This window comes from Patescibacteria group bacterium, assembly GCA_004297215.1.
Taxonomy (GTDB): Bacteria; Patescibacteriota; Patescibacteriia; order UBA9934; family GWF2-40-263; genus 2-01-FULL-63-20.
The window spans coordinates 1-57,671 of record SCUM01000001.1; the positions used below are offsets into that span (position 1 = coordinate 1).

The window sequence follows — 57,671 nt, forward strand, 5'->3', positions numbered from 1 at the left end:
GCGGCGGTCCACCCAGGAGCCACGGACACCTGCGGCGACGGCATCGACCAGGACTGCAGCGGCAGCGATGCCGCGTGCGCTCCCAACAATCCGCCATCGGGCGGAGCGGCCGATGCCGACGGCGACGGAATCTCAACCGTCCTCGACTGCAACGACAACGACCCATTGATTAAGCCCGGAGCCACGGACACCTGCGGCGACGGCATCGACCAGGACTGCAGCGGCAGCGATGCCGCCTGCGCTCCCAATCCTCCGCCCTCGGGCGGAGCGGTCGATGCCGACAACGACGGCGCGTCCACGGCCAACGGGTTCGATTGCAATGACAACAACGGGGCGATCCACCCCGGAGCCACGGACACCTGCGGCGACGGCATCGACCAGGACTGCAGCGGCAGCGATGCCGCGTGCGCTCCCAACAACCCGCCCTCGGGCGGAGCGGTCGACACCGACAACGATGGGTACTCCACGGTGGCGGACTGCAACGACAACGACCCGAACGTCCACCCCCAGGCGGCCGACGTGTGCGCCGACGGCGTGGACGCGAATTGCGACGGGAGCGACGCGTGCGTCGCCAACCCGGGCAATCCGTCGTCTCCGCCTTCGGCAAGTTATGCCTTGGAGGTGAAGCCTGGGGACGCGAGCGGGCACAAGAAGGAGTTGTGTGGCGTGCCGGTGTTCCACCGGGCGAGCCACCAGGGCGCCCCGGCGTACTGGGTCCCGTTCAAGGGGCACTTCCCGGCCTCGGCCAACATCCAGATGGGAGCCTTGAACGAAAGCCTCAAGGTGTACATGCGGGCTGCGGACGGGAAGTACTGTCTCGACCTTTCCAAGTTCGGGGCGGACGTGACCTTCGAAGGGGTGCTTGTGAGTTCGATCGAGCAGAATTCGGACAGCGCACCCGCGCCCGTGCATATCACGGACCCGGGCGGCTGGGATTACTCCGAGAATTATGAGTTCTGCGGAGCGGGCCGTCCGATCTGCGAGATGGATAGTGACAACTCGTCCTACTTCCGGGAGAGGGTGAAGTACTCGGCAGCCACGGACACGGCCGTCGAGGACGGGAACGGGTGCGCGTCCGGCCAGGACTACAACCCATTCCAGGACCTCTGCATCGGGTAGGCTCGAGAAGCGAGGCTACGGCGACACGCCCCGAGACATGCGATACGCGCATGGCTCGGGGCTCTTTTTATGCGCGTGTGACGGGCCTCTGGGGGTGGGTGTAAGGTGTTGACAGAAGAGAATTTTCTTGATAGAAAACTCCCTTCGCTCATTCTTACCAGAAAGGAACCGATGAAACGCCTATTCTGCGGTCTGTTCCTTGTCGCGTCCGCATACGCCGCCGGGTGCACCCCGCCGGTGTATGCATGCGGGTCCGACGCGGATTGTTCACCAGGAAATGCCTGTTCGGCCGGCTCGTGTATCGACGTCTCTCAACCGGACCCGGAGCTCGACGGGGGAATCCCTCCGCAGGATGCCGGCACCGATGCCGGGTTCGACGATGCGGGGGAGGCTGATGCCGGTGAAACGGACGCCGGTCCTTTCGACGCCGGGGAAGACCCAGACGCCGGTGAGCCTGATGCCGGCGTCGATGCCGGGCCCGGAGAAGGCGAGGGGGAGGGCGAAGGAGAGCCCGTGTTCGGCCTGGAGAATGAAGATGCAGACCCGGACCCGGAGCTGATCTGCCTTGGCCCAGGCGGGTTCCATCGACCGTCCCACGAGACGGCTGACGCGTACCTCATCCCGACCAACGGTGCGCTCGGAGTGGGGGTGGCGATCGATGAGCGGTTCCGCATCCCCTATCGGCCGGCGGAAAACCGCTGGTGCTTCTCCTGGGCCTCGTTCCTTGTCGACGTCTGCTTCGAAGGATTCGTCGTGAGCGCGCTCGAGCGGAGCTCGGACACCGAACCTGCTCCGCTGAACATGTCGGATCCTGGCAGCTATGACTACTATGAGTTGTTCCCGACCTGCTCGGTAGGGACAACCCTGTGCGATCGCGACCAGGACAACGTGGACCAGTATCTCATTGATGGATGCTGGCGTGCGGCAGAGGCCAACTTTGAGCCCACCGGGGACGGATGCACGCCAGCCGATCCCGCGGCATCCTGTCCTGACTGAATGTCTGCCCCCCGAAGCTCATCAGAGCAAAGGGGGGTCTTTTTCTTGACAAAATGGAAAAAGCATGATACAAAAAGTAGTCATTTTTTGGCTAATGTTCGCTACTTGACCCAGCCTTTTCTTGAAGGGCTGGGTCAAGTCACGACCTTCACAACAGCCCTGCCGCACGTGACTTGTGATGCGGCATTGGCGACAAACGCGGAGTAGAGACCGATGAAAAGCTCCCTGATGACTCTGATCGGGCTTTTGTTCCTGTTCGTCGCCGGTTGCGGCGGCTGCGGGAACGATCCCCCCGCCGAAGGCGAAGGGGAGGGGGAAGGAGAGGGAGAATGCGGACCTGGTGTGTTTTGCCCCGACGGCTTCGGCTGTCGTGACCACGACGACGGCATCGGCCCTCATTGCGAGCCGGTCGTCGGCGAGGGAGAAGGTGAAGGTGAAGGAGAGGGGGAAGGTGAAGGAGAAGGTGAAGGAGAAGGCGAGGGAGAGGGAGAGCCCCCCTGCGAGCGCAAGATCCTGTTTCCCGACACGGACGACGACGGCTTCGGCGACACGGATGCGTCGGCCGCGGATCTCGTCCTCGACTGCGAACGGGACGGGTATGCGGACAACGACCGCGACTGCGACGATGACGATCCTGACATCAACCCGGGCGCGCAAGAGGTCTGCGACGCTCTCGACGTTGACGAGGACTGCGACGGCATCGGCGACGAGCCGACGGCCGAAGGCACGTCCACGTGGCATCGAAATGCCGACGGCGACCCGTACGGCGATGCGAATGACGTGGGCGTGAATGCCTGCGATCCGTTGCCGGACAGGTCGACGCTCGACGCGACGGATTGTGACGACGGCAACGTCCTCATCCATCCGGGCGCGCCGGAGCTCTGCGCCACCGTGGACGTCGATGACGACTGCGATGGCGAGAAAGACGAACCCGGCGCCCCCGACGTGACCACGTGGTTCCCGGACGGTGACGGTGATGCCTACGGCGATGATGACGCCCCGGTTTCGGAGCTCGTCGTCGCCTGTCAACGACCGGCCGGTTTCGTGGCCATTCGCGGCGACTGCGACGATGGCGACCGGTTCACCCATCCGGAAGCCGCCGAGACCTGCGACCACGTCGACAACGACTGCGACGGCGACGTCGACGAAGGGGTCACCGCGACCCTGTTCGAAGACGCCGACGGCGACGGCAACGGCAACCCGCTCGCGCCGGTGGAGGCGTGCTGGCCCGGCGGTCCTGGGTTGTCGCGAGACGAACTCGACTGCGACGATACGGATCCGAATCTCGACGAGCGCGACCGGGACGGCGACCACGACAGCACCTGTTCGGGCGACTGCGACGACCGGGATCGACTGCGACAATCGCTCGACATGGACCGGGACGGCGACAGCACCTGCGAAGGGGACTGCGACGACCAAAATCCGCGTCGCGCGCCGGGCAAGCCGGAAATCTGCGAACTCGTGAACGGCGCGGCGTTTGACGACGACTGCGACGGGAAGGCCGACGATCTCGACACGGACGGCACGGTACTCGGCCGCACGGTGTTCCTGCGCGACCTCGACCGCGACGGGTATGGCGACAGCGCCGACGCCCTGCTGCGGTGCGTGAGGCCGGACGGGTATGTGGTCCCGCAGGTCGTGAACGATTGCCGCCCGCTCAACGAGGAGATCCATCCCGGCGCCCAGGACATCTGCGGCAACGGGAAGGACGAGGATTGCAGCGGCACGGACGCGATCTGTCCGGTCCCGGATGCTGGCCCTGCGGAAGGCGAAGGGGAGGGGGAAGGCGATGCCGGAACCCCGACGCCTTGCGGCGGAAACTGTGGCCCTGGGACGACGTGCAACGAGGTCACGGGCTTGTGCGAGGTCGCTCCGATTCCGCCCCCGTGCGACGGGCGTTGCGGACCCGGAACGACCTGCGACGAGGCGACCGACCTGTGCATGCCCGATCCGATCCCTCCGGACGCCGGTTCTCCTGATGCCGGTCCTGCCGACGCGGGATTCCCCGACGCCGGACCCGCCGAGGGCGAGGGTGAAGGAGAGGGAGAAGGCGAAGGCGATGCCGGTACCGCGCTCCCGTGCGACGGGCGTTGCGGGCTCGGGACGACCTGTGACGAGACGACGGATCTGTGCATGCCGAACCCCGTCGACGCCGGACCCGCCGAGGGCGAGGGCGAAGGGGAAGGTGATGCCGGGACTCCGTCGCCCTGTGGCGGGAACTGCGGACCCGGGACGACCTGCAACGAGTCGACCGACCTGTGCGAGCCCGACGCTTCTCCCGATGCCGGACCCGGAAGCGGGGAAGGCGAGGGAGAGGGAGAGGGTGAAGGCGAAGGTGAGGGCGATGGCGGGGTGACGGTCGGAATCGAAGCGGACGTGAATGGACACCAAAACCTGGTGTGCGCCACGCTCGTCTTCAACCTCGCCTGCCATGACGGCGAGGATGCGTTCATCCTCGCCGAACTCGTGAGCGGAGTCCCCGGAGCTTTGCCGAACGTGTTGAGTGAAAACCTGCGCGTGTCGCCGCGGCTCTCCGACGGGGCGTACTGCTACGACCCGTCCAGGTTCGGCGGGGACGTGCGGATCAGGGACGCCTTGTACGTGAGCGCTTTCGAGCGCGACTCGTGCACGGCACCTGCTCCGGCGGACCTGGCGACGACGCAAGATGCGAGCTACGATTACGTCGACATGCGCTCAGCGTGCGTGGAAGGCGACCCGCTGTTCGGGACCGCAGACACCGGGATCACGTTCGTGTCGTTCCGCTACTTCGCGAGCACGGATACCACGGTGGGCACGAACGACGGCACCTGTCAGTGACCACGCCTGCTGCGCGATGAGGAGGCCTAGCTCCGGACCAACGATGGTCCGGGGCTCTTTTTTTTGGTAAAATGCACGCATGCGCATTGATTTGCGGGCGGCGTACCGCCTGTCGGAGGAGCATGGAAGGCGTTTGGTGGCCGGGCTGTTCATCGCGCTGGCGTTGCTTGCGGCCGCGCAGGCCGTGTTTTCGCCTCTCGTCGTCCTGTCGGCCATCCTCTCGGCCGTGTTCGTGGTGATGACGTTCCTGCGCCCGCTGTGGACCGTGGCGTTCCTGGCGGTGTATCTCCCGTTTGAGCCGTTCCTGCTCAAGTTCATGCCCGAAGAGATCTACCTGTTCGCGCGGTTCTTTTCGGAAGGGCTCATCTACCTGCTGTGCGCCGTGGTCGCCTGGCGGTCGGTCACCGGGCAGGGGAAGCTGGAACAGACCCCGGCGGGGCTGCCGTTCATGCTGTTCCTGCTGGTGCTTGCGGCCTCCGTGGCAATCAACGCAGTGGACCCCACCGTGGCTGCGCTGGGCATCCGCCAGATCATCCGGTTCGTGCTGGTGTTCTTCGTCGTCGTGTTCCTGCGGCCTCCCAAAGGGTTCGCGCTGCGGCTCACGTACGTGATGCTGGGCGTCGTCTTCCTGCAATCCGTGATCGCGCTCACGCAGTCCTTCATCGGCGAGCCTTTCGACGCGCTCTTGTTGTCGTCCGACGCCCGGACGTTCGGGGACATCACACTCACCGCGGGCGTGGAGCAGTTCTGGGACCCGGGTTCGCGCGTGTTCGCCACGCTCGGCCGGTACGACCGGCTGGGGAATTTCCTGGCGTTCTTCCTGCCGTTCGGGGTCGCCATGCTCTATGAGCCGGCCTGGCGCAAGGAGCGCGGCGACCTGTCCTGGCTGTTCGCGCTCGCGCTTCCGGCCCTGGCGCTCACCTATTCCCGCGCCTCCTGGTTCGCCTTCCTGCTCGCGTTCCTGTTCATCGCCCTCGTGCTCAGGCGCGACAAGCGCGTGGCGGCGGCGTTCGCGTCCGTGGCGATCGTCGCCGGCCTCTACGTGTTCGCGAGCGGGTTGAACGTGCGGTTCATCACCGAGGCGCCCGGACAGACGCTAGTGGAACGCTTCTACGAGACGTTCAGCTATGCAAGGTGGCGCGGGGAATACTACGGGCTCGGGCGCGTGTTCTGGCTCGTGCAGACCCCGCTCACCGTGGTTCCCGCCTCGCCGCTGTTCGGGTTCGGGCCAGGGCAGTACGGCGGGGGAGCCGTGGCCGCGCTGCATAACACCGCCGCCTACGACGCGCTCGGCCTGCCGTTCGGCGTGTTCGGGACCGAAGGGGCCATCGACAACAACTGGTTCTCGATGTGGGGCGAGACCGGCACCGTCGGCATCGCCCTGTTCTTGTGGATGTACGTCGGCCTGTTCGCCTACGCCGTGCGCATGGCGCGAGCGCATGCGGATCCGCAGGTGCGCGCGCTCGCGGCAGGCTATGCCGCGGCGCTCGTCGGTTTCGCGCTCATCGGGCTGTTGTCTACCGCGTTCGAGATCCGCACGAACGGATACTATTTTTGGCTGTTCGGCGGGTTGTTGGTGGCTTTAAATAGGCGTGAAGGCCTTAGGCGATAAGGCCTTAGGATGGTATGGTGAAGACATTCCAAGACTTGATCGTCTGGCAGAAAGCGATGGTAGTGACTGAAAGGATTTATGCAATTACGAAATCGTTCCCGAAAGATGAGATGTTCGGTCTCACGTCCCAAATGCGCAGAAGCGCGGTTTCCGTCCCTTCTAATATTGCCGAAGGTAAATTACGGGGTACTCCTGCTGAGTTCAGACGTTTTCTATCCATTGCGTTCGGTTCTTGCGGAGAGCTTCAAACGCAGCTGTTGTTAGCGGTCCGCATCGGTTATCTTTCTCAATCGCAAGCGCAGGACATACTGAATCACCTCAATGAGGTGCTTCTCATGACCAACGAACTAATCCTACGGAATTCACCCCATTCCTGAGGCCTTATCGCCTAAGGCCTTCACGCCTACGGCCTTATCGCCTTATGACAGTCCTCCAGGTCAACAAATTCTGGTTCGCGCGCGGCGGGGCCGAACGATACGCCCTCGATCTTTCCGACTGGTTGTCCGCGCAAGGCCACGCGGTCGTGCCGTTTGCCATGGCGCATCCGGACAACATCCCGACGCCCTATGACGGGTTATTCCCTCCGTTTCGCGACACCGAGCATGTCCGCTTCGGCGCGTCCGGCCTGCGCACCTTCCTTAGCATGGGCTGGAATCGGGCCGCGCGTCGGGGGATGAAGACGCTGATACGGCAAACGCGGCCGCACGTCGCCCATGTCCACAACATTTACACCCAGCTTTCGCCATCCGTGCTCGATGCGCTTTCCAAAGAAAAGGTCCCGTGCGTGTATACGGTCCATGACCATCACCTGGTTTCCCCGTCATACAACCTCTGGGCGGACGGATGCGGACCGAGCATCGAAGGGAAAGGTGTCGTCGCGGCAACGATGAGCCGATTCCATAAGAAGTCATACGTCGCGTCGTTCGCGCAGGCATTCACCTTTGCCGCACACCGTCGATCCAAGGCGTATCAGGTCGGCATAGACGCCTATCTTTGTCCGAGCGAATACATGGCCCGTCGCCTCGTTGCGGCCGGGTTCCCGGAGGAAAAGATCCGCCATCTTCCTCACGGGATCGATCCTGATGCCGTGGCACCGCGGTTCGACCATGACGGATACGTGCTGTTCGTCGGCCGCCTGGTCCCGGAAAAAGGGGTCGAGACGGTGCTGCGGGTGGCAAGAGTGCTGCCGGAGGTGCGATTCCGCATCGTTGGGACCGGTCCGGACGAGACGCGGCTGCACGTGCTCGCCCATGGCCTGACGAACGTGGAATTCCTTGGATCCCGATTCGGGGTCGATCTCGACGAACTCTATCGCGGCGCAGCGGCCGTGCTCATTCCTTCGCGCGTGCACGAAGTGTTCCCGCTCGTCGCCCTCGAGGCGATGCGCGCGGGAAAGCCGGTGGCGGCGAGCCATGTCGGCGGCATGTCCGAAGTGGTGACGGACCGGGTGACCGGCTTCCTCGTGAACCCGCTCGACATGCACGGATGGGCCGAGGCCGTGCTGCGGATGGTATACGACGACGCGGCCCGCCGCTCGATGGGCCGTGAAGGGCGGCGCCAGGCGGAAACGACCTTCCATGTCCGGAGGCATAGGGAGAAATTGATGGGGATATACAGGGAGATAGGAAAAACTTGAAACGTGAAAACTTGAAATCTTGAAAGGGAGAGGAAAAGGCTGGAAGAATGAAAAAGCGAAACGTTTCAAACCGTTTCGCTTTTTCGTCCTTTCACGTGTCCGTTGGTCCTTCAAGTTTTCACGTTTCAAGTTTTCGTTCACGTCGCTTCCTGCCACGTGCGCTCGGCGAGCGCGGCTTCGTACAGGTAGCCAGTGGTGTCCGCGATGTCGCCCCAGTCATAGGAACGGGCCACGTACACGCGGGCCTCGCGACCGATCATACGCGCCTCATCGGGGTGCGTGAGGATCCATTCGAGCTTGATGGCGAGATCGCGCGCATCGGCACGGCGGAAGACGAGACCGTGCTCCTCGGTGAGCTCGCGGTTTTCCGGGATGTCCGAGGAGAGCACCGCCTTGCCATGCGACATGGCTTCCAGGATCGCGAGCGGGAGCCCTTCGGAATCCGACGGATGGACGTTCGCGGCCGCATGGGCGAACAGGGTGGAAAGCTCAATGCCAGAGCGGGGCCCGGTGAGCACGATGGAATCATCGTCCTCGCACGAGGCGCGCAGTTCGTCCACATAGCCGTCGGTGAACGCTCCGCCGCCGACGATGGCCAGCTTCCAACCCATCACGATGTCCGGGCGGCGCTCACGCAGGGCCTTCCAGGCCTCGACGAGCAGGTGGGCTCCCTTGTGGCGCACGAGGCGGGCGCAGAACATGAGGTACTTGCCCGGCACGAGATCGAAGGCTTCGAGGAGGGAAACGTCCGTCCATTCCGGAGCGCGGGCGCCGTTTGGCACATACACCGTGTCGGCCGAGTAGGAGAGGCGGCAGTAGGACTGCAGCGTCTTCGACACCGCGATGGTGGCATCCGGCGCGTAGCAGGACATCCACTCGCCAAGGTGCAGCGCCATGCGGGCGATCAGGTTCCATTTCTGATGGTGGCGGTCGATGCAGTGGAAGGTGACAAGCACCGCGGCGCGCGGACGCAGGAGCTTGGGGAGCCAGGAAAGAAGGGCCGGGCCGACGCCGTGGATGTGGAACACGTCCGCATCCTCGCGCGCGGCGCGCACGATGGCGAGGAAGGCGTGCGTGATGGCGTCCAGGTGCTTGGTGCGGATGGACGGCACGGTGAGACAGCGCACGCCGCGATGGGCATACTCACGCTCCTTGCGCCCGGTGTACCAGGAACGGCAAAACACGAGCACCTCGTGCCCGCGCGCGGCGAGCTCAACCGAGAGCTCTTCCACGTGGCGCTCAATCCCGCCGGAGACGGCGGGAACGCCCTTTTGTCCGATCATCGCGATTTTCATACGACGCGCAACTATAGCAAAAAACCCCTGTTTCGTCAACCCCGACGCTTCGGTCGGGACAGGGGGTTTTCGCCCGTGAAAAACAGGGGGATTTCTGCTATGATTTTGAGGCGCCTTCCCCCTCTTCCAGCAGGGTTTTCGGGTTCGGGGAGTACAGCTTATTGCGGATTTTCCAGTGGTCCACGTATTGGCCTATGCCGGCGCGGTCCCGCTTGTTGCGAACGGTGGTGGTTTGCTGGCTCCATTTGAGCAGGGATTCGAAATTGATCTTGTAGCGCCCCTGCACCACGACATAGGTGATTTGCCCGTCGGAAATGGCGCGCCGGATGGTGCGCTGATGCACCCCGAACAGCCTGGCCGCTTCGGAAACGGAGACGCGGATGATGGAAGCGAGAGGCATAAGAATCGGGAGGCGATAAGGCCTCAGGCGTAAAGGCATTAAGGCGTTAAGGGTTTTCCCTCAAGCCTTCTTGCCTAAGGCCTTATCGCCCGTGCATTTATACAATATTGTAGACAAACATGCCTATTTTCGTCAACGTGACCCTAAACTATTGAATAAATACGGTTTTTAGGCTATCGTAAGCCGTTCCTGTAACGATTCATGTAACCGACAAGACAGTAATTGTGAGTAGCTTGCGAGAACAATTTCTCCTGCATCGGATCAGGGCCTTCAAGGATCAAAGGGCCTTTGGGGAATTGGTCGTGAGTTATCGTTCCACCTCATACCGATATCTCCGTTCCAAGCTCCCCATGGAGCAGGACGCAGAGGATGCGCTAAACACCACGTTGCTCCGGGCGTGGAATTACTTCACGCGTGCGGAACATGTGGAGAGCGTGGGCGGCCTCATCTTCACGGTCGCTCGCGGGGTCGTGTCGGAGTTCTATCGACACCGCGTCCCGAACGTCTCGATCGAGTCCATGCAGGAAGCGGGGATGGACATCGCGGCTGAGCGCTCCGGAGACCGATCCATGACCCAGTCTGCGGACGTGGAGCTGGCGAAGGAGCTGCTCGACCAGCTCGAAGGGGAGGATCGCCTGATCATCCTCATGCGGCACTTCGAAGGACGCTCCCTGGGCGATATCGCTAAACGTATCGGAAAGAGCGACGGCGCCACGCGCGTCGCCCTCCACCGGGCCATGAAGAAGCTACGTACTCTCTTTACGCCACGCGCATGACCGAGAAGGACATCGTCAATCTGCTTCATCGAGTAAAAGACGCGCCCGAACTCGGGGGCGGTTTTGACGATGCGCGCGCCGAGCGGTGCATGAACCGTTTCTGGAACGAGCTCGGCGTCGAGGCTCCGAAGCCGGTTCCCTATGGGCTGCGCGAATACGCGGATTATGCCCTGTTCGTCCTGTCACATGCCGTCGCGCGTCCGCTCGCCGTCGGTACCTCGGTGTTCGCCCTCATCTTCGGCGGCTGGGTCACCACGGTGAACGCAAGTTTCTCCAGCCTTCCAGGCGACGTGCTCTACCCAGTGAAGCTTGCCACGGAGCGCATGCAGCTCACGCTCGCAAGCTCCGGCGTGCGCCGCGCCCGCCTGCATGCGGACTTCGCCTCTCGACGCTTGCAGGAGGTCGGGGAATTGTCCGTCTCCTCCCGCCCGGGCCGCGAGGCCCAGCTCAAGGCCGCGGTGGAGGGGTTCACCCAGGAGATGGTGTCGGCCAAGGAGCAGCTTGATGCGGTGGGGATCGACAGCCCGTCGGAGGCCGTGGACCTCGCCCTGGTGCTCGACCAAAAGGCCGATGAGTACCAGGCGCTGCTCACCCAAGGATCTTCCGGAGAGCCGTCGGTCATGCAAGAGGTGGCCGATGCCCAGGCCGCGGTCGATCAGGTCAATTCCACGGCGGTCGAGACGCTCGTCAACGCGCAAGAGCAGAACGGGGGCGACCCGCGCGTCATCGAAAGGAATTTCCAGTCCCAGCTCACCTCCGTGCGCAGCCTCATCGCGCTCTCCACGGCGCGGCTCACGGCCATCAAGGAAGCCATCTCCAAGGCCGACGCGCTCGATGCCGATCGCGGGAGCCGCATCGCGCAGGCGCGCCAGGCGGTCACGAGCCAGGAAAAGCCCATCAGCGAGGCGACCAACGCGTTCGCCGTGGGTGGGTACCGCCGCGCGTTCGAGGCGCTCGATGCGGTCGAACAGGCGATAGACGGCGTGCAGCCCACCATCCTCGAGCTCGAGCTCTCACTCACGGCTCCCGCACCTGAATCGCCACCCAATTTCTAGGTCGCTCCGGTCCCGACCGTTGGTCGGGGCCCCGCACCTCTTCCTGTAGGGACAGGGAAGGGTGCGGGGTAGAGAGCCCCGGTCTCTCGCAATCCGGACAGATGCCCAAGGTCGAGGTTCCCACAAGGAGCCGCATCCGTTCCAACCTCCAGGCGCGCTAGCGCCGGAGAACACAAAGGTTCGCCCGGCCAAAAGCCGGGTAAAAATCACGTTATGACCCACTCATTGCGCATTGGGAAGCGCGCCCTCACGATCGCGGTCGCTGCCATGACCATCGCTTGGTCCATCGGCATTTCCGCGTTCGTGGCCCCGATGACGGCTCGCGCGGCCTCGGCCGGCGACCTCATCAAGGGAACGACCCTTTCGACGCTGTATTACCTCGCGTCGGACGGCGCCCGTTACGCCTTCCCCAACGAAAAGACCTACATGACCTGGTTCTCGGATTTCTCCGGGGTCCAGACCTTGTCTGACAGCGCTCTCGCTGCGATCCCGCTCGCCGGGAACGTGGTGTACCGCCCGGGCTCCCGCTGGATCAAGATCCAGTCGGACAACAAGACCTACGCCGTCACCCCGCAGGGTCAGATCCGCTGGATCGAGACCGAGCCGGTGGCCGTGGCTCTGGCCGGCGCCAACTGGAACACGTTCATCGACGACGTTGCGGACGTGTTCTTCGTGGACTACTCGGTGGGCGCCTCGCTCGCGTCGGCCAGCAATGGCTACAACGGCATGGTGCTTTCGAGCGGCGGCAACAACTACCTGCTCTGGAACAACCAGAAGCGGATGGTCACCAGCGCCGGCTTCTCCGGCAACCGCATGCAGTCGCGTTTCGTGCTCTCGGGTTCCGGCGTCAATCTGGCCGGCATCACCGCGGGCGCTGACGTTTCTGGTGCGGAGGCAGTGCTGCGCGACGTGGCCCAGCTGGGCGGCGGCGTGACGGGCGGCCTCTCGGTCTCCCTCGCTTCCGACACCCCGGCTTCCGCCACGGTGCCGTCGCTTGCCTCGTCCGTGGGCTTCACCAAGCTCAAGCTCCTGGCGAACGCGGGTTCGGTCACGATCAACCAGATCGTGCTTACCCTGGGCGGCGTGGGCGCGGTCGGCAACCTCGACCAGGTGTACCTCTACAAGGGTGACACCCGCCTCACGGACGGCCGCTCGATCAATTCGAGCACCCGCAAGGCGACCTTCTCCGGCCTCAACCTCTCGTTGGCCGCCGGCGAAATGATCTACCTCTCCGCTCGCGCCGACATCGGCGCCGGCGCGGCCGGCGACACGGCCAGCCTGGGCATCGCTTCTTCGAGCGACGTCTCCGGCACGGCCACGGTCTCCGGCAACTTCCCGGTGATGGGCAACCTCATGACCTTCTCCACCACGGAGGCGGGTGCGGTGACCATCACGAAGAACGGGACGATCGCCAGCCCCACCATCGGCCAGGACGGCGCGACCATCGCGAAGTTCACGGTGGAGGCGGATGGCGAGGATGCCAGCCTCAAGCAGATCACGCTCAACGTCGACGACTCGGCCGATCACAGCAACTACAAGCTGTGGAAGGGGGCGACCCTGCTCGGCACCGGGACGGTCAGCGGCGAGCTCGTGACCTTCGTGCTCACCAACCCGCTCCTCGTGGAGGACGGTGACAGCGAGAACCTGGAGCTCTCCGCCGACATCGGCGGCGAGGCCGGGGACGAGGTCAAGGTGGCGATCGAGGAAGAGGCGGACGTCCTCGCCGTGGGCGGAGACTTCCTCTTCAACCTGTCCGCGGACATCACGGATTACGACGAGACCGGTTCCCTCTGCGTGGACGGGACCGACGAGTGCTCGTTCTCCGAGGTGCAAGGCGGCCAGCTCACCTTCGCCTTCAACGGCCCGTCCTCCGACGACATCCAGATCGACGGCAAGGACCAGGTGCTCATGAAGTTCTCGATCACGGCCGAAGAGTTGGCCGAGATCCAGGAGTTCGAAGTCGACGTGGCGTGCACCAACAGCGCGGCACTTGACTGTGACGCGGACAACGCGGACGACGCCGGCGACGACGACGGCGAAGACGATGTGGACGACGGCGGCCTCCTCAACGAGGACGACGACGCCAACCTCCAGGACATCACCGTCCGCCTCGCCTCCGGCGCGGCCTGGATGGGTCCGGAAGAGTTGAGTGCCGTGGGCGCCGACGACACCCAGACCCTCACCTTCGATGACGACCAGACCGTCAACGCGGGCCAGACGCTCGACCTCATGATCACCGCTGACCTCGAGAACGAGGACGGCATCGAAGGCGAGTCCTTCAGCGTCACCATCGACATGACCACGGTGATCGCCGAGGACGCCAACGGCGACGATCTCGCTGATAGCGACATCGTCCCGGGCGCGCTGCTCGTGGGCAACGACTTCACGGCTACCGACGCGTCGCTCGACGTGGAGGTGGCACAACCGCCCACCAGCGGCACCTTCGTGAAGGGCACCAGCGGCGTGGCAATGGTCGGCTTCAACTTCCAAGCCGGCGACGCCTCCGACGTGACGGTGACCGACCTTGACCTCAACATCAACGGGGACTCCGATGGCGCGTTCGACGACGACGACGACATCAACGTCTCCGACCAGATCAGCTCCTGCTCGCTCTATGACAGCGAGTCCGGCGCACTGGTGGACGGTCCGGAATCCATCGAGACGACCGCGGTGGCCACTCCGTTCGACAGCGTCATCCTGTTCGAGAACTTCGACTGGACGGTGGCTGCGGGCGAGACGGCCAAGCTCATCGCCAAGTGCAACCTGGCCAACGTGGACCAGGTGGGCGCCGGCGATGACGACTACAACCTCTTCATCGACGCGGCCGCGGACATCCAGGCCGAAGATGAGGACGGCGACGACGTGGTTGCCACCCTCGTGGACGGCAACGAAGGCGCCGGCGCCGACACGGTGATCTCGGTCATCGACAGCGGCTCCATCACCGTCACGCTCGACGGCGGTACGGCCAACTCGACGATCATCCTTGGCTCGGCCACGGGGGTCTCGATGTCCAAGTTCAAGTTCGACGCTTCGGACGAGGCCTTCATCGTGAAGGAGCTCACCCTCGACAACTGCGTCGACGCGTCCGACGGCGACGACACCTGCGGTGACGACGTCGGAGCCGCCGGTTCCGACGACATCGCCGCGACGGTGAAGCTCAGCTACCAGAACCAGGCGGGGACCACGGTCAGCAAGACCGGCTTCCTCTCTGGCGGCAGCGCGAACTTCTCCGGCCTCGACTTCTACGTGCCGGTGGATTCCACCCGCGTGCTCTCCGTGATCATCGACACCAACGGGGTGTCTTCCACGGGTGCGACCTCGGGTGACCTGATCCAGCTCAACCTGGACGCCACCGACGAGGACGACACGGACAACGACTTCGAAGCGGTCGGCGCCGGTTCCGGCGAGACGATCACCGAAGCCGATGTCGCGACCTACGTCCCGGCCAACGACATGACGGTGCGCAAGACCAAGCCGACCATCAGCCTCGCCTCTGGCAGCCCGTCGGGCTCCAGCACGCCTGGCCTCTCGGAGGTCTTCCGCTTCACCGTGGCGGCCGATTCCCGCGGCTCCGTGACCCTCGACGAGGTGGCGTTCAAGATCACCACGTTCGATGGGACGGGCAGCGGCTGGGCCGACTGCGGCACCATCGGCGATGAGACCCTGTTCGAGTTCTACGACATGGACGACTCGAGCGAGAAGCTCGACGACGACCTCGGCGAGGACGGCGCGAGCCTTGTCGGCGACTGGACCTTCGCGGAGGCGGACGGCGCTGCGGGATGTACCCTTGGTACGGATCCGCTGGCCTACGCCTTCCTCGACATGGAGAGCGACACGACGCATCCGGCCGAGGAAATCAGTGCTGGCGACATCAAGACGTACGTCTTGAAGATCGACACCACTGGCGCGGTGGCAGACGATTCGATCCGCGTGGACATCCCGGACCAGTCCGAGGGTGACACTGTGGGCTTCTCTGCCATCGTCTGGGACGATGAAGAGTCCGACCTCACGCCCACCACGGGCGCTGACGAGGACATCGACGGGACTCGCGTGAAGAACCTGTCGGTCACCGGCGGCACGCTCGTCTACTAACCTCCGGGTTAGCTGACCTGCGCGCGGAAGGGGTAACTCCCTGAAACGCCAAGCAAACCCCGCCTCGAGAGAGGCGGGGTTTTGCGTTTCGGACCGCGCGACCTCACCCATGCCCTCTCCTTCGTAAGGAGAGGGGTAGCGGGCTTCTGGACGAGTCTCATTCTTTTCGCTATCCTGCCCCCACTATGCCCCTGCGTCCCAAACAGCTTCTCGTGATCGTTTCTGCCGCCGTCGTCGTGATCGTGGGCGGGCTTTGGGCGGGGAAGAGCTGGCGCGCGACGCATCCGGCCGCTCCGGCGCTCCTGGAGCTGGTGGACCGCGGGATCGACGCGGAGAACATGGCCAAGTTTGAGGAGCGCATCGCGGCCCAGGAGGCGGCGGTGGCCGAAGGGGAACGCGACATAAGCGAGCTCCTGGTGTTGGGGAACCTGTATTATTCCGTGGGCGATCTTAAGAAGGCCGCCGCCGCGTACCGTGACATCCTTTCGTCAAACCCCAACGACTCGGCGGCGCACGAGAACCTGGCCCAGGCGCTCATCGAGATGGGGGATTACGCGGGAGCGGAGGCGCAGTTGCGCGCGGCGGCCGACGTGAGCGCGTACGAGCCCACCTATCTCAAGCTCGCGGACCTCATCGACGAGCATTTCCCGGCGCGCCGGGCGGAGATACAGGTCATCCTCGAAGCGGCCATCGGCAACCTGGGGCAGACCCCCGGCCTGCTCACCCGCCTGGGCAAGTGGTACGCCGACAACGGCATGCTCAAGGAGGCGATTTCCCACTACGAAGTGGCGCGCCAGCTGGCCCCCGACGACCAGGCCATCCAGGCGGAAATCGAACGGCTAGAGGCCGAACAACGAAAAAAGGCCAAATGACGCGCCCGCAGAGGGCGCGTCATCCTGAAGGCCATCAGGCCTGAAGGATCTCATGAGCAGAGGGCGCGTCATCCTGAAGGCCATCAGGCCTGAAGGATCTCATGAGCAGAGGGCGCGTCATCCTGAAGGCCATCAGGCCTGAAGGATCTCGTGTTACAATAGGCGCCTATGCGGCGCCTATTGTTTTTTCTTGTCACGGCGGGAATCCTCATCGGCCAGCCTGTGTTTGCGGCCGTTCCCAATGATCCGCTCATCGAGCAGCAGTGGTACTTGGGGAAGATCAAGGCGTTCGACGCCTGGGATACGGCCACCGGATCCGCCAACGTCGTCGTGGCCGTGCTGGATACCGGACTCGATCTCGATCACCCGGACGTTGCGGGAAACCTCTGGACCAATCCGGGGGAGATTCCCGGCGACGGGTTGGACAACGACCAGAACGGGCATGTCGACGACCTGCACGGATGGGATTTCGTGGATGACGACGCCCTGCCCGATCCCTCACCGGCGCCGGGCGACGAGGCGGAAGCCACGATCCACGGCACGGCGATCGCCGGGGTGATCGGGGCGATCGGGAATAACGGGACGGGAGTTTCCGGAGTGAACTGGCAGGTGCGCCTCATGCCGCTGCGCATCCTCGATCGGGAGGGTTCCGGGAATTCGGCGGATGCCACGGCCGCCATCCGCTATGCGATGCGCAGCGGGGCGTCGGTCATCAACTTGAGCTTTACCGGGGCCGAGGTGGACGGCGTGTTCCGCCAGACGATCAAGGACGCCTACGACGCGGGCGTGGTGGTGGTGGCGGCGGTGGGCAACAAGACGCTCGGCGGGACGGACCTGAACCAGGCGCCGTTGTACCCGGTGTGTTTCGAGCAAACCGACGGGGGAGATTCCGTGCTCGGGGTGGCGGCGACCACGCCGCAGGACACCAAGGCCGGGTTTTCGAATTACGGGTCCTCATGCACCGACATCGCGGCCCCCGGCATCGACATCTTCAACGTGTCCTATCAGGCCGTGGGCACGGACGGGTTCGCGGAGCCGTATCGCGGCGGCTGGAACGGCACGTCCATCGCGGCGCCCATCATTTCCGGGGCCGTCGCGCTCCTCAAGGGCGCCTTTCCGAATCTCGGCCCGGCCGACCTGAAGACGGTCCTCCAGTTGTCCGTGGACCCGGTCGACACTGGCGCTCTCCCGCGCGGGGCGCTCGGGGCCGGGCGCGTGAACCTTGCGCGCGCCCTGGAAGTGGGGAAGGCGGTGTCCGCGGCCAAGGCGCCAGGGACCGCCGCGCCGATCCCGTCCGTGCCTCCCGTCCCTGTGCCGGCGAACGTGATCGCGCTGCGCGCCACGCGCGTGGTGGTGGCCGCCGGACGCGGTTTTGCCCCGCGCGTGAGCGTGTACGACGGGGAGGGGAAGCGCCTGGCCTCGTTCCTCGCGTATGCCGAGGGGTTCCTGGGCGGGGTGCAGGCGGCCGTGGGCGACCTCGACCTCGACGGGACCGACGAGATCGTGACCGTGCCCGGAGCCGGCGGCGGCCCGCACGTGCGCGTGTTCACGCTCGACGGGACGCTCCGCGGCCAGTTCTTCGCTTTCGACGCCGCCGACAGGCACGGGCTTGAGCTGTCCGTCGCGGACACGGACCGCGACGGGCGCGTCGAGATCGTCACGCGCGCGCTCACGGGAGGCCCCTCCGGCATCCGCGCGTTCCGCCTGGACGGGACGCGTCTCGTCGACCCGGCCTCCTTTGTGGTGCCGGCGTCCCCGCTTACCACCCCCTTCGGCGCCTTCGGTCGCGCGGACTCGACGCTCGCAAGCCTCCTCGCCGACCCCTCCGGCACGCGCCTTCGGCTCACCGACCGCGCCGGGACGGATCTCGGCGGGTTCGCGCTGCTCGCGCAGGATCGCCCAGCACGTTCGATGGCGGTTTCGTCGCGATGAGGATGGAGAATGTAGGATGAAGGATGTAGAATGTAGACTGAAGACTGTAGGATGAAGGATGTAGGATGTAGAATTTTCAATAAACTATCCTACAGTCTACATCCTTCATCCTACATTTCGCTCTATGCCCACCAATCCCACGTTTGAAAAGAAGAACATCCTGGTGACCGGCGGGGCCGGGTTCATCGGGAGCCACCTGTGCGAACGCTTGCTCAAGGACGGCAATCGCGTGGTGTGCATCGACAATTTCGCGACGAGCAGCGTGCGCAACATCGACAACCTGCTCCCGAACCCGGATTTCCAGTTCTTGCGCCTGGACGTGAACCAGCCGTTCGACCTCGAGACGTACGCCGAGCTGTCGGCGTTCAAGCTGCCGTTCCAGGGGATCCAGGAGGTGTATCACCTGGCGTGTCCCACCTCAATCAAGCAGTTCGACAAGTTCCGCATCGACACGCTCCGGTGCAACGGGGTGGGCAACGAGCATGCGCTCGAGCTCGCCCGCAAGTACAAGGCCAAGGTGCTGCTCACGGGCAGCTCCGTGGTGTACGGCACCCGCCGCGGCGACCGCATCTTCGTGGAAGAGGGCGACACCGGGACCATCGACCAGCTTTCCCCGCGCGCCTGCTATGACGAAGGCCGCCGGTTTTCGGAAACGATGTTCTCCACCTACCGCGCCGTGTACGGCCTCGACACGCGCATCGCCCGCGTGTTCCGCACGTTCGGCCCGCGCATGCCGCTCAACGACGGCCATCTCATCCCGGATTTCATCATGAGCGCGCTCGAGGGCAAGGACCTGGTGGTGTACGGGAAAGGGCAGTTCCGCACCTCCTTCGCCTACGTGCTCGACGTGGTGGACGGGCTGGTGCGCCTCATGAACGCGCCCAAGGACCCGGGACCGGTGAACATCGGCTCCGACGTGGACATGCCCATCATGCAGGTGGCGGAGATGGTGGTGAAGATGACGCGCTCCGCGTCCAAGATCACGCTGGGCGAAGACCTGCTGTTCCTCTCGGAGCTCCCGCTGCCGCGCATCAACAAGGCGCGCGAATTGGGCTGGCTCCCACTCATGCGCTTTGAGGACGGCCTCTCGAAGACCGTCGAATACATGACCGCCAATCGGTTGCTTTTGTCGGCGATGTGAGGTAAAGGAAGGCTGTGCGGCCGCAGGCGACAAGGCCTCAAGGGAACATCCTCATGCCTTCACGCCTGCGGCCTTCAATGCCTATGAAGGTGATCGCGGTCATCCCGGCTTATAATGAAGCGGCTCGTCTCGCCCCGGTGCTTTCACGCGTGAAGGGGCTTGTCGACGAGGTGGTGGTGGTAGACGACGGATCTTCCGACGACACGTTCGAGGCGGCCAAGACCGCCGGCGTCGTGGCGCTCCGGCATGCCATCAATCGCGGACAGGGCGCCGCGCTCAAGACCGGCACGATCTCCGCGCTGTCGCGCGGCGCCGACGTGATCGTGCACGTGGACGGCGACGGCCAGCACGACCCGGAAGGCATTACGGCGCTCGCGCTCCCCATCGTGCGCGGGGAGGCCGACGTGGTGTACGGCTCGCGATTCCTGGGCATCGCCTCGGAAGGGATGCCCGCGTCGCGTCGAGCGCTGCTCCTTGCGGGCCGCGTGTTCAGCGCCTTCGCGCTGGGGATCCCGCGCACGTTCACCGATCCGCAGAGCGGGCTGCGCGCCATGAGTGCCGAGGCGGCGCGGCGCGTGACCTTCACCCAGGACCGCAAGGCGCATTGCTCGGAGCTGCTGCGCGCCGTGTCGCGCTCCGGCCTGCGCGTGATCGAGGTGCCGACGCGCATCACCTATACGCGAGAGACGCTCGCGAAAGGGAACAAGACCGTCGACGCCTTCCATATCGCCTGGCAGCTGCTGCTCGGAGCATTCCAAAAGTAAGACGCGAATATGCTCGTCATCCAAGTCATCCTTGCCGCGACGCTCCTTGCCGCGCTGGCTCTCACCTGGCGGCGCGCCAGGCAAGGCGCCTTGAGCCGCCGCGCGGCGATCGTCTGGAGCCTCGTTTGGCTTGGCGCCGCCGTCGTCGTGCTGCGCCCGGAGGTCGCCGACCTGTTCGCGAACGTCGTGGGCGTGGGTCGCGGGTCGGACGCGGTGCTCTACGTGTCCGTGGTGGCGCTCGCGTACCTCATGTTCCGCCTCTTCCTCCGGTTCGACCGCCTAGAGCGGGATATCACGAAATTGGTGAGGAGGATCGCGCTGGATGAGGCGACAAGGCCTCAGGCGGACAAGGCCTCAGGGGAAAATCCTTAACGCCTTCACGCCTGCGGCCTTCATGCCCCCCAAGATCGCCGTCATCTACCTTTCTTACAACAGCCTCCCGTACCTTCCGGAGGTCGTTTCATCCTGGGAGAAGCTCGATTACCCGCGCGAGGCGCTTGAGATCGTGATCGTGGACAACGCGAGCGCCGACGGGAGCGCACAGTGGATCCGCGACCACGTGCTTCCCAAGTCCAACAGCGTGCTCCCGCGCGTCACGTTTTTCCCGTCGGGAGTGAACCTGGGGTTCGCGGGAGGGAACAACCTCGGCATCGACCACGCACTGCTCGAAGGCGCCGACTACGCGTATCTGCAGAACAACGATGCCAAACTCGACTCTGGCTGCATCCGCGAGGCCGTGGCGCTTGCGCAGTCCGACGAGAACATCGGTTCCGTCCAGTCGTTCATGCGCCTGTGGCAGGATCCCGAAGTGGTGAACTCCACCGGAGGCATGGTGCATTTCCTCGGGTTCGGGTTCGTGCGCGACAACGGCCGTTACGCGAAGGACGTGACGGCGACGGACCCATCGACTTCGCTCAGGGTAGACGGCGAAGAGATCGCCTACGGCAGCGGCGCGGCCACGCTCTACCGCGCCACGGCGCTCAAGGCCGCCGGGCTGCTCGACGACCATCTGTTCCTGTATCACGAGGATCTCGAGCTCGGTTGGCGCCTCCGGCTCGCCGGGTTCCGCAACGTCCTGTCGATGAAGTCGGTGGCGTTCCATAGGTACGAATTCTCGCGCAGCGTGCAGAAGCTCTACTGGATGGAGCGCAATCGTTGGTTGGTCCATCTTTCGCACCTGAAGGCTGCGTCGCTCGCGCTCATCGCGCCGTTCATGCTCGTTGAGGAGCTGGCGCTCGCGGCGTTCGCGATCCATGGAGGGTGGTTTTCGCAAAAGCTCAAGGCGTGGGGCGCCGCGTTCGACCCGCGCACCTGGGCCTACGTCTCGCGCAAGCGCAAGGAGTCGCGCACGATCCGCAAGGTCACGGACGCCGAGATCGTGCGCCTGTGGACGGGCAGGATCGAGCACCAGGCGACGAGCAACCCGATCGTGGAGAAGGTGGCGAATCCGGTGTTGGATGCAATATGGAGGGTCGTGAGGAAATGCATTGTGTGGTGAAATAGGGAAGAAGGCCTCAGGCGGACAAGGCTTCAGGGGAACATCCTTAACGCCCTTACGCCTGAGGCATTATCGCCTTCCAGTATGAAAATCGCCCAGGTCGTCTCGACGTACCCGCCCTATCGCGGCGGCATGGGGCGCGTCGCCCATGAGTATACCGAGCGTTTGCGCGCCCGGGGCGAGAACGTGCACGTGTTCACGCCGCGCACGCGCAAGGTGATGAGCGACCCCGAGTACGTGCACCGCGTGCCCTCGCCGCTCACAATCGGCAACGGGAGCGTGATGCCGTCGCTGTACCAGCGCCTCAAGGGGTTCGACCTGGTGCACCTGCACTACCCGTTCTTCGGCGGGGCCGAGCCGGTGATCGTGCGCAAGGCGATCCGAAGCGACCAGAAGCTGGTGGTCACCTATCACATGGACGCGGTCGCCGACGGGATCCGCGGCGCCATCTTCCGCGCGCACCGCCGGCTCCTGTTCCCCTGGCTCATCTCCCGCGCGGACCGCATCCTCGTGTCGAGCCGCGAGTACGCGCTGACCTCCGCGCTCGCCGACGTGCCCGGCTGCCTCGACCGCTTGGAAGTGCATCCGTTCGGGGTGGATCTCGAGCGGTTTCATCCAGGCGACGAGCCGGAGATGCGCACGCGTCTTGCCCTCGACCCGTCCGTCCCGACGATCCTGTTCGTGGGGGGGCTCGACGCCGCGCACCACTTTAAGGGGCTCCCCGTGCTGCTTGCCGCGCTCGAACGCGTGGCCGGCCACCCGTGGACCTGTCTCGTCGTAGGCGACGGCGACCTGCGGCCGAGCCTGCAAGCCACCGTAGAGGCTGGCGCGCTTGCCGGACGCGTGCGATTCCTCGGGAGCGTGAGCGAGGAAGACCTGCCGCGCATCTACCGCCTCGCGGACGTCCATGCGTTCCCGTCAACCGAGCGTGCCGAAGCGTTCGGACTCGTCGCGCTCGAGGCATCCGCGAGCGGCGTGCCGACCGTCGCGAGCGACCTGCCCGGCGTGCGCACGGTGGTGCTCGACGGGGCTACCGGCCTGCTCGTCCCGCCCGGGGACGCGACAAAACTCGCCGATGCGCTCAAGCTGCTCCTTGAGCGGACCGACTTGCGCGAGCGCCTGGGAGAAAGCGCCCGCAAGCGCGCCGAGGCCGAATTCGCCTGGGAGCCGCTCATCTCGAGATTGCAGGAAACGTATAAAAGCTTTTAAGTAGGCGTAAAGGCCTGAGGCGATAAGGCTTCAGGGGACAAGGCCCCAGCAGCTGAGGCCTTCACGCCTAAGGCCTTCACGCCTTCATATGCGCCTCCTCATCATCTCCAACCTCTATCCTCCCATCCAGCGCGGCGGGGCCGAGCAGGTGGCTTCGCGCATCACGAGCGAGCTGTTCGTGCGCGGCCACGAGGTGAGCGTGCTTTCCACGATGCCGTACGCGGGGATGGGTTCGCTGCGGTCGCGGGTGACGGAAACCGACCTTGAGCCCATCGAGCGCTTCTACCCGCTCAACTTCTACCACACGCTCAACGACCACCGGTACCCGGCGCCCGTGCGCGCGGCCTGGCACATGGTGGACCTGTGGAGCCCGATCCCAAGGCGCGTCACCCTCGACGTGATCCATCGTCGCGCCCCGGAAGCGGTGCTCACGCACAACCTCAAGGGGATCGGGCTTCAGGTCGCCGCCGCGATCCGCGCCTCCGGCATCCCGCACGTGCACACCCTCCACGACGTGCAGCTTTCGATTCCCAGCGGCCTGCTCATCGCCGGGGAAGAGCGCGGGCCGTTCAACTCCACCCCGCTGCGCCTCATGTACGAGGCGGCCACGGGCCGGGCCGTGGGCTCGCCGCACGTCGTCATCTCTCCCTCCCGTTTTCTCGCGGACTTCTACCGCGAGCGCGGGTTCTTCCCCAAGAGCCGCATCGAGGTGATGCCCAATCCGGCGCCGGACATGGGCACGCGCCCGCAGACCACGCGCCAGGAAGGGCCGCTGCGCCTCCTCTACGTGGGCCAGCTCGAGCCGCACAAGGGGATCCGGTTCCTGCTCGAGTCGCTCGAAGGGCTCGACATTCCGTTCCACCTGCACGTGGCCGGCGAAGGGTCGCTCGCGGCGTTCGTGTCGGATCGGGCCAAGCATGACAAGCGGATCACCTACCACGGGTTCGTGTCGCAGGAACCGCTCATGAAGCTGCTCGCGCTGTGCGACGCGACCCTCGTGCCGAGCCTCTGCTACGAGAATTCGCCCACCGTGATTTACGAATCGCTCGCGGTGGGGACCCCGGTGGTAGCCAGCCGCATCGGCGGGGTGGGGGAGCTCATCCGCGACGGGGAAAACGGGTTCTTGTACGAACCCGGCCAGGCCACGGGCCTACGCGAAGCCCTCACGCGCATGGCCGCCAAGGTCGGGGATTTCCGTGCCCGGGAGGGGGAGATCCGAAAGGGGATGGATGACTACGCGTTGCCCAAGTACGTGGATCGGTTGGAAAAGCTGATTGGGGAGGTGAAGGATGTAGGATGAAGGATGTAGGATGAATGAGGACTCATGAAAGAAACGTCCGGAAACGGGCGCTTTTTATATCCTACATACTTCATTCTTCATCCTACATTCCGCTCACCTTAGCCAAATATTCATTCCCTCCCTCTTGACAAAACCCCCAAAATATGGTATTTTCTGTCCACGCTAAAGCACCGTCGGTGCCTAACGCGTACAACCAGTAGCCTCCTCGTGGGGTTATTTTCTAGAAAGAGAGGTTCGCTTGAACGCTCAAAACCAACAGATTGCGACCAAGGCCGAGACCAAGCCCGGCCGCGTCCGGGTCGACGTCCTGGTGAAGATCAACGTCACCAAGGACGAGATCGCCCGGCTCCTCGCGGCATCGTCCGACAAGCAGACGGGCCTCTACTGCGACGAGAAGGGCCGCCGCGACCTCATCCTCCTCAACGACCGTCACGCCGAGGAGGCGAAGGCGGTCGGGCTCGAGCCGACGCGCTACGAGCAGGACCTCATCGAGGGCGGCCGTGACGGGAAGGGGGCGGTGAAGAGGGCGGACAGCGGCGTGAAGGTTTTCGGACAGGATGGCCTGTCCCTCGCCCGCATCGACGCGTACGTCGCCGACCTCAAGGCGGCGGGCGCCAAGCTGGTGGAGGCGCACATCCAGCGCAAGAAGATCAACAACCCCCAGCAGCGGGGCGTGCTGATCCTCGGCTACATCAGCGGCAACGCCATCCCCGGAAAGGAGCTCACCGCCGAGCTGCTCGGGGCGGTCGACGCGATGATGAAGCGCACCTACGGCGCGATCCACGTGTGGAAGAACCCGCCGGGGTCCGCCCACACGGTCAACTGCACCGACGTGGTGGGACGCGACTCGCGCGACGATCGCCGCGCGAAGAACGCGCTGCGCTTCATCGGCGGCGAGTTCACGAACGAGCGCGCCTAGCGCAATCGCGGCGTCCCGATCACACGGGATGCCGCCACGACATCAAGCCCCGCTTGAGCAACACTTGCTCGCGGGGTGTTGTTTTTTATTCACCAGCGTCCGCTTCCGTCTTCGCCGCCTGGCGGATGAATTCCCCGAGCCGCGCCTTTGCCTCCTCCACCGATCCGGTGCCGAGGAGCTTTTTCGTATCCACTTCCGTCGTGGTCACCCACTCCGGCGTCCCTTGTGCCACGTCGAACAGGAACATGAGCACCGTCGTCGCATACGCCCCTTTCGGCAGGTCGAACGAGATGGCCACGCCCTCGGGGACGCAACGGAAGCCGTGCATCGTCGGTTTGATGCGGGAGGGGATGGACGGGTTGGCGCCGATGTTCACGAACTTGTCGAACCCTGATTGCCGGAGATGCGATTGGAACTGGCCGGTGCCATGCGCGTCGGTGAGCGTCTTGTAGAACGCTCGGTCGGCTTCGCGCTGCGAGAGGAGCAGGGGAATGGTGTCGGGCAGGGTATCACCCGAGATCTCGGCTTCCGAAAGGATGAGGTTCGTGAGGAAGCTCGCATAGGCGCGCACCCACATGTCGGTTTGCTGCGAGACGGCGGCAAGAGCCTTCGTGTACATGTCCGCGCTGCCGCGCTCAAGCTCGGCCAGCATCTGGGTCTCGTGCCGCAAGGCGTATGGGAGGTCGGTGACGAGCGCGCGAACCGCTTTCCAATCGCCCCATGCCTCCGCGATCCGCTTGCGGCGCTGTGCGAAATACGGGATCTCGAATGCGCTCGGCGCCGCGAACACCGCCTTCACCGCTTGCTCGTACTCGCCGCGCATGACGTGCATGCCATACATGTGCGACAGGTAGCGCGGCGTGCCGAACCGCTGCGCGCCATAGTAGTTTGGGACGCCGTTCGCCTTCACCGCTTCCACCAGTTCCGTCATGCGCGCCTCATCGGGCGCTCCGTCCGTACGAATGAACAGGGTGAACCGGTTGCCTTTCAATCCGCCGATCGCCACGGCGCCTTTGCCTTCGCCGACTCGGGTCAGGACCAAGTTCGGGATCGAAAGCGCCTTCACCGCGTCGACCGTGGTTTGTCGGAAGCTGATGGTCTGCGCCGTGAGCGCGACGGCATCCTTGATGCCGGCGTACCCGATGTGCTTGCGGTCGAGCTTGAGCGCGGTGGCAAGGCGTCCGGCAGCGTCGATCGTCGAGATCCCGACCTTTACCAAGTCGGCATAGACCGTCCCAACGCCATCCATGAGCGGCTTGCACGCGCCGGAAAGGTCCGCAGTGGACAGCATGCCGTCGGAGCGCATTTCCTCCACGATGAAATCGAGCGGGGACGATTTCACGCATCCTTTAGGCATGCCCGTCGGCGTAGAAAGGATTCCCACGCGCTTGTTCACCTCATCGTTCGCGAGATCGGGACGGACGAACAGTTCGGGAACGCGTTCGCGTTCTTTCGTGAGAAAGGCCTGTTCGCGTTCCCAGAGGGAGTGGTCGGAGGAGGAGGGCATAGAGGGGGGGGGTGGTATTTGGGAGTCGGGAGATGGTATGCGCTGACGGCTAACGGCTATTGGCTGATGGCTTCTGGTGTTGGGGCATCGTATCGGAACACGGTCACGGTGCCATCATCCACCGAGAACCAGTCGTCAGCGGTGGCCTTGGCCTGTTCCACGATGCGGTCGCTCTGCCACCAGTAGCGGTTGACGGCGAAGAAGACGGACGTGGGGAGTTCACGCATGCATCCGGATACGCATATGTCATTCACGATATCGAAGGCGCTCAATGCCGTCTCCTTGGTCGGCGTATCGTTCATTGCAAGAAATGCCTGATACAGATCGCTGCCCGTCGGGATCGGATAATAAAACTGGTTGCCGTAGTAGTGCGTGAACCCGAGGCTCCTGATGGCGGCCGCGGATACGGATTGGTTGGCGAGCACGAGATACGGCCGCCCGTTCGCGCGGCGTTCGATCTCGTACACGGCGTTCACGTCGCCCTGGCTCACGTTGATGCCATGGCCCACCACGAACGCGTCGTGGCGCGGGTAGGTGACGTAGAGCGCGGCGGTCATGAGCGCGGCCGTGAGCAAGACGGTAAACGCGCGCACGAGGACGGGGGAGACCCGCACGCGGCCGAGGATGATGCCGGCGCCCGCGAGCGCGCACGGGGTGAGGAAGAACGCGATGAGCGGGACGAGGCGTGCGGCGTAATTCTGGCGTTCGTAGTCGATGAGGAAAGAGAAATCGACGGCCGTGGAAAGCAGGAGATAATTCACGCCGAGCACGCCGGCCATCACGAGATACGGCTTGGGCGTCGTGTCGCGTCGGAGCTTCCAGGCGCCCAGCAGCGCGACCAGGAGCAGGACGAGGAACCCGTTGTGCGCCCACAGTTCGGCGAAGTCGAGCAGGGGGCGGAACCCGTTTTGGAAGAAGAGGCCGAGGTGGAGAGAGGAGAGGAGGAGTGATGGAGTGATGGAGGAGAGGTCGAAGCCGCTGCCGGTGCCCGACCGGATCGCGTTCACGACGAATGCGGCTGGGAGCACGATGCTGCCCGCGAGCGCGATGAGCCAGAATGCGACGCGTCCGACCGTCTTGTGGGACGTGAAGGAAAGGGAATGCGCAAGGCCGAGTGCCAAGAACACGAGCGCGGGGAGGCCGGCGATGGGGTGGATGGCTGCCGTTGCCACTGCGCCGACGGTGAGCGCGGCCATGCGAGGGCGCCTGTCCGCCGAAGCCTCAGCGAAGGCGGGCTCGAGTCCCATCAAGGTGGGGACGGCGAAAAGGGCGAACAGCAAGGTCCAAAGGTTCGCGAGTCCCTGTGGCGTCGTCGTGATGAACGAGGAAAGCGGAAGGAGGAAGACGAGCGTGAGCGCGGCCGTCGCTCGCGGCCGATCGCGAAGCAGGTGCGCGGCCGCCCCGTACGCGGCCGGGATGAGCAGCAGCGAGGCGAGCGCGGGAAGCAGCCAGAAATCTACCAGGTCGATTGGCAAGGAGAACCCGTGCACGAGGAACAGCTCGAGCGCGTATTGCCCGACGTAGTACAGCGGCTTAGGGCTGATGCTCCCTTGCTCGACCACGTGCGAGACCGTCGCGCGGTGGATGAACGGATCGAAGCCGGAGCCGATCGGGAACACGAGAACGGACGCGGACAGGAACACGAACAGCGCGGCACAGGCGAGCGGGATCGCGAGCGCGCGGGAGCGGCCGCTCACAAGCAAGGCGGCGAGCAGCGCGAAGGCGACGAAGGCGCATAGGAACGCGCTCGGGGAGACGACGAGCCAGAGAGAACGGATGGGATCCGTGGTGGCCGCGTCCGCGAACGAGCGGAAGAGCAGGGCGAGGAAGAACAGGCTGATGCCGGTCGCGCCGAGCGCGGCATGGACCGCATGATGCGACTTCGCCTCCTTGAGCGCATGGGACCAGCGTTCCAGGAGTCCGGGGCGATGCGCGCCGCGCCCGAGCAACAGGCTGACGGGCACGGACAGGAGGAGGACCACGTACGCGACGCCCGGCGGATACTGCCAGGCGTAGTAGGTCGCCGCGCCCGCGATCATCACGCCGGAGAGGAGCAGCCAGATGCCGACCGGGAGCCGGAGCGACGCATGCTCGACCGGCGCCGCGCGGCGGCCAAGCTGTGACCCGCACAGGAGCAGCCACGCCCCGAGCAAGGCGCCACCGAGGACCGGGGAATGGAGCGCGAACGCGTTCCACGCCCAGGCGGCTAGGAAAAGCGCGGCGAAAATGGTAGGGTGGATACGGAAAAAACCGCCAAGCATAGCGGCGTCATTGTATCAAACATGTTCGAGAGGCGCGACCCGCATCAGCTGTACCTGCACGACCATCTGCTCGGGGCCACCGTGGTGCGCCTCGTGCCGCGATTCGTGACCCCGAACATGATCACCGTGTTCCGGTTCGCGGCAACGCCATTCGTGCTCTGGCTCCTGCTTACGCAGCGCTTCGGCCTCGGGCTCGTCGCGTTCGTCCTCGTCGCGTTCACCGACGCGCTCGACGGGAGCGTGGCGCGCATCCGCCGGAAGGTCACGGCTTGGGGGACCTTCTATGATCCGGTCGCGGACAAGCTGCTCATCGGTTCGGTCGTCCTGCTCGTGGTGCTCCCGCGGCTTCCGTTCGAACTCGCCCTCGCGATCGTCGGGTTCGAGATCGCGATCACCGTCGGGGCCGCCGTCGGCCGGCGCAAGGGCCGCCTCATTTCCGCCAACGGGTTCGGGAAGACGAAGATGTTCCTGCAGGTGGTCGGCGTCTCGCTCGCGCTCTTGTCGCTCGCGGCCCCGACGATCCCGGAAGCGCTCACGATCGCCGTCGGCATCCTGTGGATGTCCGTCGCGTTCGCGTTCGTGAGCCTGGTCACCTATGGCCTTTGAGCCAAGAGGCGCCCTTCGCGCGGGCACGCTCGCGCTCGCGGCCTCCCTCTCGCTGCTCTTCGGCGCCGCGTTGCTCCCTCGTGACGGGGTATACGTCTCGCCCGACGAGATGAGCAACGCCTTTTTCGCGCACCGGTTCGCCGCCACCGGGACGCTCACCGCGTTCGAGCCCCTCAACGCGGGCCTCGATGACGCGATGCATCCGCGCAGCGTCGTCGCGATGGACGGACAGCTCGCCCCCGGCGGATTCCTCGGTCTCCCGGCGCTGTATGGCGGGATCATGGGCGTGCTCGGGACGTGGGCGCTTCCGCTTATCACCCCGATCCTCGCGTTCCTGGCCGTGTTCGCCTGGAGCGCGGTGGTTTCCCGGGCGTTCGGCCGGCGCATCGGGTTCGTCTCCGCGCTCGTCCTCGCCCTGCATCCGGCCTGGCTGTACTACACGGCCCGTTCGCTCATGCCCAACGTGCCGTTCGTCGCGTTCCTCATCCTCTCGGCGTTCGCCGCGTCGGCGCGTCCGCTTGCGCGCCGGTTTCCGGCCCTGAATGGAGGCGCCGCCGACCTGCTCGTCGCGGGGTCGCTCGCCGGCCTTGCCCTCGCCATCCGTCCGTCGGAACTGCTGTGGCTCGTTCCCTCCGCGTTCGCGGCGTGGTTCGTCGCCGGACGCGTGATGCCGCAAGGGCGATCGGCCATCGCGTTCTTCGCCGGCGTGGCGTGCGTGGCCGCCCCGATGCTCGCGCTCAACGCCCTCACGTACGGGAGTCCGCTCTCGACCGGGTATCCGGCCTCGTCGGTCATCGCCGCGTCCGCCGCCCCGTCCGCCGCGCCGAGGGCCTGGGAACGCGTCCAGGAAGTCCTCCGTCCGTTCTTCCCGTTCGGCATCCACCCGCGCAACGCGCTTCGCGCCGTCTTAGGACACGGCCTCCTGCTGTTCTGGTGGCTGGTGCCGCTGTCGATCGGCGGAGCGTGGCTGTCGCGCGCCTCGCGCGGGGCGACGGCGCGGGAGCGCCCGGCCCGCCGCGCGTATCACGCCTTCTTCCTCGTGAGCGCCGCGTATCTCGCGGTGCTGTACGGGAGCTGGGTGATCCATGACAACCCGGATCCCGACGCGGTCTCGATCGCCAACAGCTACGTGCGCTACTGGCTGCCGGCCTTCGCGCTGTCCACGCCGTACGTCGCAGCGGCCTCGCTCTGGCTCGTGGACCGCGCCGTCACGCCGCAGGGCCGCCGTCTCGTCGCCGGCGCGTTGGCGGCCGCAGGCGCGGCCTTAGCGCTCGTCGCGACCGCGTTCGCGCCGGGCGACGGGCTTCTTGACGCCAGGACGACCCTCGCGCGCGACGCGGCGACGAAGGCGGCGCTCCTGTCGCTCGTCGAGCCCGACGCCGTGGTGATCGTGGACCGCGCCGACAAGCTGCTGTTCCCGGAGCGCCGCGTGCGCGTCCCCCTGCGCGACGAAGGCACCTACGCCCTCATGCCCAGGCTCGTCTTGCGCGCGCCGCTGTATTATTTCGGCATCACGTTGCCGCAGACGGACCTCGAGTACCTGAACGGGGAGAAATTGGAGGGGACGGGACTCCGGTTCGTCCCGGCGGAGCCGTTCGGGGAGGAGACGCTGTATAGGATTGAACCCGCCTCCGCTGAGGCTACGGCGGGCGGGGGGGGAGAAGGGGTATGAAGGTCGGATATCGGGTGCTGTCATGGACGTTTCAGCTCGTGATCGTCGCGATCCCGGTCGCGGCGTTCGGTTGGCTGCTTGCGCAGGAACTCGTGCCGTCGGGGACGTTCGTCGTGAACCATGCGGTCGGCGAACGGTCGCCGTTCATCGACCGTTTGCTGCCGGACGCGCGGGTGCCGGACGGGCGCACGATCGTGGACGAGCCCGTGACGTTTTTCGCGCACCCGCATCGCGCGTTCGACGTCATCGACGTGGACGTGCGGTTCAGGAACCAGGGCGCGGGAATCGTGGAACTCGGCGCCCTCGCCGCGGACGGCCGTTCCTACGACCTGCGTCCGCTCGAGAACTCGCTCATCGACGGTTCGCCCTGGCATCGGCTGGACGCGGACGATCTCGTGCTCCTGCAACGGACGCCCCGATACGCCTCGATCGCCGATTTCCTCGTGAACCTGCCACCGCGGCATGAGATCGCGACGTCCCATTTCACCCTCCCGACCCCGTATCGGATCCCGGGCTACCGCGCCTCCGACCAGACGCGCGTGATCGACGCCACGCTGCGCGGGTTCCACGCGTTCAAGACGTACGTCGCGGACGAGACGCTCGCCTTCTCCTTCGCGTTCATGGACATGAACCGCGACGAGGGCGCCGACCCGGTGTCGGTCGTCGTCACGGATGAGGGCGGGAAGCAGGTCGCGACCACGTCGATCGGCGACGACGGGGACGTTTCCGCGCTCGCGCGGCCGTCCTCCATGCGCTCTCTCGACCTGTCCGTGCCCGGACTGCCCGAAGGCGCGTACAAGGTGGAACTTCGCGCCGGCCGCGACGTCTTCTTCCGCCGCATCACGACGACGCAACAGAAACTGGTGTTCCTGAACGACGTGTTCTTGGGCGACGAAGTGGCGTACAAGGAACCGGCGCGCCCGGTACGGTTCTGGACCGAGGCCAAGCATCTTTCCTTCTCGACGACCCACGCCGAAGCGGTGCAGGACCTTCAAATCGGCTCCGCGACGGTGGCGATTCCGGCTCCATATGCGAAGGTCGATGCCTCCGTGTCGGAAGACGGCGTGGTGCGCGTCACCGCCCCCGTTGGCGACGTGCTGGTGGAAGGGGACGGGCATGTGGCCTTCTCGCCGGAGTCGTTCTTCAACCCCGATCCGGTGCGGCTTGATTGGAACACGGATATCGACCGGCTCGGCGTGAACTTCGTCATCGCCGCGTATGAGAGTCCGCGTCGCGAGGGGGAGTGGACCGTGGCGCATGCGAGCTTTGATGCGCGCGCATTGGCCTTCGAACAAGGGGCTTGGAAGTTCGTGTTCTCCGTGCCGGGCGTGAAGGCGCTCGGCGCCTCGGTGGAAGTGGACCGCATCGACATGGCGTGGCGCCGGCGTGCCTTCCATTGGGAAGATCTGGCGTATGTGATACAACGGAAACTCGGATTATGAACGACCTCCGAGAACTTGAAACGCAGGTGGCCGCGACGGGACTGCGCGCGAGCGTCGCGGCATGCCTCGTCTTTTGGACCGCCGAGCTGGTCCGCCCAGGGTTCGTCTCACGGTTCCTATCCGTGCACCTGTTTCTGCTTTCGGCCTTCGCGTTTGGCGCCTGGTACGCCTCGCGCGTGGAGCGGTACCGCGATTGGCCGCTCGTCCAGTACGCGGTCGCGGCGCTGCTCGTCCCCGCGTGCGCCTACGCGGCCTGGACGCTCGGACAAGGGCTCGGCGACCTGCGCCTCCTCGCCGCCGCCTTCGCCGCCCTCGTCCCGCTCCTCATCCTCCCCCTGGCCCGATCTTCTTCCTAATGCCTTGTCCGCCTGAGGCCTTCTCCGCCTTCTTATGACCGACCCTTCAATAAACTCAGGGTTTAACAACTGCGTCTTCTGCAAGATCGTCACGGGCGACATCCCGTCGCACAAGGTGTACGAGGACGCCGACACGCTGGCGTTCCTTGACATCCATCCGGTGAACGCCGGGCACACGCTCGTGATCCCAAAGGCGCATTTCGAGAATTTCGCGCAGACGCCGAAGGAGACGGCCGCGACGCTCCTCCACCTGTCCCAGCGCCTCGCCCCCGGCATCCTCAAGGCGGTCGGGGCCGACGCGTTCAACCTGTCCACCAACAACGGCCGCGCGGCCGGACAGCTGGTGTTCCACACCCATTTCCACCTCATCCCGCGTTTCCCGGCGGACGGGCACAAGATGTGGCAAGGTTCCGACGAGCACCAGGATTTCGCCGCGATGGCATTGAAAATTAAGGAGTGCGTAGGACGTAGTGCGTAGGGTTTTTGCCTACGTACTACTAACTACCAACTACGCACTATCCACTATGAAACTCCTCGTCACGGGCGGCGCGGGATTCATCGGCTCCGCGTTCGTGCGCTACACGATCCGCGAACATGCGGACGACCGGGTCGTGACCCTCGACGCATTGACGTACGCGGGGAATCTCGAGAACCTTGCGGACGTGAAGGACAACCCGCGCCACGAGTTCGTCCATGGGGACGTCTGCGACCGGCGTCTCGTGCGGGAGATCGTAAAGGCGAGCGACGCGGTCGTCCACTTCGCGGCCGAAAGCCACGTGGACCGGTCCATCGCCGGCGCCAGCGATTTCGTACGTACGAACGTCCTCGGGACGCTGTCGATCCTCGACGCGGTGAAGGAACACGGCAAGCGCCTGCATCACATTTCCACCGACGAGGTGTTTGGCGCGCTCAAGCCCGATGACAGGCCGTTTAACGAGCATTCGTGCTACGCCCCGCGCAACCCGTATAGCGCGAGCAAGGCCGCGGCCGACCATCTCGTGCGCTCGTACGTCATCACGCACGGCGTGAAGGCGACGATCTCGAATTGCTCGAACAATTACGGCCCGTATCATTTTCCCGAAAAGATGATCCCGCTGTTCATCACGAACCTGCTCTCCGGGAAGAAGGTGCCGGTGTACGGCGACGGCCAGCAGGTGCGCGATTGGATTTACGTGGAAGACCACGTGCGCGGCGTGGACCTGGCGCTGCGTGAGGGGAAGGTCGGAGAGACCTATCTGTTCGGCGGCGACGGGGAGATTTCGAACCTTGAACTGACGAAGAAGCTGATCGCCTTGTGCGGTCGTGACGAGAGCGCCATCGAGAACGTCGCCGACCGCCCGGGCCACGACCGCCGCTACGCCATCGATTACGGGAAGGCCAAGCGTGAGCTTGGCTGGGAGCCGAAGATCGGATTGGACGAAGGGTTGAAACGGACCGTCAAGTGGTTCAAGGCGAACCAAGACTGGGTGGCGAGGAGCAAACGAAGGGGGTAGTGGGTAGTACGTAGTGCGTAGATTATCGTCCTACGCACTACCACCTACCAACTACGCACTGAAGTCTTATGAGCATCCTCATCTTCGGCAAAGGGTTCGTGGGAAACCGCTGCGCGGCCGCGTGGAGCGACGCCGTGCTTTCGGACGCGCGCGTGACGGACAAGGAAAGCGCTTTGGCGGAAATTCGGCGCGTGAAGCCCGACGCGGTGCTGAACGCCGCCGGGGTGAAAGGGAAGCCCAACGTGGACTGGTGCGACAGCCATCGGATGGAAACGATCCTCGGCAACACGCTCGAGCCGATCGTGCTTGCGCAGGCGTGTCAGGAAGCCGGTGTCTACCTGCTGCATGTCGGTTCCGGCTGTATCTTTTACGGCGACAGCCCGCATTCGGACCGAGCCTGGCGCGAAGACGATTTTGGCAACCCGCGCCCGACGTACAGCCGCGCGAAGTGGGCGGCGGACCTCGTCCTTTCGACCTTGCCCAACGTCGCCATCGCAAGGATCCGCATGCCCATCGACCATGTCCCGAATCCGGGCAACCTGCTGCAAAAGCTGGCGGCGTACCCCAAGGTGATCGACGTGGAGAATTCCATCACCGTGGTGGACGACATGGTGTCCGTGTTCCGCCAGCTCATGGAACAGAAGGCGCCCGGCATCTTCCATGTGACCAATCCGGGAACCGTGAGGCACAAGGAGATTCTCGGACTGTACAAAGAGTTGGTCGATCCCGGCCATTCGTGCGAGTGGATTTCCGAAGCGGACCTGGTCGGTCAGGGGTTAGCGACGAAAGCGCGCTCGAACAATTTCCTCGCCTCTACGCGGCTCGCCGAGTTCGGCATCGCGATGCGGCCGGTCAAGGAGGCGTTACGGGATACGGTTGAAAAATTCGCTCGGGCGTCGTAGGGTTTGTCCGGTATGAAAGCGCTCATCGCGGCGGGAGGGCGGGCCACGCGGCTGCGGCCCATCACCTGGACAACGAATAAGCACCTGATCCCGCTTGCCAACAAGCCCATGTTGGCGCACGTGATCGAGAAAATCGTGGAGGCGGGGATCACGGACATCATCGTGAACGTGAACCCAGGGGAAGTCGAGTCCATGTCGGCCGTCCTCGGAGACGGTTCAGCGTTCGGCGCGAAGCTCACCTATCTCGAACAGGTCGGCGGCGCGAAAGGGGTCGCGCACGTCGTCGCGAACGCCGAGGCGCACCTGAAAGGGGAGCGATTCCTGTTTTTTCTCGGCGACAACATCATCCTCGGGAGCATCAAGAAGTTCGTGGAGCGGTTCGAGGCCGAGAAGCTCGACTGCATGCTCGCCTTCTCGCGCGTGAAGGACCCGGCTCGCTTCGGCGTGCCGGAGTTCGACGCGGCAGGGAATCTCGTGCGCGTCGTGGAGAAGCCGGAGCACCCGCCAAGCCCGTTCGCGGTGACCGGCATCTACCTGTACGACGAGCGGTTCTTCGACGCGTTCAAGACGATCCAGCCGTCCGCGCGCGGCGAGTACGAGATTTCCGACGTGAACTCCTGGTACGTGAAAAACGGGAAGGTCGGGTACGAGGAGATCACCGGTTGGTGGAAGGACACGGGGACGCCCGACGCGCTGCTCGAAGGCAACGCGCTCATCATGGACGACCTTGCACGCGATCAGTTCCGCGTCGATGCCGACATCCCCGACTCGTCGCAGGTTCAAGGATTAGTGAGCATCGGCAAGGGGACGGCGATCGGTGCGGACGTACTCATCCGCGGCCCGGTGGTGATCGGCAAGGATTGCGTGTTGGAGCATTGCTACGTCGGCCCGTATACGGCGATCGGCGACGGGTGCACGGTGAAGAACGCCGAGCTCGAGCACTCCGTGCTGTTCCCCGGTGCCCGGGTGGAAACCGGGCGGCGCATCGTGAACTCGCTGCTCGGCTTCAACGCGACCGTGTCGGATTCGCGCGAGACGCATCCCAAGAGCGGGCATCGGATGGTGGTGGGGGATGATAGTTTGGTGGAGTTGTAATGAAAAACTTGAAGAACCAAAACTTGAAGGGCCAAACGTCGTTCGAAAGGAAGAAGGTGGAAAGGATGAAATTTGAACTTCGTCCCTTTCGGTCTTCAACCTTTCACGTCCCCTTTGGTCCTTCAAGTTTTGGCCCTTCAAGTTTTATCGTTGCAACGGTCGCGCGTACAGCCCATGCACCCCATCCACTTCCCCGAACACGTACATCGTGCGCCATTTCGGATCCACCCACGGCGTGCCCAAGCCCGATCCTTCCATGAGCCTGGTCACGACATGGCCGCCGCGCGGATCGAGCTCGATGGCGCTCACCCCCGCGTCCTGCACGAACAGGGCGGTGGTCCCGGACGGATGCCACGCGAGCGTCCGGACGAGGGTCTCCTGTCGCGAGAGCTCCAGGTCCGTCCCGATTTCCGCGTCGAACACGTCGAGCCGAAACCCGTCGGTGTAGAGGAGGCGTTCGCCGTACCAGGCGAACGAGCGCATCACGGCGTCGAGCACGACGGGCATGTCCGGCTCGTGCAGGTCGATGAGGCGCGCCTGCCCCGTGACGCGCTCGCGCAGGAGCGCGAACCCGTCCGGCGCGTCCTCGAACCGCCATGCGCCTCCTTCTTCCCACCACTCTTGCCGCCCCGGGACGCGCGCGGCCGGGGCCGCGGCGCCGGTCTGCGTGTCGATGAGCGTCACGCCGGCCTTGCCCGACTCTCGGAGCGCGAGGTGCGATCCGTCCGGCGACAGGGAAAGCGAAAGGACCTGGTCGGATGCCGGGATGCGCGAGAGAAGGCGCCTGCTCGCGGTCTCCGGTTCCATCACCCAGGTCTCGAGCCAACCGCCTTCGCGGATGGTGTAGGCGAAGCGTCCGGCTTGCGGCGCCGCTTCGGCCACGGTCGGGGAGACGAACGTCGGGAGAGGCGCGGCATCGAGGTACAGAAGCGTGCCATGGGCGAAGGCGGTGCGACGGCTTTCCACCACGAGGCGCTTTTCCCAGGGGAGATAGCCGTCCTTGCGCAGCGTGAGCACGTGCTCGCCCGGGCTCACGTCATCCACGACCGACGGGGTGGAGGCCCCGACCGGCTGCCCGTCCACGGCGACATCGGCTCCTTTGGGGATGGTCGACACCGAGATGAGGCCCGTTTGGACCACGTCGCCCGTGTGCCAGTTGAGACGGTAGCCGGCCGTGAACAGCACCACGGACGGGGCCGAGACGAGGAACGCCAGCAGGAACGCCGCGTAGAGCAGTTTTCTCCGCCCGGGAGCCATACACGGGGCATCCTAGCCGATTTGGCGCGATTCGGGTATCTTATGTCCATTATGCGACCGCTTTCCCGTTCGGTTTCCCTCATCGGTTTGCTGCTCTTTGGCGTGTTCCTGTTCACCTCCGGGCTGTTCCTCGGCCGAGAGCAGGGGGCGCGCGCTGCGGTGCCCGAAGGCGAGGGCCGCGTGCTAAACCAGGGCGACGTGCCGTCTTCCTTGTCCGACGACGTGGATTTCCGCCAGTTCTGGGACGTGTGGAACCTGGTGAAGGAGTCGTACGTGCATCAGCCGGTCTCCGACAAGATGCTGTATTACGGCGCCATGCACGGGCTGGTTTCCGGCGTGGCCGACCCGTATACCACGTACTTCGATCCGGACGAAGCGCAGGATTTCACCTCGAACCTGGAAGGGAGCTTCCAGGGGATCGGCGCGGAAATCGGCATCAAGGACGAGGCGCTGGTCATCGTGGCGCCTCTTCCCGAGACGCCGGCCGAGAAGGCGGGGCTCAAGACCGGCGACCGCATCCTGCTCATCGACGGGGAGGATACTTACGGGATGGCGGTCGAGGAGGCCGTTTCCCGCATCCGGGGGCCCAAGGGGAGCACGGTCACGCTCACGATCGGCCGGGATGGGGCGACGGAGGCGTTCGAGGTGAAGATCGTGCGCGACAAGATCGTGGTGAAGAGCGTCCGTTCCGAGATCACGGACGGCATCGCGACCGTCGCGATCCACACCTTCAACGACGATACGGTGGGCCTGTTCAACGACGCCGTGAACGACGCCTTGTCAAAACAGGCGCATGGCCTCATCCTCGACCTGCGCGGCGACCCGGGCGGCCTCCTCAACGCGGCGATCGGCGTGGCCTCCGCCTGGGTGGGGTATGACACGGTGGTCATCGAGAAGGGGCAGGACGTGAGCCAGTCGTTCCACGGGGTGAGCGCGCCCCGCCTCGCCGACATGCCCACCGTGGTGCTCGTGAACGGCGGGAGCGCGAGCGCGTCCGAGATCGTGGCGGGCGCCTTGCAGGACTACGGGTTCGCCACCCTCGTGGGCACCCAGACGTTCGGCAAGGGGTCGGTCCAGGATTACCGCGACCTGCCGGACGGCAGCGCCGTGAAGATCACGGTGGCCGAGTGGTACACCCCGAACGGGCGCACCATCCATGAGACCGGCATCACCCCGGACCACCTCGTCGAATTCACGCAAGCCGACTCCGATGCCAAACGCGACCCACAAACGGCGAAAGCCCTCGAGATCCTCTCCGCGCAGCGCTAGGCGGCGCCCGGGAGAACGGTTCGAGCGCGAAGTGAGCGCGGGCGGCCTCGTGTTCAAACGCACGCCGCGCGGCGTGCGGTTCGCGCTCATGAAGGATTCCTACGGCAAATGGGCGTTCCCCAAAGGCCACGTGGAACCGGATGAGACCCGCGAACAGGCCGCGGCGCGCGAGACGCTCGAGGAGCTCGGGCTCGATGAGGTGCGACTGCTCGAATACCTGGGCGCCATCGACATCTGGTTCCGCGACCGGTTCGAAAAGAAAGGGACGCTGATCCACAAGGACATCCACTACTTCCTGTTCGAGACCGCGGAAGACGCCGAACTGCATCCCGATCCGGAACAGCATGCGTATGACGCGCGCTGGGTGGCCCCCGGGAAGCTCATCGAATCGTCAAGTTACAAGGACATGGAACCGGTCATCAAGCGGGCGCTCGGGTTCATCTCGGCCTTGCATCGCGGATGACGGATTTCCAGGGCTTTGCTATAGTGTTTTCGTTAGAACTAACTTATCCACAAGCGATATGGGGAAGATGACCAAGAGTCAGACGCTGACGGCCATGGCGGAGGCCACCGGCATGTCCAAGAAAGACGTCGGCACGTTCATGGAAAAGCTGGTCATGCTCGCCTACAAGGAGTGCAAGGGCAACGGGGAGTTCACGATCCCGGGCCTGGGCAAGCTCGTGAAGGCGCACAGCAAGGCGCGCATGGGCCGCAACCCGGCCACGGGCGAGGCGATCTCGATCCCGGCCAAGACCAAGGTGAAGTTCCGCGTGGCCAAGGCCGCGAAGGACTCCATCCTGTAAACCGAGGACAGGACCGCCTCCCCATTGACGGGGAGGCGGTTTTTTGGTATGGTGCGGCGTCCATTCAATTCAAGGAGGAGGTGCGGATTGGATCCCGACGACATCGATCTTCTTGCCCACGTCCGGAAGCAGCTCGAACGGCCCAACGAGGACATTCTCGAAGCCGTCCGCAGGCGAGGGGTGCCCAACCTGCCGGATCCCATGGCCGGGGAAGCCCGCGCGTCGTTCGAAACGGGCCTTACCCAATGCAAAAAGGCGATCCTCAAGCGGGTGGACGAGAAGGATTTCGTCCGTGCCCTCGCCTTGCTCACGGCCTACGCCGGGACGCTCGTGCGCGACTACGGCCCCGCCGCCGGGACGGAGCATACGCCTTCGGAGGTCGACGCGACCAGGCAATGGCTCGCCGCGCTCATGCTGGACATCAGCGTCCTGAAGAAGGGATCCTGATGCCCGGCGCCGATACGCTCGGCGCCTTTTTCTTTTTTCGGCAATCTGCCAAGATTCCCCCATGCGATCCGACACCCGCGTCCGCGCCATCCTCGTGGACCTCATCCATCCCCGGATGCTCCCCGAGCATGCGCTTGACCGCCTTTCGGAGCTCGAGGAGCTCACGCGCACCTACGGCGGCATCGTGGTGGTGAAGGCATACCAGCGCCGGTTCAACCCGCATCCGAGGACCTTCCTGGGGCCCGGCAAGGTGACGGACCTGGCGGAAGAGGGAAAGGCGCTCGGGGCCAAGCTCCTCGTGGTGAACGACCGGCTCAAGCCCCAGCAGGCGTACAACGTCGAGCAGATGCTCAAAGGGACGGGCATTGCCGTGTGGGACCGCCTTGACCTCATCCTCAAGATCTTCGCGCGTCACGCGCGCACCACCGAGGCCAAGCTCGAAATCGAGCTTGCGAGCGTCCGGCACATGGGGCCGCGCATCTTCGGGATGGGGATGGAACTTTCGCGCCAGGGCGGCGGCACGGGCACGCGCGGGGTGGGCGAGACCAACATCGAGCGCATGAAGCGCCACCTGCGCGAGAAGGAGCGGCGCATCAAGGAGAAGCTCGAGACGCATCACGGCGTGCGCAAGACGCACCAGCAGGGCCGCAAGCGCAGCGGGTTCAAGACGGTCGCGGTCGTCGGGTACACGAACGCGGGCAAGACCACGCTCCTCAATGCCCTTACGGGTCGCAAGGAATACGCGGCCGACGAGTTGTTCGCCACGCTCGATACGCGCGTGGGCAAGCTGTATCTCCCGCGCGCGGGCCGCGAGGCGCTCGTTTCCGACACGATCGGGTTCATCAAGCAACTGCCGCCCGAGCTCTTGAACGCGTTCGCCTCGACATTGTCAGAAGCGGTCGAAGCGGACCTGTTGCTCCATGTCGTGGACGGGTCCGACGCGCACGCCCCGGCGCACGTGAAGGTAGTGGATGAGATCCTCATCCGCCTCGGGGCTGCGGACATTCCCAGGCTCATGGTCATCAACAAGGCGGACGCGATGGGGTCCGCCGCGCCCGTGCCGCTCTCGCGCGCGCTCGACGGCCGACGAAAGGTGCTCGTGTCGGCGGAGACCGGCGGCGGCATCCCGGAGCTCGTCGCGAAGATCGACGGCATGCTCTGACAAAAACGAAAACGGGCCGTGAGGCCCGTTTCTTCGCGTTTAGCATTCCGCTTTCATCTGGCTCAAGTCGTAGACTTTGCCTTCTTTTCCCCACTTCTTGAGGGTGCGCAACCCGCGGTTGCTGATGAACACCTTCACCATGCGGCCCGTGGCCGGGTTGAGAAGGCTGCGCTTGGTGACCGAAGGGTACACCCAGCGCTTGGTGTGGCGGTTGCTGTGGCTCACGTTGAAGCCGCTGACGGGGGTTTTGCCGGTGACGATGCAGGCAGGCATAGGAGGTTGGTTTGTCGGGAGTGTAGGGGAAGGGAGGGAATTTGGCAAGGGAGGTGAGGGAAGGACCAAGGTCTGAAGAACCAAGGACCAAAGAAAACGTGAAAGGTCGAAGGAGAAAAGAGAAAGTTTCCTTTGGTCCTTTTAAAACCTTAAATCCTTGGTCCTTTTCGTTATGGTATTATTCCCCCCACTATGTCTGATACCTCTCGCCTCCAAGAGCTCCTGAACGAGATCCGCACCAAGAAACGTCGCGTCAAGGAGATCAAGGATGCCATCAAGGACGAGCTTTCCCAACATGAGCGCTACGCCACCGTGAAGGAGGAGATGGATACGCTCAAGGCCGAGAAAAAGGGGATCGAGAATGCTGTCCGGGAGAAAGCTCCCAAGGAGAGCGCCGAGCTCGAGGACCTCGTCACGGAAATCAAGGCCGACGAGGAGCTGCTCTCGGACCTCGCCATGAACATGATCATGAAGAACGAGTCGATAGAGCTCGTGGACGAGGAAAAGAACAAGTACGTCCCGCAGCTCATCGTGAAGTTCAAGAAGGACGGGTTCGCGGAGTAAACTTATCCACCCTTGACGGTTGTCGAAAGGACGGGTATCTTTCGCCAACCGTTTCGTTTTGAGACGGGATGAAGAAGGGGTCCAGCCTTGCACACCCACATCACGTTCCCGCCCAAGCCCTCCCGGAGCAAGAACGATCCGCTCGAGCCGCACGTCGTCGCGAGCCTGGTCAAGAAGAAGGGGGCGGTGGTCAGCAATGACGACCGCATCAACGCCTTGAGGGCGTTCGCCAAGCACCCGGTGCGCAACGTCGCGGAGCAGAGGGCGTATCGGATCATCATGAACGGCGGCGCCGAGCTCGACGACAAGACCCGTCGCGAGATCAGGAAGGACGCGGCCGCCACGGGCAACCACGGCATCGTCGACCTGATTGACAAGCACCTCTGAGATCCTCGCGCCACGACTTCGTCGTCGCGCCCACGGTCCGACCCGTCACGGGGTTCGGACCTCTTTTCTTTTCGTGTTACAATGCCGGGGTTATGCCCAGGAGGAAGAAGACACCCCCACCGGACGTGATGCGCGGCCGCATTTGCCGTGTCCCGTTGCCCGCCGACGAATCCGCCGTGCCGTCGTTGCGCACCCCGATGCCGATGCACGAGATCACCTGGCGCATCTTCCGCATCATGGCGGAGTTCGTGGAGGGGTTCCAGTTCATCTCCTCGTTCTCGCGCGAGGTCACCGTGTTCGGCTCCGCGCGGCTCCCCGAGACGGACCGATGGTACAAGGAGGCCCGCAAGCTCGGCGGGATGCTCGCGGAGTGCGGGTTCACGGTGATCACCGGCGGAGGCCCCGGCATCATGGAGGCGGCCAACCGCGGCGCGCACGAGCACAAGGGCGAGTCGGTGGGGCTCAACATCCAGCTCCCCAACGAGCAGCGCATCAACCCGTGGGTGAAGAAGGGGCGCGGGTTCCATTATTTCTTCACGCGCAAGGTGATGCTCGCGGCCTCCGCGCAGGCGTACGTGTTCTTCCCGGGCGGGTTCGGCACGCTCGACGAGATGTTCGAGATGATCACGCTGGTGCAGACGGGCAAGTCCGCAAGCCTGCCGGTCGTCCTTGTCGGCAGGAGATTCTGGCAACCGCTTCTTACGTGGATCAGCCAGTCCATCGTGGCCGAGGGGATGATCGACGCCGACGACCAAAAGCTTTACCGCCTGGTGGATACCGCCGAGGAGGCGTTCGACATCATCCAGGCGGAGTCGAAGGAGCGAAGCTTTTTCTAGGTATGGCGACGCATTCGCACGACGGCAAGCGGCCACGCGCCTGGGTGATCGACGTGGACATGGGGTACGGCCACAGCCGCGCCGCGTTCGCGCTGCGCGACCTTTCCGGCGGCTCCGTGATCACGGCCAACAACTATCGCGGGATCCCGGACCTCGACCGGCGGATGTGGAAGGCGAGCCGCCAGGCGTACGAGTTCGTGTCGCGATTGAAGCCCATCCCGTTCGTGGGCGACGCGGCGTTCAGCCTCATGGACAGGATGCAGCGGATCCCGAGCTTCTATCCCCGCCGCGACCTGTCGAAGCCCAGCCTCCAGGTGCGCCAGACCTACGCGCTGCTCAACCGCGGATTGTGCCGGCACCTCATCGAGACGCTCGGGAAGAAACCTCTGCCCCTCGTGTCCACCTTCCCGATCCCGGCGCTCGCCGCGGAACACTTCGATTACCCGGGGGAGATCTACTGCATCACCACGGACACCGACGTGAACCGCGCCTGGGTGCCGCTTGACCCCAAAGGGAGCCGCATCAGGTATTTCGCCGCATCCGGACGCGTGGCGGAGCGGCTCAAGCTCTACGGCGTGAGGGAGGACCACATCTATCTCACCGGGTTCCCGATGCCCAAGGAGCTCATCGGCGGCCCCAAGGCGACCCGGCTCAAGGAGCTCCTGGCCGCCCGGCTGTGCAACCTGGACCCCAAGGGGATCTTCCACGAGCGGTATAAGAAGGTGTTGCACGAGACCTTGGGGACCGGCTTGTGCCGGATGACCAAGGCGTCGCACCCGGTCACGATCACCTATTCGGTGGGCGGGGCCGGGGCGCAGCGCCACCTCGGGGTCGAGCTCATGAAGAGCCTGCGCACGCGCATCTCACGACATGAGTTGCGGCTGAACCTCGTGGCCGGCGTGCGCCACGACGTGGCCGCGTACTACGAGCGAGCCGCGATCTCGCTCGGATTGCGCGCGCAGCTGGGGAAATGGCTGGTCATTCCCACGTTCGAGTCCAGGATGGGGTACTTCGAGGGGTTCACGAAGCTGCTCGAGACCACCGACGTGCTGTGGACGAAGCCCAGCGAGCTCTCCTTCTATACCGGGCTCGGCATCGCGATCATCATGGCGCCGACCATAGGGAGCCAGGAGGATTTCAACCGGCTGTGGCTGCAATACGTGGGCGGAGGGGTGAGCCAGTTCGAGACCGCGCACGCCGACGAATGGCTGTCCGACTGGATCGATTCCGGCGGCGTGGCGCGCCTCGCCTGGAACGGGTACATCGAGGCGCCCACGCACGGCACCTACCGCATCGAGGACATCGTGCTCGGGCGTCCCAGCGAGCTGCATAAGCTGCCCCTCATCGTCTAGTTATGCGACCCATCGGCCGAATGGAACTCCCGTCTTCCCGCAAGCTCTTTCCGATGCTTGCCGGCGTCCTTGCCGTCTGGTGGCTTTTCCTGCAGTTCCAGGCCGACCACGAGCAGGCGGCCAATTTCCTGTTCAACGTCGGGTATGCCATCCCGCTGTTCTTGGCCGCCATCGGGTTCTTCGCGGCCGCGTGGCAGTGGAGGGGGAGGGGGTATCCGGAAACCGCGGTGATGGTGCTCGTCGGGATCCGTTTCGCCTTTTACGGCGTCGCGCAGCTCTTCTGGACCTACTACAACATGGTCGAGGGGATTTCCATCCCGGAATTCACCGGCGCGGACGTGTTCTACCTGTCCGGCCTGTTCGTGGAAAGCGCGATGATCGCCGGATTCCTGTTCCATCGCGTGCGTGCCAGGTCGTTCACGCGCACGACGGCCGCCTTGATCCTCGCCGCGCTCCTTGCCGCCGCGTTCGCGGCCACGTTCGTGCTCCTGCGTGCGCTGCCGGCCTATGAGGGGACGATCATCTCGCTGGACTCGCTCTACGTCGTGCTCGGGTTCCTCGCGCTGTTCGGGTGCCTCATCGCCATCTCGCTTGAGCGGCATCCGGAGATGCAGCCGCTGCTACTGGGTCTGTTCGGCTACCTGTTCGTGGGGGCCGCGGCGGACCTGGCGTACACCGTGCGCGAATCGGCCGGCGCGTATTGGAACGGCGACGTCGCCGACGGGCTGTACGCGGTCATGGCCCTGGTCGCCTGCTTCGTGGCCTCGAGGCTCATCCCCAAGCGCATCGACCACGCCTTAGGCGGCGAGAGAGCGCGCATGGGCCGCCGGGCGTTCGGGCTTCTGCTGCTCCCGCTGGGCCTCTCGCTCGTGGGGTTGCTGCTTTCGGCACGCGTGGCTCAGTCCTCGCATGAGGCGGAGGTCGGACGGCTGGTGCAGGAGGCAGTCGAGAGCGACGACCGCATCGCCACGCTCCTCGGCCAGGCGTTCCGCGCCGAAGAGGCGGATGTCGTTTCCGTGGTCGCGTTCCTTTCTCAAAGCCAGGAGGTGACGGCCGAGGAATTCGCCGGCTTCATCGAGGAATTCAGGGGGCATTTCCCCGGGGTCGTGCGCGTGGGGTTCGTGGACGGCGCCGGCGTGCTCGTGCATGCCCAGGGCGATTCGCTCGGGCCGATCGGGACGGACTATGCGGCGGACCCCTCGCGCGAGGAGGTGATGCGTCGCGCCCTCTTAGCGGATGCCCTCGCGGCGGGCGGCCCGTTCGAGAGCGCGGAAGGACCCTCGCTGTTCTTAAGCCATCCCGTGCGTCGCGACGGCGCGCCGATCGGCTCGGTCGTGGGCGTGCTGCCGCTTTCCCCGTTCCTGGGTGGCCTTTCCGAGGACACCGCGATCAAGATCGCGGACGTGCGTCTGCTCATCGGGGATGTCGAAGTCGCCCGAGACGGGAGCGCGTTTTCGCCCTCGCGCGAGATAGGGGAACCCGACGCCGCGGCGCCGGTGCTCCTCGGGGACCTGCCCCTGGTCGTGGAGGCGCGCGTGAACGCGCACTCAGCCGGAGAAGCGTACCGGAACAGTCTGGCCCGGTTCCTCGCGCTCCTGTTCATCTCGCTCACGGTCTCCGCGGTGATGTTCCTGCTCGTGTCCCAGCGCCGGCGCGTGGAGGAGGAGCTGTCCGATCGCACCTCCTCGCTGCGCGCCACGATCAAGGACCTCACGCAGGCCAAGTTCTTCCTTGACAACGTGCAGGACGCGGTGGCCGCCACGCTCGGGGACCGCGTCCTGTACCACAACCAGGCGTTCCTGCGGCTGTTGGGCGCCAAGGAATCCGCGCCCAAGGGGATGGACCTCATAGGCTTCCTGTCAGACCCGTCCCAGTCCGAAACGATCCGGCGCGCGGTGGAAGCGCGCGGGGAATGGTCCGGGGAGGCCAAGGTCCGGCCGGTCGCGGGCAAGGAACGCGACGTGGAGCTCGACGTGCGGATCATGCGCGACGAGCGCGGGAAGCCCGTCGCCAACCTCACCGTGGCGCACGACGTGACGGACCGCAAGGCCGTGGAACGCGCCAAGACGCAGTTCGTGTCCATGGTGGCGCACCAGCTGCGCACGCCCATGACGCAGCTCCGATGGCTGGTCGAGCAGGTGCTCGAGTCGAAGGGGCTCCCCAAGGCCACGCGCGAGGCCATCGGGCAGGCGCAGGAGATCGTGCTTGCCGAGAACCGGTTCGTGGGCGACCTGCTCAACGTGTCGCGCATCGAGCGCGGGGTGCTGAAGCTTGAGAAGAAGGCCGTGCCGGTCGCGCGGATCGTGGAAGCCGTGATCGAGCCGCTCAAGCCGCTCGCCAAGGAACGCCGCACGTCGCTCAAGGTCGGCGCGCTGCCGGACCTGTCGGTGGACGTGGACGAGGAGAAGATCGTGCAGGCGGTGCGCAACGTGGTGGACAACGCCGTCAAGTATTCCCCGAAAGGGAACGCGGTGACCGTGAAGGCGGAGAGGGAAGGCAAGGACGTGATGCTGTCCATCACGGACAACGGGAAGGGGATCCCCGAGGAGCTGTGGGACAAGCTCTACGACATCAAGACCGAGATCTCGCCGGGCGCCACCGCCTCCTCGCAAAGCACCGGGTTGGGACTCTACCTCACCAAGAAATTCGTGGACGCCATGGGTGGGAGGATCTCCTTCACGACGAGCGCCAAGGGGACCACCTTCGTCATCCGGTTGCCCGCGGCCTGACCCTGGCGTATCCTGCCCGGGTATATGTCAGATGTGCCTCTGTCCGCCTTTTGTCCCCGATGCGGGGCTTCGCGCGAGATGATCGACGATGAGCCCTTGCGCATGCCCGGGCACGGGGCGGCGCGCCGCGCCGTGAAGGGCACATGCGCCACGTGCGGGGCGGCCTTGTTCAAGATCCTGGAAGATCCTGCCGACCTATGAGCCGACCGATCGATGCCCTGCGCCTGGCGGTCAGCCAGGAGAAATCCTTGTCCGCGGCGCCTCCGGAAGCCGACGTCATCGTCGTGAGCGATACCGTGTCCGCGGCCGCGAGCGTGTACGAGACCCTGCGCAACACGCTCGAGTACGACGAGGAGCACCTGCTCCGGCGCAACGCCATCCGCCGCATCCTCAAGCGCCGCCTCGACGAAGAGGCGGCGGATGCCGTTTCCTCCGAGCTCCTGCGCGAGCTCATCTGGGCGCGCTACCTTCCCAACAAGCGCGTCCCGGAACGCCTCTCGCGCGCGCTCGCGTCGCTCTTGCGCAAGTATCGGCCGCTCTTTTCCTCGGCGCACGAGGCGCCTGACCCCGGATACGCCGAGGAGTGGCTGCTCGACGCGGTCTCGAGCGAGGTGGAATACGCGCTCTCCCCGCCGCTTGCCGACGAGGCGCTCGCGAGCTTCGCCTATGCCGAGCTCAAGGCCCGCGCGCGCTGGCCCGCGTCCATGGCACAGGGCGACCGCGAGCTGCAGCTCTACATCGCCGTGCACCGCGCGGTGCTCAAGAGCAATCTCGCCACCTTGCGGTTCCGCACCCTCACCCTGTTCTATCCGGGCTGGAGCGGCGCCTCGCCGGACGATCCGCTCGTCGCGGAGGTCGCGGCGAACCTGCCCAAGGTGATCGCCTCCGTGGACCGGCAGATCGCTCACCCATGGGCGGACCACATGTTCCGGCTCGTGCGCCGGTACGCCGTCGTGTTCCATCTCATCCGCGACGTGGTTGACAAGCAGCCGGAGGCGATGGAAAGCGCCGACCGTGCCACGGTGGACGCGGCGATCGAGCGCGCGGCCCGCGCGCGGTACGCCCGCTTTTCCGAGCGCCTGCGCCGCGGGGTGTTTCGCGCGGTGCTGTTCCTCTTGTGCACCAAGACCGTGCTCGCGCTCGCGATCGAGCTCCCGTATGAGCGTCTCGTGATCGAGGAGACCTCGCTTGCCCCCCTCATCGCCAACATCCTGTTCCATCCGCTGTTGCTCGGGGTCATCGGGCTCACGGTGGGCATCCCCGCCAAGAAGAACACCGCGCGCATCCTCGAGCTTTCCCGAGGCATCCTCGGGTTCGGCGACGACTTCGTCGTTCCCGTGAAAGGGCTGCGCGCGCCGCCGGGAGGGGCGCTGGCCTTCGTGTTCAACCTGCTGTATTTCTCCTTCTTCGCCGTCACCGTGGGAGGGATCACCGCCCTCTTGTCCGCCCTCGGGTTCAACCCGGTGTCCATCGCGTTCTTCCTGTTCTTCCTCGCGCTCGTCACCTTCTTCGGCCTCAAGATCCGGAATTCCCGCCGCGAGCTGGTGATCATCGAGACGGGCGGAGGGATCCTCGGCACCGTCATGGACGTGCTGTTCCTGCCGGTGGTGCGCCTGGGCCGGTGGATCTCGCTGCGCGCGCCGCGCGTGAACGTGTTCCTGTTCTTCTTCGACTACATCGTGGAAGCGCCGTTCAAGGGGGCGATCCGGCTCATGGAGGGATGGCTCGCGTTCCTGCGCGAGAAGAAAGAGGAGATATGAGGAACGGCGCCGTGATGCTCGTCATCGCGGCCCTCGCGGGCCTTGCCGCCGCTGTCGTCGACCGTCCGGCGCCGCTTCAGATTGGCGTGACCTTCTCGACCGCGTACGCGAACGAGCTCGGCGAGGATCCCGAGGCGGCATTCCGGGCGGTCGTTTCCGAGCTCGGGGTCCGCCGGATCCGGTTGCCGGTGTATTGGTCCGAGGTGGAAGGGGAGCGCGATGCGCCGGATTTCGCCGCGTACGACCGCCTGGTGCGCTTGGCGGAGGAGCGCGGCGTCGCGCTCACGCTCGCGATCGGGGCCAAGGTCCCGCGCTGGCCCGAATGTTTCGTGCCGGATTGGGCCGCCGGCTTGCCGAAGGACGCCTTCCGGGAGGAGCTTTTTTCGTTCCTGCGGGAAACGGTCGAGCGCTATCGCGGGAGTCCGGCCGTCGAACGTTGGCAGGTGGAGAACGAGGCTCTGTTCCCGTTCGGCGTGTGTCCGAAGCCAGATCTGCCCCGATTGCTCGACGAGGTCGCGCTCGTGCGGTCGCTCGACCTGCGTCCCATCCAGGCGACCGCGAGCGGCGAGCTCGAGAGCTGGGCGCTTCCGGCCATCCCCGCCGACATCCTCGGCGTCTCCATGTACCGCACCACCTGGAATGACTGGTACGGCTATTTCCGCTACCCGATCCCCCCGTGGTTTTATCGCCTGCGCTCCGCCCTCGTCTCCCCGCTCGTCCGGGAAACGGTCATTTCCGAATTGCAGGCCGAACCGTGGTTCAACGGCCCCGTCGCGTCGCGTCCGCTCGCCTATTGGGCGAAGGCGTTCACGCCGCACGACCTCAAGGAGAACGTCGCGTTCGCCGCGCGCACCGGCATGGGCGAGGCATACCTGTGGGGAGCGGAGTGGTGGTATCATCTGCGGCAGAACGGTTTGCCTGAACTTTGGGATACGGCCAAGACCTTTTTCCGATGAGGTTTGAAAGGTTGTAAAAGTGATAAAGGTGTTGGAACCTTTTTATCAAAAATATTCCACCACCTTTCAAACCTTTCCCACCCTTACAACCTCCGTCATTATGTCCAAGACTTCCACCTACGACGTGATCGTGATCGGAGCCGGCTCGGCCGGTTTTTCTGCTGCCGAAGAAGCGCGTCGGCTTGGCGCTTCGGTGTGTCTGGTGGAGAAAGGGAAGTTAGGCGGCGAATGCCCCAATTGGGCGTGCGTGCCGAGCAAGGCGCTGTTGCGCGGGGCCAAGCTGATGCGCGAGGCGCGCGCCGCCGAGCGGTTCGGGGTGAAGACCGGCGCGGTGTCGCTCTCCTTGCCCGACGCGTTCGCGTATCGCTCCAAGGTGGTCGCGTCGATCACCGGCGGCGGGGAGCGCGGCGCGCGGTACGAGCGCCTCACCGCGCGCGCCGGCATGGACGTCGTGTACGGCGAAGCGGCCTTCACCGACCCATACGCCCTCGAGGTGGGGGAGAAACGCCTCATCGGCAAGGCGTTCGTGATCGCCACGGGAACGGAAGAATTCCTCCCGCCCGTGCCCGGGCTTTCCGACATCGGCTACCTCACGTCGAAGACCGTCCATGAGCTCACGCGCGCCCCCAAATCCATCGCCATCGTTGGCGGCGGACCGGTGGGATGCGAGTACGCCACGTTTTTCAGCGCATGCGGGACGCGCGTCGTGCTCATCCAAAGCGCGCCGAGGCTGCTCAACCGCGAAGATCCGGAGATTTCGGCCCTGGCGCGCAAGACGCTCGAAAGCCAAGGGGTGGAAGTGGCCTGCGGCGCCAAGCTCGTCGAAGTCATCAACGGGCGCGGCGGGGTGTATGGCCTCAAGACCGAGGGCGCCGACGGGAACCTGCCTGCCGGCAGGCAGGACGCCACGCATGCGGTGGAAGCCGTCCTTGTCGCGGCGGGCAAGCGCGCGGCCGTGGCAGGGCTGAACCTTGCCGATGCGGGCGCTTCGCTCGACGCGCAGGGGTTCGTGAAGACCGACCGGAGCGCGCGGACGAACCTCAAGCACGTGTTCGCGGCCGGCGACGTGGATGGCGGCTCCCTGTTCACGCACGTGGCGCACCACGAGGGCGTGGTGGCCGGACACAATGCCGCCCTGGTCGCGCGGGGGAAGCGGGCGGGATTCCAGCAAGTGGACGAGCGCGTGGTCCCGCGCGTCACGTTCGTCGACCCCGAGGTGGCATCGGTCGGGTTCACGGCCGAGGAAGCCAAGGCCAAGTTCAAGCTCAAGAAGGTGCTCGTGGGCCGGTTTCCGATCCAGGCGCTCGGCCGCGCGGCCACGGATCATGCGGCGGAGGGGATGGTGAAGCTCGTCGCGCACCCGAAGACGGGCAAGCTCCTCGGCGGCCATATCGTCGCCGAGCGCGCCGGGGAGATGATCCACGAGGTCGCCCTCGCCATCCACCTGGGCGCGACGGCGGAGAAGCTGGGTTCGATGATTCATGCATATCCGACGTATAGCGAAGCGGTTTTGGCAGCGGCGAACAGCCTGGTCACTGAGTGACCTTGTGCTATACTTTCGCCCATTATGGCTGGAAAGGAAGTGGTGCTAGACATCGAGACGGCGAATACGTTCCAGGAGGTGGGAGCCTATGACCATTCGAAATTGATCATTTCGGTCATTGGAGTCTATTTCTACGAGAACGACGAATACAAGGCGTACGAGGTGCCCGAACTCGCGGAGCTCTGGCCCAGGCTCGAACGGGCCGACCGCATCATCGGGTTCAATACGCTCGGGTTCGATTTGCCGGTGATGAATAACTATTACCCGGGCAATTTGATGACGTTTTGCAATTTGGACCTCATGGCCGAGGTGGAAAAGGCGCTCGGTCACCGCATGAAGCTCGACGACCTCGCGAGCGCGAGCCTCGGACACGGCAAGACCGGTCACGGGCTGCAGGCCGTGGAGTGGTGGAAGCAAGGTCGCAAGGAAGATGTGAAGAAATACTGCCTCGACGACGTACGGGTCACCAAGGAACTGTACGAATACGGCCTCAAGTACAAGGCGCTCGCGTACGAGGATCGGCTTGGGGGTCGAAAAGGCATTCCCGTGGACTTTTCTCCCAAGGCGCACGAGGCAACGAAGATAAACCTGACGATGCCGTTCTAAATCCCATCGCGTGTTATCCACAGCTGAAAAAACACCTAACCACTGGTGTTTTTTGGCGCTTGAAGCGCCCTAGGCAACGGCCTACAATGACGAAGCACCGTAAGGCATTTCCTTGCGTGGCCTCTCGTCGCTGGTGGCATGGTCTTGTTGGACAATCCATGCAATCGGGTTGTTTTTTTCTGCCTCATTATGAACGACCGAGCCAACAACGCGCACGCGCAGGCAGGCCGCTTCTATTTCACGTCCATCAAGTCCGTCCGCGCCCCCGACGGCCGCACCGAGGCGTTCGACCCGGCGCGCCTCGAGCAATCCGTTCGGGACGCCTTTTTGGCGGCCGGCATCACGGGCGAGCAGAACGAGCAGATGGTGCTGCACGTCACCGACGAGACCGTGGCCAAGCTCACCTTTGCCTACGGCGACCAGGAGCCGGAGCGCTTCGACGTGCGGCAGATCACGCATTCGGTGCTCATCGACAACAACCTGTCGCTCGTGGCCTCCGCCTACCTCATGCGCACCGAGGGGCCGCGCCTGCTCCAGGGAGAGGAGCCGCACGTGCCCAGCGGCAAGAAAGGCCCGCCCATCGCCTCCCGCCGCCGGCTCCCCAACGAACGCGCTTCCATCACGCATAAGTTCCAGATCGGCTCGCACCGCGGGTACGTCACGGTGGGCCTGTACGAGGACGGCTCCCCCGGCGAGATCTTCGTCCGGATGAGCAAGGAGGGGAGCACCATGGCGGGCCTGCTCGACAGCCTCGCCACCTCGGTGTCCATCGCCCTCCAGTACGGGGTGCCGTTGCGCGTCCTCGTCGACAAGTTCAGCCATGTCCATTTCGAGCCCAGCGGCTTCACCGAGCACCAGAACGTCCGGTACGCCAAGAGCGTGGTGGATTACCTCTTCCGCTGGCTCGGCATCAAGTTCCCGGAGGCGATGGCGCGACAGAAGTCGCTTGACGCGGACGCGCCGGAGGAAGCCGCCCCGGCGAGCGCGGAAGGGATCAGCAAGGGGCTCATCGGCACCTGTCCGATGCTCACCCCGCGCAAGGTGTACAAGCCGATGGAGTACCCCCAGTACTTCGACTATTTCCAAAAGCAGAACCAGGCGCACTGGATGCCGCTTGAGGTGCCGATGGAGTCGGACATCAACGATTACAAGCACAAGCTGACGGCCGAGGAGCGCAACCTCGTCATCAACATCCTCCGGTTCTTCACGCAGGGCGACCTCGAGGTCAACAACAACTACAACAGCCACCTCATCCCGTTCTTCCCCAAGCCCGAGATCAAGATGATGCTCACCGCCTTCGCCCAGATGGAGGGGATCCACGTGTGGGCGTACTCCTACCTCAACGACTCGCTGGGCCTGCCGGACGCCGAGTACAGCGCGTTCCTCGACATCAAGTCGATGCGCGCCAAGTACGACTACATCCAGAACTTCGACGTGCGCACGCTCGAGGACCTGGCCGTGAACCTGGCCGTGTTCGGCGGGTTCATGGAAGGGGTGAGCCTGTTCTCGAGCTTCGCGATCCTCATGCACTTCCCGCGCATGGGCAAGCTCAAGGGCGTGGGGCAGATCGTCACCTGGAGCATCCGCGACGAGTCGCTGCATTCCATGGGCGTGTGCAACCTGTTCCGCGACCTCATTTCCGAGAATCGCCTCATCTGGACCGACGAGCTGCGAAAGACGCTCTACGGCGCCTGCCAGGACATGGTGGGCCTCGAGGACGCCTTCATCGACACCTGCTTCCAGATGGGCGACGTCCCCGGCCTGACGGCGGACGAGGTCAAGCAGTACATCCGTTACATCGCCGATCGCCGATTGAACGACCTCGGGCTCGACGCGGCGTACGGCCTCGTCAAGAACCCGCTCCCGTGGCTCGACACCATGATCAACGCCAAGGAGCACGTCAACTTCTTCGAGAATCGCGCCACCGAGTACACGAAGGGAGGAGTGATAAACGATTGGACATAACCCCGCTATGGCCGCCTACGCATCCGTCATAGACGCGTTGTCGAAGAACGACCTTTGGGGCGCGCGCGACGTGCTCCTCGAGAAGATCCTCAAGGAGGTAGAAGGCCGCCACAGCTGGGACGCCCCGTGGTACAGCGCGGACAAGGCGGTCCAGCAGGGCATCCGGCTCGCCCCGGAGCGCAACAAGCTGTTCTCGTATTTCGGGCTGGAGAACCTGTACGACCGCTACCTCCTGCGCGACGAGGCGGGAAAGATCGTGGAGGAGCCGCAGACGTTTTACGCGCGCATCGCGACCGGCATCGCGCGCGGGGACGCCGCCTTCGCGCAGGAGCTCTATGACATCATGAGCCGTCACTGGTTCCTGCCGGCCACGCCCGTGCTCATGAACGTCGGCACCGACAAGGGCCTGCCCATCTCCTGCTTCCTCAACACCGTGCCGGACACGCTCGAGGGGATCTTCGACCTGTATCGGGAGAACGCCTTCCTTGCCAAAAACGGCGGGGGGATCGGCACAGACTGGTCGCGCCTGCGCGGGAACAACGCCCCGCTCAAGAAGAGCGGCCTCAAGTCCTCCGGGGTGATCCCGTTCCTCAAGGTCATGGATTCCGAGACGCTCGCCATCTCGCGCAATTCCATCCGCCGCGGGGCCGCCGCCGCCTACCTGCGCATCGACCACCCGGACATCGAGGAGTTCCTGGAGATCCGCAAGCCCACGGGCGGGGACATCGACCGCAAATGCCTCAACCTGCACCAGGCCGTGGTGCTCACCGATGATTTCATGCGCGCGGTGGAGAAGGGGGAGACGTATCCGCTCGTCGACCCGCACTACAAGACGGTCGCCAAGAAGCTGGATGCGGTGGAGATGTGGCGCAAGATCCTCACGATGCGCGCCGAGACCGGGGAGCCGTACATGATGTTCCTCGACACGGTGAACCGCGCCGTCCCGCCGCATCACCGGCAGAAGGGGCTCCTGGTGAACCAGAGCAACCTGTGCGCGGAAATCGTGCTTCCGACCAACGACGAGCGCACGGCCGTCTGTTGCCTGTCCAGCCTCAACCTCGAGCGCTACGACGAGTGGAGGGACCGGATGGGGCATGTGGTGGCGCTCGCCGTGAAGGCGCTTGACAACAACCTCGACACCTTCATCGAGATGGCCGATCCCGTGGAATTCAAGAAGGCGATCTTCTCGGCCAAGTCGGAACGGTCCGTGGGCCTCGGGGTGATGGGGTACCACGGCTACCTCATGAGCAAGGGATTCCCGTTCGAGAGCGTGGCCGCGCGCGCGTTCAACAAGGAGTTCTTCGCCCTCCTCCAGGCGCACGCCAATGCCGCGTCGGAAGCGCTCGCCAAGGAGCGCGGGCTCCCGCTCGACGGGGGGACGCGTCGCAACAGCTATCTGCTGTCGCTCCAGCCCACCGCGTCCACCGCGTTTTTATGCGGCGAGGCATCCCCTTGCGTCGAACCGATCACCGGCAACGCCTACCTGCAGAAGACCCTTTCCGGCAGCTTCCTCGTGAAGAACAAGTATCTAGACAAGCTGCTCACCGAAAAGGGGATCAACGACGAGGAAACGTGGAAGTCCATCATCGCCGGGCGCGGGAGCGTGCAGCACCTCGATGCGCTCACCGACGCCGAGAAGGCGCTCTACCGCACCGCCGAGGAGATGAACATGCGCGAGATCGTGCAGCAGGCGGCGGACCGCCAGCCGTTCATCTGCCAGGCCCAGTCCATCAACCTGTTCTTCCGAGCGCCCATCTCGGGCAAGTACATGCACGAGACGCACATGCTCGCCTGGAAGGCCGGGGTGAAGACGCTCTACTACCTGCGCTCCAGCGCGCCCATCGAGGCCGACAAGATCGACATGAAGTCGTTCAAGCGCGACCTTGCCAACGAGGAATGCGCGGTCTGCCAATGAATGGAGAAGGCGTAAGAATCAGCAAAAGAGACGATGAATCGTCTCTTTTGTACGAACTATGGTTTTTAACGACGAACAGAAAAAAAAATTCGTTCAACATCTTGATTCAGTTTGGGAAAAACAAAACTGCTGGATTTGTTCTTCAGATAACTGGACAATTCTAGACAAAGCTTTTCAAGTAACCGAATTTTTTCCAGGTTCCTTACTGACTGCGGGAAAAGTGATGCCATTCGTTGCGCTGGTGTGCAACAAGTGTGGCAATACCCTTTTCCTCAACGCTTATAAGGTCGGCGTGCTTAAAGTGGAGCCGACAGAGGTTGAGAAAGGTCATGCCGAAGAAAAATAGTAAAATGACTTCTGGCTTCGGGATTCTGACCGAGATGCCCGATCCTGCCCACGAAACTCGCCTTGCGATTCGGAAGGCTGATTGGAACCGCCTGAAGAAGGGGGTTGCTACAATCTGCGAAGAGGGCTGGTTTGATGTTAGGATTCGGGATATCGGAGTCGGGGCCCTTGTTGGAGGACTTACTATGCTGATTACGGGTCCGAGGGAATGGGGAGCCGCACTCGTTGCTGCTTCGGTGTTGATTTTGTGGGCAGACAGCATTCGCCATAAAGGACGGAAAAGCATCTGCCAGCATCTCCACGAAGACATGGTTTCCGTCGAAGAGACCTTCCAAAAGTAAGACACTCATGACGGGGGTATTTGTCGCTTGATGCATGGTAGAATAATTGTGCGTTCGAAGTTGAGGAGTGCAGGTCCGGAAGGAAACCTGACAATCCGTATGCCTAACAAGCGTTTTAAGACCATTTCTCTTTTTTCTGGTGCGATGGGTCTTGATATTGGCCTGGAAAGGACTGGGGCTTTCGATTTGCTCGCGGCCGTCGAAAAAGAGCCAGTTTTTTGTGAAACAATTCGACAAAATTGTGCCGCTGGTAGGGTTGGAAATAAAAAACTTTGGGTATACGAAGGGGACATAACAGGATTTGATCCAAAGAGGGTGATGAAGGATGTCGGCGTCAGCCCAGGAGAACTCGACCTTCTCGTTGGTGGTCCGCCTTGTCAGAGTTTCAGCACTG

The 57,671-nt window shown here is 64.4% G+C and carries 50 protein-coding genes and 5 pseudogenes (1 of these 55 running past the window's edge); 47 read left to right on the plus strand and 8 right to left on the minus strand.

All coding sequences use genetic code 11. From position 1 onward, the window contains the following. Together EPO34_00005 and EPO34_00010 are read left to right on the plus strand one after the other, a co-directional pair. The coding region (locus tag EPO34_00005; protein TAK03539.1) for a hypothetical protein at window positions 1–1,119 on the plus strand (1,119 nt) is incomplete at its 5' end. 171 nt (window positions 1,120–1,290) lie between these two features. After that, the gene (locus EPO34_00010) at window positions 1,291–2,115 is read left to right on the plus strand and encodes a hypothetical protein (protein ID TAK03540.1); all 825 of its coding nucleotides are present in this window, start codon (window positions 1,291–1,293) and stop codon (window positions 2,113–2,115) included. 296 nt (window positions 2,116–2,411) lie between these two features. On the opposite strand, the pseudogene EPO34_00015 reads toward EPO34_00010, so the two are convergent. Continuing rightward, a pseudogene (locus EPO34_00015) lies at window positions 2,412–2,606 on the minus strand (serine/threonine protein kinase). A 148-nt stretch (window positions 2,607–2,754) separates the two neighbouring features. Between EPO34_00015 and EPO34_00020 the strand changes: the two are divergent. From EPO34_00020 to EPO34_00030, 3 pseudogenes are all read left to right on the plus strand, one after another. Then, window positions 2,755–3,045, plus strand: a pseudogene (locus EPO34_00020) (hypothetical protein). Between the two features lie 15 nt (window positions 3,046–3,060). Then, window positions 3,061–3,264 (plus strand): annotated as a pseudogene (locus EPO34_00025) (hypothetical protein). A gap of 300 nt (window positions 3,265–3,564) precedes the next feature. Then, a pseudogene (locus EPO34_00030) lies at window positions 3,565–3,846 on the plus strand (hypothetical protein). A 413-nt stretch (window positions 3,847–4,259) separates the two neighbouring features. Here the strand turns inward: EPO34_00030 and EPO34_00035 are convergent. Then, window positions 4,260–4,469: pseudogene (locus tag EPO34_00035) on the minus strand (DUF3443 domain-containing protein). Between the two features lie 542 nt (window positions 4,470–5,011). Here EPO34_00035 and EPO34_00040 point away from each other — a divergent pair. Genes EPO34_00040 through EPO34_00050 form a run of 3 tightly spaced genes read left to right on the plus strand, consistent with a single transcriptional unit; the run spans window position 5,012 to window position 8,180 of the window. Further along, window positions 5,012–6,544, plus strand: coding sequence for a hypothetical protein (locus tag EPO34_00040; GenBank protein TAK03541.1), 1,533 nt, complete (start codon window positions 5,012–5,014; stop codon window positions 6,542–6,544). A 14-nt stretch (window positions 6,545–6,558) separates the two neighbouring features. Then, window positions 6,559–6,921 (plus strand): four helix bundle protein, encoded by a 363-nt coding sequence (locus tag EPO34_00045; GenBank protein TAK03542.1) that lies wholly within the window; start codon window positions 6,559–6,561, stop codon window positions 6,919–6,921. A 44-nt stretch (window positions 6,922–6,965) separates the two neighbouring features. Further along, a complete protein-coding gene (locus EPO34_00050) occupies window positions 6,966–8,180 on the plus strand; it encodes a glycosyltransferase family 1 protein (protein TAK03543.1) in 1,215 nt (404 codons plus the stop codon). A gap of 137 nt (window positions 8,181–8,317) precedes the next feature. Here EPO34_00050 and EPO34_00055 read toward each other — a convergent pair whose 3' ends face one another. Together EPO34_00055 and EPO34_00060 are read right to left on the minus strand one after the other, a co-directional pair. Then, complete coding sequence (locus EPO34_00055) at window positions 8,318–9,475, minus strand: glycosyltransferase (protein TAK03544.1); 1,158 nt, start codon at window positions 9,473–9,475, stop codon at window positions 8,318–8,320. A gap of 97 nt (window positions 9,476–9,572) precedes the next feature. Continuing rightward, a complete protein-coding gene (locus tag EPO34_00060) occupies window positions 9,573–9,914 on the minus strand; it encodes a DNA-binding protein (protein ID TAK03545.1) in 342 nt (113 codons plus the stop codon). Window positions 9,915–10,072: 158 nt separating this feature from the next. Between EPO34_00060 and EPO34_00065 the strand changes: the two genes are divergently transcribed. From EPO34_00065 to EPO34_00120, 12 genes are all read left to right on the plus strand, one after another. Continuing rightward, the gene (locus EPO34_00065) at window positions 10,073–10,651 is read left to right on the plus strand and encodes a sigma-70 family RNA polymerase sigma factor (protein ID TAK03546.1); all 579 of its coding nucleotides are present in this window, start codon (window positions 10,073–10,075) and stop codon (window positions 10,649–10,651) included. Continuing rightward, entirely contained in the window at window positions 10,648–11,706 is a 1,059-nt protein-coding gene (locus EPO34_00070; protein ID TAK03547.1) for a hypothetical protein, read from the plus strand. Before EPO34_00065 ends, EPO34_00070 begins: the two co-directional genes overlap by 4 nt. Before the next feature lie 213 nt (window positions 11,707–11,919). Further along, complete coding sequence (locus tag EPO34_00075; protein TAK03548.1) at window positions 11,920–15,798, plus strand: hypothetical protein; 3,879 nt, start codon at window positions 11,920–11,922, stop codon at window positions 15,796–15,798. Window positions 15,799–15,983: 185 nt separating this feature from the next. After that, entirely contained in the window at window positions 15,984–16,670 is a 687-nt protein-coding gene (locus tag EPO34_00080; GenBank protein ID TAK03549.1) for a tetratricopeptide repeat protein, read from the plus strand. A gap of 168 nt (window positions 16,671–16,838) precedes the next feature. Next, a complete protein-coding gene (locus EPO34_00085; GenBank protein ID TAK03550.1) occupies window positions 16,839–18,602 on the plus strand; it encodes a hypothetical protein in 1,764 nt (587 codons plus the stop codon). Window positions 18,603–18,726: 124 nt separating this feature from the next. Further along, the gene (locus tag EPO34_00090) at window positions 18,727–19,743 is read left to right on the plus strand and encodes an NAD-dependent epimerase/dehydratase family protein (GenBank protein TAK03551.1); all 1,017 of its coding nucleotides are present in this window, start codon (window positions 18,727–18,729) and stop codon (window positions 19,741–19,743) included. Window positions 19,744–19,796: 53 nt separating this feature from the next. Continuing rightward, window positions 19,797–20,507: a glycosyltransferase family 2 protein gene (locus EPO34_00095; protein ID TAK03552.1), complete on the plus strand. Its 711-nt coding sequence runs from the start codon at window positions 19,797–19,799 to the stop codon at window positions 20,505–20,507. 9 nt (window positions 20,508–20,516) lie between these two features. After that, window positions 20,517–20,879, plus strand: a complete 363-nt coding sequence (locus EPO34_00100) for a DUF2304 domain-containing protein (protein TAK03553.1) — start codon at window positions 20,517–20,519, stop codon at window positions 20,877–20,879. Continuing rightward, window positions 20,830–22,005 carry a glycosyltransferase family 2 protein gene (locus tag EPO34_00105; GenBank protein ID TAK03554.1) on the plus strand — a complete coding sequence of 392 codons (1,176 nt, stop codon included), beginning with the start codon at window positions 20,830–20,832 and terminating at the stop codon, window positions 22,003–22,005. The genes EPO34_00100 and EPO34_00105 overlap by 50 nt, the downstream gene beginning before the upstream one ends. A gap of 84 nt (window positions 22,006–22,089) precedes the next feature. Further along, the gene (locus tag EPO34_00110; protein ID TAK03555.1) at window positions 22,090–23,214 is read left to right on the plus strand and encodes a glycosyltransferase family 1 protein; all 1,125 of its coding nucleotides are present in this window, start codon (window positions 22,090–22,092) and stop codon (window positions 23,212–23,214) included. A gap of 88 nt (window positions 23,215–23,302) precedes the next feature. After that, window positions 23,303–24,514: a glycosyltransferase gene (locus EPO34_00115; GenBank protein TAK03556.1), complete on the plus strand. Its 1,212-nt coding sequence runs from the start codon at window positions 23,303–23,305 to the stop codon at window positions 24,512–24,514. 238 nt (window positions 24,515–24,752) lie between these two features. Further along, a complete protein-coding gene (locus EPO34_00120; GenBank protein ID TAK03557.1) occupies window positions 24,753–25,433 on the plus strand; it encodes a hypothetical protein in 681 nt (226 codons plus the stop codon). Between the two features lie 85 nt (window positions 25,434–25,518). Here the strand turns inward: EPO34_00120 and truD are convergent, their stop codons facing one another. Then, window positions 25,519–26,940, minus strand: coding sequence for a tRNA pseudouridine(13) synthase TruD (gene truD, locus EPO34_00125; protein TAK03558.1), 1,422 nt, complete (start codon window positions 26,938–26,940; stop codon window positions 25,519–25,521). Between the two features lie 56 nt (window positions 26,941–26,996). After that, window positions 26,997–29,201: a hypothetical protein gene (locus tag EPO34_00130; GenBank protein ID TAK03559.1), complete on the minus strand. Its 2,205-nt coding sequence runs from the start codon at window positions 29,199–29,201 to the stop codon at window positions 26,997–26,999. Between the two features lie 21 nt (window positions 29,202–29,222). On the opposite strand from EPO34_00130, the gene EPO34_00135 reads away from it, so the two are divergent. From EPO34_00135 to EPO34_00170, 8 genes are all read left to right on the plus strand, one after another. Beyond that, window positions 29,223–29,807, plus strand: a complete 585-nt coding sequence (locus EPO34_00135) for a CDP-alcohol phosphatidyltransferase family protein (GenBank protein TAK03560.1) — start codon at window positions 29,223–29,225, stop codon at window positions 29,805–29,807. Continuing rightward, a complete protein-coding gene (locus tag EPO34_00140; protein TAK03561.1) occupies window positions 29,797–31,479 on the plus strand; it encodes a hypothetical protein in 1,683 nt (560 codons plus the stop codon). Before EPO34_00135 ends, EPO34_00140 begins: the two co-directional genes overlap by 11 nt. After that, window positions 31,476–32,921 (plus strand): hypothetical protein, encoded by a 1,446-nt coding sequence (locus EPO34_00145; GenBank protein TAK03562.1) that lies wholly within the window; start codon window positions 31,476–31,478, stop codon window positions 32,919–32,921. Before EPO34_00140 ends, EPO34_00145 begins: the two co-directional genes overlap by 4 nt. Further along, the gene (locus EPO34_00150) at window positions 32,918–33,277 is read left to right on the plus strand and encodes a hypothetical protein (protein ID TAK03563.1); all 360 of its coding nucleotides are present in this window, start codon (window positions 32,918–32,920) and stop codon (window positions 33,275–33,277) included. The genes EPO34_00145 and EPO34_00150 overlap by 4 nt, the downstream gene beginning before the upstream one ends. Window positions 33,278–33,311: 34 nt before the next feature. Continuing rightward, entirely contained in the window at window positions 33,312–33,755 is a 444-nt protein-coding gene (locus EPO34_00155) for an HIT family protein (GenBank protein ID TAK03564.1), read from the plus strand. Between the two features lie 46 nt (window positions 33,756–33,801). Next, entirely contained in the window at window positions 33,802–34,770 is a 969-nt protein-coding gene (gene rfbB / locus EPO34_00160; protein ID TAK03565.1) for a dTDP-glucose 4,6-dehydratase, read from the plus strand. A gap of 68 nt (window positions 34,771–34,838) precedes the next feature. Beyond that, window positions 34,839–35,672, plus strand: a complete 834-nt coding sequence (locus EPO34_00165; GenBank protein ID TAK03566.1) for an NAD-dependent epimerase/dehydratase family protein — start codon at window positions 34,839–34,841, stop codon at window positions 35,670–35,672. A 12-nt stretch (window positions 35,673–35,684) separates the two neighbouring features. Continuing rightward, on the plus strand, window positions 35,685–36,767 hold the full coding sequence (locus EPO34_00170) for a glucose-1-phosphate thymidylyltransferase (protein ID TAK03567.1): 1,083 nt from the start codon (window positions 35,685–35,687) through the stop codon (window positions 36,765–36,767). A gap of 144 nt (window positions 36,768–36,911) precedes the next feature. Here the strand turns inward: EPO34_00170 and EPO34_00175 are convergent, their stop codons facing one another. Next, window positions 36,912–38,024 carry a PEGA domain-containing protein gene (locus EPO34_00175; GenBank protein ID TAK03568.1) on the minus strand — a complete coding sequence of 371 codons (1,113 nt, stop codon included), beginning with the start codon at window positions 38,022–38,024 and terminating at the stop codon, window positions 36,912–36,914. A 42-nt stretch (window positions 38,025–38,066) separates the two neighbouring features. Between EPO34_00175 and EPO34_00180 the strand changes: the two genes are divergently transcribed. The 5 genes from EPO34_00180 (at window position 38,067) to hflX (ending at window position 41,705) form a co-directional block, all read left to right on the plus strand. Then, on the plus strand, window positions 38,067–39,293 hold the full coding sequence (locus EPO34_00180; protein ID TAK03569.1) for a S41 family peptidase: 1,227 nt from the start codon (window positions 38,067–38,069) through the stop codon (window positions 39,291–39,293). Further along, on the plus strand, window positions 39,181–39,756 hold the full coding sequence (locus tag EPO34_00185) for an NUDIX domain-containing protein (protein ID TAK03570.1): 576 nt from the start codon (window positions 39,181–39,183) through the stop codon (window positions 39,754–39,756). The genes EPO34_00180 and EPO34_00185 overlap by 113 nt, the downstream gene beginning before the upstream one ends. Window positions 39,757–39,814: 58 nt before the next feature. Further along, window positions 39,815–40,096, plus strand: coding sequence for an HU family DNA-binding protein (locus EPO34_00190; GenBank protein ID TAK03571.1), 282 nt, complete (start codon window positions 39,815–39,817; stop codon window positions 40,094–40,096). 48 nt (window positions 40,097–40,144) lie between these two features. Further along, on the plus strand, window positions 40,145–40,543 hold the full coding sequence (locus EPO34_00195) for a hypothetical protein (protein ID TAK03572.1): 399 nt from the start codon (window positions 40,145–40,147) through the stop codon (window positions 40,541–40,543). Window positions 40,544–40,604: 61 nt separating this feature from the next. Then, window positions 40,605–41,705 carry a GTPase HflX gene (gene hflX / locus EPO34_00200; protein ID TAK03573.1) on the plus strand — a complete coding sequence of 367 codons (1,101 nt, stop codon included), beginning with the start codon at window positions 40,605–40,607 and terminating at the stop codon, window positions 41,703–41,705. A 39-nt stretch (window positions 41,706–41,744) separates the two neighbouring features. Here the strand turns inward: hflX and rpmB are convergent, their stop codons facing one another. After that, entirely contained in the window at window positions 41,745–41,978 is a 234-nt protein-coding gene (gene rpmB / locus EPO34_00205) for a 50S ribosomal protein L28 (GenBank protein TAK03574.1), read from the minus strand. Between the two features lie 192 nt (window positions 41,979–42,170). On the opposite strand from rpmB, the gene EPO34_00210 reads away from it, so the two are divergent. The 14 genes from EPO34_00210 to EPO34_00275 all read left to right on the plus strand — a co-directional run. Beyond that, the gene (locus tag EPO34_00210) at window positions 42,171–42,542 is read left to right on the plus strand and encodes a hypothetical protein (protein ID TAK03575.1); all 372 of its coding nucleotides are present in this window, start codon (window positions 42,171–42,173) and stop codon (window positions 42,540–42,542) included. An 87-nt stretch (window positions 42,543–42,629) separates the two neighbouring features. Continuing rightward, window positions 42,630–42,929 carry a hypothetical protein gene (locus EPO34_00215; protein TAK03576.1) on the plus strand — a complete coding sequence of 100 codons (300 nt, stop codon included), beginning with the start codon at window positions 42,630–42,632 and terminating at the stop codon, window positions 42,927–42,929. A 197-nt stretch (window positions 42,930–43,126) separates the two neighbouring features. Continuing rightward, window positions 43,127–43,765 (plus strand): TIGR00730 family Rossman fold protein, encoded by a 639-nt coding sequence (locus tag EPO34_00220; protein TAK04302.1) that lies wholly within the window; start codon window positions 43,127–43,129, stop codon window positions 43,763–43,765. Between the two features lie 2 nt (window positions 43,766–43,767). Continuing rightward, window positions 43,768–45,117: a hypothetical protein gene (locus tag EPO34_00225; GenBank protein ID TAK03577.1), complete on the plus strand. Its 1,350-nt coding sequence runs from the start codon at window positions 43,768–43,770 to the stop codon at window positions 45,115–45,117. 2 nt (window positions 45,118–45,119) lie between these two features. Continuing rightward, window positions 45,120–47,846 carry a PAS domain S-box protein gene (locus tag EPO34_00230; GenBank protein TAK03578.1) on the plus strand — a complete coding sequence of 909 codons (2,727 nt, stop codon included), beginning with the start codon at window positions 45,120–45,122 and terminating at the stop codon, window positions 47,844–47,846. Between the two features lie 197 nt (window positions 47,847–48,043). Beyond that, a complete protein-coding gene (locus EPO34_00235) occupies window positions 48,044–49,606 on the plus strand; it encodes a hypothetical protein (protein ID TAK03579.1) in 1,563 nt (520 codons plus the stop codon). Then, the gene (locus EPO34_00240; GenBank protein ID TAK03580.1) at window positions 49,603–50,562 is read left to right on the plus strand and encodes a hypothetical protein; all 960 of its coding nucleotides are present in this window, start codon (window positions 49,603–49,605) and stop codon (window positions 50,560–50,562) included. The genes EPO34_00235 and EPO34_00240 overlap by 4 nt, the downstream gene beginning before the upstream one ends. 100 nt (window positions 50,563–50,662) lie before the next feature. After that, window positions 50,663–52,105 (plus strand): NAD(P)/FAD-dependent oxidoreductase, encoded by a 1,443-nt coding sequence (locus EPO34_00245; protein ID TAK03581.1) that lies wholly within the window; start codon window positions 50,663–50,665, stop codon window positions 52,103–52,105. Between the two features lie 24 nt (window positions 52,106–52,129). After that, window positions 52,130–52,711: a helicase gene (locus EPO34_00250; protein ID TAK03582.1), complete on the plus strand. Its 582-nt coding sequence runs from the start codon at window positions 52,130–52,132 to the stop codon at window positions 52,709–52,711. A 1,023-nt stretch (window positions 52,712–53,734) separates the two neighbouring features. Then, window positions 53,735–54,676: a ribonucleotide-diphosphate reductase subunit beta gene (locus EPO34_00255; GenBank protein TAK04303.1), complete on the plus strand. Its 942-nt coding sequence runs from the start codon at window positions 53,735–53,737 to the stop codon at window positions 54,674–54,676. 7 nt (window positions 54,677–54,683) lie between these two features. Further along, window positions 54,684–56,591 carry a ribonucleoside-diphosphate reductase subunit alpha gene (locus tag EPO34_00260; protein TAK03583.1) on the plus strand — a complete coding sequence of 636 codons (1,908 nt, stop codon included), beginning with the start codon at window positions 54,684–54,686 and terminating at the stop codon, window positions 56,589–56,591. A 58-nt stretch (window positions 56,592–56,649) separates the two neighbouring features. Continuing rightward, window positions 56,650–56,937, plus strand: a complete 288-nt coding sequence (locus tag EPO34_00265) for a hypothetical protein (GenBank protein TAK03584.1) — start codon at window positions 56,650–56,652, stop codon at window positions 56,935–56,937. Next, entirely contained in the window at window positions 56,921–57,277 is a 357-nt protein-coding gene (locus EPO34_00270; GenBank protein ID TAK03585.1) for a hypothetical protein, read from the plus strand. The genes EPO34_00265 and EPO34_00270 overlap by 17 nt, the downstream gene beginning before the upstream one ends. A 99-nt stretch (window positions 57,278–57,376) precedes the next feature. Continuing rightward, window positions 57,377–57,671 carry the 5' end (the start) of a DNA cytosine methyltransferase gene (locus EPO34_00275; GenBank protein ID TAK03586.1) on the plus strand. 1,055 nt of this gene lie beyond the right edge of the window, so the window shows 295 of its 1,350 coding nt (coding positions 1–295); it begins with the start codon at window positions 57,377–57,379; its stop codon lies beyond the right edge, outside the window.

Bases quoted from the DNA above. Each gene is read 5' to 3' on its own strand.
- EPO34_00010 (TAK03540.1), top strand. From the start codon at position 1,291: ATGAAACGCCTATTCTGCGGTCTGTTCCTTGTCGCGTCCGCATACGCC.
- EPO34_00040 (TAK03541.1), top strand. From the start codon at position 5,012: ATGCGCATTGATTTGCGGGCGGCGTACCGCCTGTCGGAGGAGCATGGA.
- EPO34_00045 (TAK03542.1), top strand. From the start codon at position 6,559: ATGGTGAAGACATTCCAAGACTTGATCGTCTGGCAGAAAGCGATGGTA.
- EPO34_00050 (TAK03543.1), top strand. From the start codon at position 6,966: ATGACAGTCCTCCAGGTCAACAAATTCTGGTTCGCGCGCGGCGGGGCC.
- EPO34_00055 (TAK03544.1), bottom strand. From the start codon at position 9,475: ATGAAAATCGCGATGATCGGACAAAAGGGCGTTCCCGCCGTCTCCGGC.
- EPO34_00060 (TAK03545.1), bottom strand. From the start codon at position 9,914: ATGCCTTTACGCCTGAGGCCTTATCGCCTCCCGATTCTTATGCCTCTC.
- EPO34_00070 (TAK03547.1), top strand. From the start codon at position 10,648: ATGACCGAGAAGGACATCGTCAATCTGCTTCATCGAGTAAAAGACGCG.
- EPO34_00075 (TAK03548.1), top strand. From the start codon at position 11,920: ATGACCCACTCATTGCGCATTGGGAAGCGCGCCCTCACGATCGCGGTC.
- EPO34_00080 (TAK03549.1), top strand. From the start codon at position 15,984: ATGCCCCTGCGTCCCAAACAGCTTCTCGTGATCGTTTCTGCCGCCGTC.
- EPO34_00085 (TAK03550.1), top strand. From the start codon at position 16,839: ATGCGGCGCCTATTGTTTTTTCTTGTCACGGCGGGAATCCTCATCGGC.
- EPO34_00090 (TAK03551.1), top strand. From the start codon at position 18,727: ATGCCCACCAATCCCACGTTTGAAAAGAAGAACATCCTGGTGACCGGC.
- EPO34_00095 (TAK03552.1), top strand. From the start codon at position 19,797: ATGCCTTCACGCCTGCGGCCTTCAATGCCTATGAAGGTGATCGCGGTC.
- EPO34_00100 (TAK03553.1), top strand. From the start codon at position 20,517: ATGCTCGTCATCCAAGTCATCCTTGCCGCGACGCTCCTTGCCGCGCTG.
- EPO34_00105 (TAK03554.1), top strand. From the start codon at position 20,830: ATGAGGCGACAAGGCCTCAGGCGGACAAGGCCTCAGGGGAAAATCCTT.
- EPO34_00110 (TAK03555.1), top strand. From the start codon at position 22,090: ATGAAAATCGCCCAGGTCGTCTCGACGTACCCGCCCTATCGCGGCGGC.
- EPO34_00115 (TAK03556.1), top strand. From the start codon at position 23,303: ATGCGCCTCCTCATCATCTCCAACCTCTATCCTCCCATCCAGCGCGGC.
- truD (TAK03558.1), bottom strand. From the start codon at position 26,940: ATGCCCTCCTCCTCCGACCACTCCCTCTGGGAACGCGAACAGGCCTTT.
- EPO34_00130 (TAK03559.1), bottom strand. From the start codon at position 29,201: ATGCTTGGCGGTTTTTTCCGTATCCACCCTACCATTTTCGCCGCGCTT.
- EPO34_00135 (TAK03560.1), top strand. From the start codon at position 29,223: ATGTTCGAGAGGCGCGACCCGCATCAGCTGTACCTGCACGACCATCTG.
- EPO34_00140 (TAK03561.1), top strand. From the start codon at position 29,797: ATGGCCTTTGAGCCAAGAGGCGCCCTTCGCGCGGGCACGCTCGCGCTC.
- EPO34_00145 (TAK03562.1), top strand. From the start codon at position 31,476: ATGAAGGTCGGATATCGGGTGCTGTCATGGACGTTTCAGCTCGTGATC.
- EPO34_00150 (TAK03563.1), top strand. From the start codon at position 32,918: ATGAACGACCTCCGAGAACTTGAAACGCAGGTGGCCGCGACGGGACTG.
- EPO34_00155 (TAK03564.1), top strand. From the start codon at position 33,312: ATGACCGACCCTTCAATAAACTCAGGGTTTAACAACTGCGTCTTCTGC.
- rfbB (TAK03565.1), top strand. From the start codon at position 33,802: ATGAAACTCCTCGTCACGGGCGGCGCGGGATTCATCGGCTCCGCGTTC.
- EPO34_00165 (TAK03566.1), top strand. From the start codon at position 34,839: ATGAGCATCCTCATCTTCGGCAAAGGGTTCGTGGGAAACCGCTGCGCG.
- EPO34_00170 (TAK03567.1), top strand. From the start codon at position 35,685: ATGAAAGCGCTCATCGCGGCGGGAGGGCGGGCCACGCGGCTGCGGCCC.
- EPO34_00175 (TAK03568.1), bottom strand. From the start codon at position 38,024: ATGGCTCCCGGGCGGAGAAAACTGCTCTACGCGGCGTTCCTGCTGGCG.
- EPO34_00180 (TAK03569.1), top strand. From the start codon at position 38,067: ATGTCCATTATGCGACCGCTTTCCCGTTCGGTTTCCCTCATCGGTTTG.
- EPO34_00185 (TAK03570.1), top strand. From the start codon at position 39,181: ATGAGACCGGCATCACCCCGGACCACCTCGTCGAATTCACGCAAGCCG.
- EPO34_00190 (TAK03571.1), top strand. From the start codon at position 39,815: ATGGGGAAGATGACCAAGAGTCAGACGCTGACGGCCATGGCGGAGGCC.
- EPO34_00195 (TAK03572.1), top strand. From the start codon at position 40,145: ATGGTGCGGCGTCCATTCAATTCAAGGAGGAGGTGCGGATTGGATCCC.
- hflX (TAK03573.1), top strand. From the start codon at position 40,605: ATGCGATCCGACACCCGCGTCCGCGCCATCCTCGTGGACCTCATCCAT.
- rpmB (TAK03574.1), bottom strand. From the start codon at position 41,978: ATGCCTGCCTGCATCGTCACCGGCAAAACCCCCGTCAGCGGCTTCAAC.
- EPO34_00210 (TAK03575.1), top strand. From the start codon at position 42,171: ATGTCTGATACCTCTCGCCTCCAAGAGCTCCTGAACGAGATCCGCACC.
- EPO34_00220 (TAK04302.1), top strand. From the start codon at position 43,127: ATGCCGATGCACGAGATCACCTGGCGCATCTTCCGCATCATGGCGGAG.
- EPO34_00225 (TAK03577.1), top strand. From the start codon at position 43,768: ATGGCGACGCATTCGCACGACGGCAAGCGGCCACGCGCCTGGGTGATC.
- EPO34_00230 (TAK03578.1), top strand. From the start codon at position 45,120: ATGCGACCCATCGGCCGAATGGAACTCCCGTCTTCCCGCAAGCTCTTT.
- EPO34_00235 (TAK03579.1), top strand. From the start codon at position 48,044: ATGAGCCGACCGATCGATGCCCTGCGCCTGGCGGTCAGCCAGGAGAAA.
- EPO34_00240 (TAK03580.1), top strand. From the start codon at position 49,603: ATGAGGAACGGCGCCGTGATGCTCGTCATCGCGGCCCTCGCGGGCCTT.
- EPO34_00245 (TAK03581.1), top strand. From the start codon at position 50,663: ATGTCCAAGACTTCCACCTACGACGTGATCGTGATCGGAGCCGGCTCG.
- EPO34_00250 (TAK03582.1), top strand. From the start codon at position 52,130: ATGGCTGGAAAGGAAGTGGTGCTAGACATCGAGACGGCGAATACGTTC.
- EPO34_00255 (TAK04303.1), top strand. From the start codon at position 53,735: ATGCTCACCCCGCGCAAGGTGTACAAGCCGATGGAGTACCCCCAGTAC.
- EPO34_00260 (TAK03583.1), top strand. From the start codon at position 54,684: ATGGCCGCCTACGCATCCGTCATAGACGCGTTGTCGAAGAACGACCTT.
- EPO34_00265 (TAK03584.1), top strand. From the start codon at position 56,650: ATGGTTTTTAACGACGAACAGAAAAAAAAATTCGTTCAACATCTTGAT.
- EPO34_00270 (TAK03585.1), top strand. From the start codon at position 56,921: ATGCCGAAGAAAAATAGTAAAATGACTTCTGGCTTCGGGATTCTGACC.